Raw genomic sequence first — 57,671 nt, 5'->3', positions numbered from 1 at the left:
TTCCTGGCACCGGGCCATGTCAGCATGGTGATCGGTACCGGGGCCTACGGCTTTATCGCTGACGATTACCATCGCCCGTTAGTCGTCGCTGGTTTCGAACCTCTTGATCTACTGCAAGGCGTCACCATGCTGGTTGAGCAGAAAATAGCAGCCCTGAGCGCGGTGGAAAATCAGTACCGCCGCGTGGTGCCGGATGCCGGAAATGAACGGGCGCAGCAGGCGATAGCTGACGTATTTAGCGTTGAGGGCGACAGCGAGTGGCGCGGGCTGGGGTTGATTGCTGAATCCGGCGTGCGCCTGACCCCAGCCTACCGGTCGTTTGATGCAGAAACGCATTTCCGCCCACAGCCACAACAGGTTTGCGACGATCCCCAGGCCCGCTGTGGCGAGGTCCTTACCGGAAGATGTAAACCCCACCACTGCCCGTTATTTGGCAACACCTGTAACCCGCAAACGGCATTTGGCGCACTGATGGTCTCTTCCGAAGGGGCATGTGCCGCGTGGTATCAGTACCGCAACCAGGAGAGTGAAGCATGAACACGGTTGAAATGGCGCACGGCAGCGGCGGCCTGGCGATGCAGCAGCTGATAAACCGGCTGTTTATGGAGGCCTTTGATAACCCCTGGCTCGCCGAGCAGGAAGACCAGGCCCGCATTGACCTCGCTTCCCTCACCGCCCAGGGCGACAGGCTGGCCTTCTCCACCGACAGCTATGTGATTGACCCGCTATTCTTCCCCGGCGGCGATATCGGCAAGCTGGCCGTCTGCGGTACCGCGAACGATGTCGCCGTCAGCGGTGCCATTCCGCGCTACCTCTCCTGCGGATTTATCCTTGAAGAAGGTTTGCCGATGGAGACGCTCGCGGCGGTGGTCAGCAGCATGGCGCACACCGCGCGCGAGGCAGGGATTGCTATCGTCACCGGCGATACCAAGGTGGTGCAGCGCGGCGCGGCGGATAAGCTCTTTATCAACACCGCCGGGATGGGGGCGATCCCCGCCGATATTCACTGGGGCGCGCAGCAACTGGCCGTGGGCGACGTGCTGCTGGTCAGCGGCACGCTGGGCTGTCACGGGGCGACCATCCTTAACCTGCGCGAAGGCCTGGGGCTGGACGGGGAACTGCGCAGCGACTGCGCGGTGCTCACCCCGCTTATCCAGACGCTGCGGGCGATCCCCGGCGTGAAAGCCCTGCGGGATGCCACCCGTGGCGGCGTCAATGCCGTGGTGCATGAGTTCGCGGCCTGCTGCGGCTGCGGTATTGAACTTACTGAGCGCAGCCTGCCCGTGAAGCCTGCGGTTCGCGGACTGTGCGAGCTGCTGGGTCTGGATCCGCTCAATTTTGCTAACGAAGGCAAGCTGGTGATAGGCGTTGAGCGCACCGCGGCCGAAGCCGTACTTGAACAGTTGCGGGCGCATCCGTCAGGAAAAGAGGCCGCGATAATTGGTGAGGTGGTTGAGCGCAAAGGGGTGCGCCTGGCCGGACTGTATGGCGTGAAGCGCACGCTGGATCTGCCGCACGCGGAACCGTTACCCCGCATTTGCTAGAACCGCGCGAAAAGCGGTCGGCACGGAATTTATTTTTTTGCCCGTTTCTACTGGAAAGCACTATGCCGTATACACCGATGAGCGATCTCGGACAGCAGGGTCTGTTCGACATTACGCGAACACTTTTACAGCAGCCCGACCTGGGTGCGCTGAGCGATGCCCTGACGCGTCTGGTCAGGCAATCTGCACTGGCAGACAGCGCCGCCATTGTGCTCTGGCATAGCGGGAGCCATCGTGCGAGCTACTTCTCCACACGAGAAAACGGAAAAGCGTTTGAATACGAAGACGAAACGTATCTCGCTCACGGGCCGATACGCCGTATTCTTTCCCGGCCGGAAGCGCTGCACTGCAATTTTGAGGAGTTCCGTCAGGCGTGGCCGATGCTGGCCCGGAGCGCCTTATATCAGCCGTTTGGTCATTACAGCCTGCTGCCGCTGGCGGTGGAAGGCCACATTTTTGGTGGCTGCGAGTTTATCCGTAATACCGACCAGCCATGGAGCGAGGCGGAATATGAGCGTCTGCACACCTTCACCCAGATAGTGGCCGTCGTCGCCGAGCAGATCCAAAGCCGCGTCAGCAATAATGTGGATTACGACCTGCTGAGCCGTGAGCGTGACAACTTCCGCATTCTGGTGGCAATCACCAACGCCGTGCTCTCCCGTCTCGACATGGATGAGCTGGTCAGCGAAGTGTCGAAGGAGATCCATCACTACTTCAAAATTGACGCCATCAGCATTGCCTTGCGCGGCCATCGCAAGGGCAAGCTCAACATCTACTCCACGCACTATCTCGACGAAGCGAACCCGGCCCATGAGCAGAGCGAGGTGGATGAAGCGGGAACTCTTTCTGAACGGGTGTTTAAAAGCAAGGAGATCCTGCTGCTCAATCTCAGCGAGCAGGATGTGATGGCGCCTTACGAGCGAATGCTGTTTAACATCTGGGGCAACAAAATCCAGACTCTGTGCCTGCTGCCGTTGATGTCCGGTAACACCATGCTGGGCGTTCTGAAGCTGGCGCAGTGTGAGGAAGGGGTGTTCACCACCGCCAACCTGAAGCTGCTGCGTCAGATTGCCGAGCGTATCTCCATCGCGCTGGATAACGCGCTGGCGTATCAGGAGATCCACCGTCTGAAAGAACGGCTGGTGGATGAAAACCTGGCGCTGACGGAACAGCTTAACAATGTCGACAGCGAGTTTGGCGAAATCATCGGACGCAGCGATGCCATGTACAGCGTGCTCAAACAGGTGGAGATGGTCGCGCAAAGCGACAGCACAGTGCTGATCCTGGGCGAAACCGGTACGGGTAAGGAGTTGATTGCCCGCGCGATCCACAATCTTAGCAACCGCAACAGCCGCCGGATGGTGAAAATGAATTGTGCCGCCATGCCTGCGGGTCTGCTGGAAAGCGATCTCTTTGGCCATGAGCGCGGCGCGTTTACCGGTGCCAGCAGCCAGCGACTGGGCCGTTTCGAGCTGGCGGATAAAAGCTCGCTGTTCCTCGACGAAGTGGGCGATATGCCGCTGGAGCTACAGCCTAAACTGCTGCGTGTGCTGCAGGAACAGGAGTTCGAACGTCTTGGCAGCAATAAGCTGATTCAGACCGACGTGCGGCTGATTGCCGCCACCAACCGCGATCTGAAAAAAATGGTCGCCGACCGCGAGTTTCGCAGCGACCTCTACTATCGCCTGAACGTGTTCCCGATTTGCCTGCCGCCCCTGCGCGAGCGGCCGGAAGATATCCCGCTGCTGGTCAAAGCGTTTACCGCCAAAATTGCCCGCCGGATGGGACGCAACATCGACAGCATTCCCGCCGAGACGTTACGCACCCTTTCCTCGATGGAGTGGCCCGGCAACGTGCGCGAGCTGGAAAACGTCATTGAGCGTGCGGTGCTGCTGACGCGCGGTAATGTGCTGCAACTCTCCCTGCCGGAGGTTTCTCTGCCGGACTCTCCCGCGGCCGCGACCGACGTGGCCCAGGACGGGGAAGATGAATATCAATTGATCGTCCGCGTGCTGAAAGAGACCAACGGCGTAGTGGCCGGGCCGAAAGGGGCAGCCCAGCGTCTGGGGTTAAAACGCACCACCCTGCTGTCGCGCATGAAGCGTCTTGGAATAGATAAAGAGAGCCTGATTTAAGGCGCATTCCGGCGGTGCTTTCTGGCACCGCCTTTTGTCACCCTGCGTTATTGTCCCTCATTGACACACAATATTTTCCTCTGTATAAAATTCCGCCTTAATAATGAGTTTCATTTGCATCAAAAATAACTTTAATGAAGGGTAGCGTTTAATGAAGAAGGTCATCTGCGCGTTAGGCCTGGCGGTTGCGTCGGTCAGTTCTGCTCTGGCAACCACTTATCCTCTGACCATTGAAAACTGCGGTTATAAAGAGACCTTCACCAAAGCGCCGGAACGCGTCGTGGCCCTTGGTCAAAATACCGTTGAGATTTTGCTTCTGCTGGGTCTGGAAGATAAGGTGAAGGCCAGCGCCTTCTGGCCGACCAAAGTGCTGCCGCAGCTGGCGGAACAGAATGCCAAAATCAAAACGCTCACCGTCGAAATTCCTACGCTGGAATCTATCCTTGCACAAAACCCCGATTTTGTTCCTGCACAATTGCCGCTGCTGCTCGGGCCAGAAAGTAAGGTCGCAAAACGTGAGGATCTGGCTACCGTCGGCGTGAACAGCTATTTATCACCGGGCATGTGCGCCACTAAAAAAGCCTCGGGCGATATGTACGGCAGCCGCCAGAAGCTGTGGGACATGACATACCTTTATAAAGAGATTGAAGATTTCGCCAAAATTTTCAACGTTGAAGACCGTGGTCAGGCCGTTATCGCCAGCTTCAAAAAACGTGAGGCAGACCTGCGCAAAGAATTTGGCAAAAGCAAAAAAGACCTCTCCTTTGTGTTCTGGTTCTCAAGCGCCTCTCCTTCTGCTGATGCCTACGTGGGCGGTAAAAACAGCGCCTCAGGCTTTATCGCTGACGTACTGGGTGGCCATAACGCCATCACCGCCGAGGCCGAATGGCCAACCGTGGGCTGGGAAAGCATCATTGCCGCCAACCCGGACGTGATTGTGGTCTCAAGCCTTGACCGTAACCGCTGGGCGCTGGATAACGCGGAAGAGAAAATCAAATTCCTGAAAAGCGATCCGGCCGTCAGCCAGCTTGATGCCGTCAAAAAAGGCCATATCGTGGTGATGGACGGCCAGGCAATGAACCCGACGATCCGTACCATTTATGGCGCTGAACAGGTGGGCGAACAGCTCAGAAAACTGGGGCTGAACTGATGACGGCAGCTGTACTTCAGGCCCGACAGGGCCTGTTCCTGACCACTTCCGCCCTGCTGGCTATCGTCCTGCTGTTTCTGGTGATCGCCCTAGGTGTAAGCGTCGGAGAGTTGTCGATTCCGCTGTCCAATGTCTTTTATGCTATCGGTAATAAGCTGGGGCTGACCGCGGTTCCGCTCAACCGCATCTATGAGAGCGTGATCTGGGACTTTCGCCTGAGCCGCGCACTGGTGGCGGCCTGCTGCGGTGCGGGGCTGGCTATCTGCGGCGCGGTTTTGCAGAGCCTGCTGAAAAACGCGCTGGCTGAACCTTACGTGCTCGGCGTCTCTGCGGGGGCGTCCACCGGCGCGGTTTCCGTCGTGGTGCTGGGGATGGGGACCGGCGCGGTGTCGCTCTCTGCGGGCGCGTTTGCCGGCGCATTCGCCGCCTTTGCGTTTGTCGCCTTTCTGACCAACGGCGCGCGCGGCGGCAACGAGCGCACCATTCTGGCGGGCGTAGCCGCCTCTCAGCTCTTCAACGCCATCACCGCCTATACCATCAGCACCTCTGCCAGCGCGCAGCAGGCGCGTGATGTGATGTTCTGGCTGCTGGGCAGCTTTAGCGGTGTACGCTGGCCTGAATTCCAGCTGGCACTGGTTGTGGTGCTGATTGGGTTAGCCATTTGCCTCTACTATTCCCGGGCGCTGGATGCCTTTACCTTTGGTGACGACGCCGCGGCCTCGCTGGGGATTGCCGTCCCCTGGGTGCGCCTGGCGCTCTTTACCACCACCGCACTGATTACTGCAACCATCGTCAGTATGGCCGGCTCAATCGGCTTTGTCGGGCTGGTGGTTCCGCACGTCATGCGTTTCTTGTTCGGTCCTCTGCATCGAACCCTGCTGATTGCCAGCGCACTGGCGGGGGCGATCCTGATGGTGCTGGCAGATATCGCCTCGCGCATGCTGATTGCCCCGCAAAGTCTGCCCGTCGGGGTGGTAACCGCCCTGGTTGGCGTGCCGTTCTTTGCCGTGATCATCTACCGCTCAAGGAATAAGTAATGAGTATCTGCGCTGAAAATATTACCTGGAAGGTAGGCAAAAAGGTCATCGTCAATAACGTGTCACTCAAGGTGGCGCGCGGTGAAACGGTAGGTCTGCTTGGCCCTAATGGTTGCGGTAAATCATCGCTTTTGCGCATTCTGGCTGGCCTGCGCCGCCCGGATGCGGGCTGTGTGACGCTGGACGGTCAGGACATTTCCCGCATCGCCAAAAAGCAGCTTGCGCGCCGGGTGGCCTTCGTTGAACAGCACGGCATGACCGATGCCAATATGCGCGTTCGCGATGTCGTCAAACTCGGTCGTATCCCGCATCACTCCCCGTTCTCGAACTGGAGCAAGCAGGATGACGAGACCGTTACCGCCGCCCTGCAGCGGGTGGATATGCTGGAAAAAAGCGATCAGGGCTGGCTGAGCCTCTCCGGCGGGGAGCGCCAGCGCGTGCATATCGCCAGGGCGCTGGCGCAGACGCCTACAGAAATTTTGCTGGATGAACCGACCAACCACCTGGACATTCATCATCAGATGCAGCTGATGCACCTGATAAGCGACCTGCCGGTGACCAGCATTGTGGCTATTCACGATCTCAACCATGCATCGATGTTCTGCGATTCGCTGATTGTGATGCAGCAGGGGCAAATCGTGGCCACCGGAACGCCGCAGGAGATCCTCTCTGAGGCGTTGCTCTGGGACGTTTTTCGGGTCAAAACCAAAATCGAGATCTCGCCGTTCCATGGCAAAAAGCACATTCACTTTATCGTTTAAGCGCCCGTAACATGATGCCCCTGCGCCCTGCCACAACGCTCTGGCCGCCCGTCTTACTGGGCAGCCAGTTTGTGTTTAACATCGGTTTTTACGCGGTCGTCCCCTTCCTGGCGATCTTTTTGCGCGACGACATGCTGCTTTCCGGCGGCCTTATCGGGCTGATTCTGGGGCTGCGTACCTTTTCGCAGCAGGGGATGTTCATCGTCGGCGGTGCGCTCTCAGACCGCTTTGGTGCCAAAATCATTATCCTCTGCGGCTGCGTCATCCGCGTTGCGGGTTATCTGCTGCTGGCATTTGGACACGCGCTCTGGCCCATCATCCTTGGCGCCTGTCTGACCGGCATTGGCGGTGCGTTGTTCTCTCCCTCCATCGAAGCGCTGCTGGCCAGGGCGGGTACGCATAGCGAGACTAAAGGTCAACGCAGCCGTGCAGAGTGGTTTGCGCTGTTTGCCGTCTGCGGTGAACTCGGCGCGGTGCTGGGCCCGGTTGTCGGGGCGTTGCTCACGGGGCTGGGGTTTCGCCAGGTGGCGCTGGCGGGGGCGGGGGTCTTCGTCGTCGCGCTGATTGTGCTCTACTTCTGCCTTCCGGCTGCGCAACACAGCAAGCAGGCACTCAATATTGTTCCCTGGTGGACAACCTTCCGTCAGCCGCGCTTTGTCGCCTTTATCATCGCCTACAGCTCGTGGCTGTTGAGCTACAACCAGCTCTATCTGGCGCTGCCCGTGGAGATCCAGCGCGCCGGTGGTAACGAGAAAGATCTCGGCCCCCTGTTTATGCTGGCCTCTGTGCTGATCATCACCTTGCAGCTTCCGCTGGCCCGCTTTGCACGACGCGTGGGCGCGGTGAGAATTTTGCCGGTGGGCTTTTTACTGCTCTCGGCATCTTTTGCGAGCGTGGCGGTGTTCGCCCCGACGGTGCCGCCGGAAGGCTGGCTGCGCTTGCTGCCGTCGGTATGTTTTGTGGCGCTATTGACGCTTGGGCAAATGCTGCTGGTGCCCTCGGCGAAAGATCTGGTTCCACGCTTTGCGGAGGAATCGACGCTTGGCGCGCACTACGGCGCACTCGCCACCGCAGGCGGTGTTGCGGTGCTGCTGGGGAATTTGCTGTTTGGCAGTCTGCTGGATCGTGCGCTTGTCCCTTCGCCGCAGGCGATGTCCCCCTGGCTGCTGCTGGCCCTGTTCCCGCTATGCAGCGCGATCGCCATGAAGATCATTTGTCGCCCTTTCACACGCTGAGACGGTTACTTTTTCGGGCGATACTTTTCCGGTAATTCCGGTACCGGGCGACGATCGTCAAGCAGATGGCGTACCGTCAGGATGGGATGACGCCACAGCATGCGGGGCCCCGCCCAGCGCATAATCTGCTTCATCTCTTCACGCCTGGCGGGCTGGTAGCAGTGTACCGGACACTGTTTACAGGCCGGTTTTTCCTCACCAAAGACGCACTTATCCAGACGCTTATCCGCATAGGCATTCAGCGCCTGATAATGTCCCTCTTCCTGAGAAGCCTCCGGGCACTGTTTTTCATACAGAGCGATCATTCTGGCGATCGTCTTTTTTTCCCGTGAAATACGTTTACCAGACATAGCGGCTCACCGACTAAAAACATGCATTAATAATACTCCTTTATCTGCCACTTTTCAGTCGTTGCATTTCGTTTTCTGAAGCCGCATTCCACTATTAAGCCCACCCCCACCCTTTTTTACTGGTATTTTATACAGGTATTAACAACACGCGCCGCTCATCGTTACGGAGGCTATATGCAAGAGATCGCCACGACCAAACACTATCGCCACTTAAAAGTCGGTTATTTCAGAAAGCGTCACGAAGACCGGAAGACCAAAATCCCGCGACGTTACAGCGTACATGCGGCGTTGAGCTTAAAAGGTGACTGGCTGGAGCAGGCAGGGTTTACTACCCACTCTCAGGTCAGGGTGGGGGTTGAACAGGGGAAAATTGTCATCGAACTACTGAAAGAAGATCTCAGCGAGAGCAGAAGAAAATAGGACGCTTACCGACGGTAAATAGAAACCCTCTGGGCCCTTGTTTCAGAATGGTATAGTTCAATTTATGGTTCGGATAAATAAAGAAATCAGGCAACACGTCGCCGAGCACATTATCCGGCAGGGAGTCTTCATTAACCTCATGGATCTTCACGGAGGTAAACTGGAAAGAGTCTTTGTTTTCGGTCCAGATATAAGACACATCCCGGCGGATAGAGGCTATCGCCTTCTCATTTTTAAAATATGTCCCGCTTAGCGCGATGACCCCGGTCTGCTTTTGCATGGTGTACATAAAATCCAGCGTCAGGTTTGCGCGGGCATCTTCATGGTAAACAACAACAGAAACTGAACAGGCTTCCGTATTTTGTTTTTTTTCTAAGTGATAATGATAAAGCCAGGACGTCAGCGCCCCAACGGCAAACAGGACGAGACACAGGATGGCAGTAGACTTTTTAGTCACTGATTGTACCCCCTAAAATAAAGCGTAACGCATCCTGCATCTTCTTCTTGCTCATACGGTTTTCTGCAAATGAGTACAGAAAGTGCCGGAGCCGTGCTGGATGAAGAGAAGTAGGCCCAGGGGTATTTTTTACAATCGAGCCCTGTTCGCATGATAATTTGCTTATAACGCGTGAAGTTACCCCTGCTTTTAATATCATCGTTTCGTGAGAAAAAATGGCAGCCATTTTCCGTACTGCTTATGGTGTAGTCTTTAAAAAAGTCTTTTCTGGAATAGTCATGGACCGCCAGATGAAGAATAAAATAGCCCAGCCCAAAAGAGAGGGCCATAAAAAGCAGTGGAAGATAGCGACGATAGTGATGACGCGGGGGCTTATCTTTCACCTGAACGGCAGCAGTTTCCGCAATCACCTCTTTCGAGCCGCTGACAGGCTGGGCTTCTGCTATCGCGCTTTCTGATTCTGTTACGTCGTTTTCAATTCGGCTGACCTTAACTTCTTTTTTAATCTGGAACCCTTTTCTGGGTACCGTGGCAACCAGCGTGTCGTCAGTCTCTCCCGTCGTGCGCAACCCACGCCGGATAATGGAGATATTCTGATAAAGGGTATTGGCCGGAACTAACATTCCGTCTTCACCCCAAACTTTAGTGAAGAAATCCCTTTGATTAACCACTTCCGGGGCGGACTCAAGCAGAAGAACCAGACAACGACTGGCTGGCGTGGTCAGAATGACGCTCAACTCCGGTCGGGTCATAGAGACAAGTAAGTTTTTCTCTGGACAAAATTTAATATTATCGTTAATTATCCAGAACATATGAGACTCACTATGCAATAAACAGAATCAGAAAACTGTTGCCAGAGTTAGCAAGTATACTCTGCGAATATTCCTTGTCAAAGCAGTAAGTTATGTTGTTTGTTCAGCAGTAACACCGAAATAAAATAATGTGAGCATAATAGAATATTATCCCCACATCGAAGACAAATACGTTTCTGAAACAGAAAAAAGGATGACGTTATATTCTGACGCCTTTATTCCCGTTTACGTTTAATACGCAAGGAATATCGCGCGGTGTTCCTTTAGCGTTACCGGACCAGCGTGCCTGTCGCAATTGCGGCAAGACAGGCCCACGTCTTCAGCATCGCTGGAATCAGGTACGCATTTTAGTCGAAAGAGCCCGCACGTCTGTTTTCCTGTCCAGCAGAGTCCGTTATCATGGTCCGTGAACGATTCATGATAAGAAACGCAGGCTGTCATGCGTTCCAATGAGAGAGTAAGAAACCTGACAATAAAAAAGACAACTCATTGAAATTGAAAAAAATGGACACGGTAACCTAATGAGTACACTTGAAAATTTTGACGCCCATACCCCAATGATGCAGCAGTACCTGAAGCTGAAAGCGCAGCATCCGGAAATCCTGCTGTTTTACCGCATGGGCGATTTTTACGAGCTGTTTTATGACGATGCTAAACGGGCATCGCAGCTGCTCGACATCTCTCTGACCAAACGTGGCGCATCGGCAGGTGAACCCATCCCGATGGCAGGCATTCCGCATCATGCGGTAGAAAACTACCTGGCCAAGCTGGTGAATCAGGGCGAGTCGGTTGCCATCTGTGAGCAGATCGGCGATCCGGCCACCTCAAAAGGCCCGGTTGAACGCAAGGTCGTGCGTATCGTCACGCCAGGCACCATTAGCGACGAAGCCCTGCTCCAGGAGCGTCAGGATAACCTGCTGGCGGCCCTGTGGCAGGACGGCAAAGGGTTTGGTTATGCCACGCTGGATATCAGCTCCGGGCGTTTTCGTCTGAGCGAGCCGGCTGACCGGGAAACCATGGCAGCCGAGCTGCAGCGCACCAACCCGGCGGAACTGCTGTATGCCGAAGATTTTGCCGAAATGGCGCTGATCGAAGGTCGTCGCGGCCTGCGCCGCCGTCCGCTGTGGGAATTTGAAATTGATACCGCTCGCCAGCAGCTCAACCTGCAGTTTGGCACCCGCGATCTGATTGGCTTTGGGGTGGAAAACGCCCCGCGTGGACTGTGCGCCGCGGGCTGCCTTTTGCAGTATGTGAAAGATACCCAGCGCACCGCCCTGCCGCATATCCGCTCTATCACCATGGAGCGCCAGCAGGACAGCATCATTATGGATGCGGCCACGCGCCGGAATCTGGAGATCACCCAGAACCTGGCGGGTGGCGTTGAGAACACGCTGACATCCGTCCTCGATAACACCGTGACGCCGATGGGCAGCCGCATGCTGAAGCGCTGGCTGCATATGCCCGTCCGCGATACGGATACGCTCGTTTGTCGTCAGCAGACCATTGCCGCGCTGCAGGATCGCTACACCGAACTGCAGCCTGTGCTGCGTCAGGTGGGCGATCTGGAGCGTATTCTGGCTCGCCTGGCACTGCGCACGGCGCGGCCTCGCGACCTTGCACGAATGCGTCATGCCTTCCAGCAGTTGCCGGAACTGCGTGCTCAACTGAGCGACGTTGACAGCGCACCGGTTCAGAAACTGCGCGAAACCATGGGCGAGTTTGCTGAACTCCGCGATCTGCTGGAGCGCGCTATCATTGATGCGCCGCCGGTTCTGGTGCGCGACGGTGGCGTAATTGCCCCTGGCTACAACGAAGAGCTGGATGAATGGCGCGCGCTGGCTGACGGCGCAACGGATTACCTCGACAAGCTGGAGATCCGCGAGCGCGAACGTCTCGGGCTCGATACCCTGAAAGTCGGCTATAACGCAGTCCACGGTTACTATATTCAGATCAGCCGCGGGCAGAGCCATCTGGCGCCGATTCACTATGTGCGTCGCCAGACGTTGAAAAACGCTGAGCGTTACATCATTCCTGAGCTGAAAGAGTATGAGGACAAAGTTCTCACCTCGAAAGGCAAAGCGCTGGCCCTGGAAAAGCAGCTTTACGACGAGCTGTTCGACATGCTGATGCCACACCTCGCGGACCTGCAGTTAAGCGCTGGCGCGCTGGCGGAGCTGGATGTGCTGGTAAATCTGGCTGAGCGTGCTGAAACGCTGAACTATACCTGCCCGACCTTTACCGACAAGCCCGGCATTCGCATTACCGAAGGCCGCCACCCGGTGGTGGAGCAGGTACTGAACGAGCCGTTCATCGCTAACCCGCTGAGCCTGTCGCCGCAGCGAAGAATGCTGATCATTACCGGTCCGAACATGGGCGGTAAAAGTACCTATATGCGCCAGACGGCGCTTATCGCCCTGCTCGCCTACATCGGCAGCTACGTTCCGGCGCAGAAAGTGGAGATTGGCCCCATCGATCGTATCTTCACCCGCGTGGGTGCGGCGGACGATCTGGCCAGCGGCCGTTCCACCTTTATGGTCGAAATGACGGAAACCGCCAATATCCTGCACAACGCGACAGAACACAGCCTGGTGCTGATGGACGAAGTTGGACGCGGCACCTCAACCTACGACGGTCTGTCGCTGGCATGGGCGTGTGCGGAAAACCTGGCGAATAAAATCAAGGCCATGACGCTGTTCGCAACGCACTACTTTGAACTGACGCAGTTGCCGGAGAAAATGGAGGGCGTGGCAAACGTCCACCTGGATGCGCTTGAGCATGGCGATACCATCGCCTTTATGCACACGGTGCAGGAAGGTGCCGCGAGCAAGAGCTATGGCCTGGCTGTCGCGGCACTGGCGGGTGTGCCTAAAGAAGTAATTAAACGCGCGCGTCAGAAACTGCGCGAGCTGGAAAGCCTGTCACCGAATGCGGCGGCCACCCAGATTGACGGTACACAGATGTCGCTGCTGGCCCCTGCGGAAGAGACGTCACCCGCCGTTGAAGCGCTGGAGAATCTCGACCCGGATTCACTGACGCCACGTCAGGCGCTGGAGTGGATTTATCGGCTGAAGAGTCTGGTTTAGTTTTCTGCGGTCTGTTTTGTCGGGTGGCGGCTTCGCCTTACCCGACCTACAAAACCCGTAGGCCCGGTAAGCGTAGCGCCACCGGGCAAAGGACCGCACGATTTTACTGCCCGATAAGCGCAGCGCCACCGGGCTTTTTTTTACAGCAATGGCGGAATGGTCGGCACCTGCGGCGCCTCATCAATATCCTTCTGCGTCATACGGAACGCTTCAGGGTAATGTTCGCGACTGGTACGACGCAGCGGCTCGGTATCGCGCCAGGTATACAGGCAATGCTGGCACTGATAAACCGTCCAGATCCCTTTCACCGGTGATGTGGCCATCACATCAATTTGCTCATCGGCACAACGTGGACAAATCATCTTTTCCTCCTTATTGGCGTGCTGCCAGCATCGCAGTCAGCTTTTCAGCCCAGGCTTTGGTTTCAGGTAAATCCTGCACCGGCTGGCTGTAGTGACCGCGGTTATCCGGCGCAACAGGCGTGGTGGCATCAATAATCAGCTTGTCGGTGATGCCTGCCGGGCTGGACCCAGGATCAAGCTCAAGAACCGACATGTTCGGCAGCTGCACCAGATCCCCTGCCGGGTTCACTTTCGATGACAGCGCCCACATCACCTGCGGCAGGTTGAACGGATCGACATCTTCATCCACCATAATCACCATCTTCACATAGCCCAGGCCGTGCGGCGTGGTCATGGCGCGTAAACCGACCGCGCGGGCAAAACCACCGTAGCGTTTTTTGGTGGAGATGATCGCCAGCAGACCGTGGGTATACATCGCGTTCACCGCCTGCACTTCAGGGAACTCCGCTTTCAGTTGCTGGTAAAGCGGCACACAGGTGGCTGGCCCCATCAGGTAGTCGATCTCGGTCCAGGGCATCCCGAGATAGAGGGATTCGAAAATCGGTTTAGTGCGGTACGAGACTTTATCAATACGGACCACTGTCATATTGCGTCCGCCCGAATAGTGCCCGGTAAACTCACCGAACGGCCCTTCAATTTCACGTTTACGGCCTTCAATCACCCCTTCCAGGATCACTTCAGACCCCCACGGCACATCGAAGCCGGTCAACGGCGCGGTCGCAATCGGGTACGGGCTTTCACGCAGCGCCCCGGCCATTTCATACTCGGACTGATCGTATTTCAGCGGCGTTGCGCCCATCAGGGTGATGATCGGATCGTTGCCCAACGTAATCGCAATCGGCAGGTCTTCACCACGCTCTTCGGCTTTATGCAGATGCAGGGCGATATCATGCATCGGCACCGGCTGCAGGCCGAGCTTACGTTTGCCCTTCACTTCCATGCGATAAATACCGACGTTCTGCTTGCCGAAATGGTCCGGGTCGAGCGGATCGCGCGAGACAACGCACGCTTTGTCGAGATAAAAACCGCCGTCCCCGTCGTTCAGGCGAAACAGCGGCAGGATGTCGAACAGGTTAATCTCTTCACCGTCCACCGTATTCTGCGCCCATGCGGGGTTGGCCCGGCGCTCCGGTGCGACCGGGAATTTATCCCAGCGGCGAATAAACTCATCGATCTGCTTTTTGACCGGGGTATTCGCCGGCAGCCCCATCGAAATGGCGTGGTTCTGCCAGGAGCCGATGGTGTTCATCACCACCCTGGCATCGGTAAACCCGCGAATGTTATCGAACCACAGCGCAGGCGCACCATCACCGATACGTCCCGTCGCGTTAGCGGCCGCCGCCAGATCCGGCTCCGCATTGACCTCTTCTTCAATTTTCAGCAGTTGCCCTTGCTCATCGAGCGCCTGCAGGAAGCTTCTCAAATCATCAAATGCCATCGTTATTCTCCTGTGAAAAATGTTTCGCCGCCTGCAGGCCATTCCAGCGACGCGCCTTTTTGTGCTCCAGACCAAACTGGTCGAGCACGCGGGTCACGATATGCTGGGTGATATCATCGGCGGTTTGCGGGTGGTTGTAATACGCAGGCATGGGCGGCACCATCGCCACACCCATGCGGGAAAGCGCGAGCATGTTCTCCAGATGAATGGTGCTGAGCGGCGTTTCACGCGGGACCAGCACCAGCTTGCGCCCCTCTTTCAGCACCACGTCTGCCGCACGGCCCACCAGCCCTTCGGCATAGCCCGCGCGGATACCCGCCAGCGTTTTCATGCTGCAGGGAATGACGATCATGCCGTCGGTACGAAACGAGCCGGAGGAGATGGTGGCAGCCTGATCGGCAGGACTGTGAACGACATCTGCCAGGGCGGCGACATCCTGCGCGGTATAGGGCGTTTCCAGCTCAATGGTGGTTTTCGCCCATTTCGACATCACCAGATGGGTTTCAACCTCTGGCATGTCCCGTAACGCCTGCAGTAAAGCCACCCCCAGCGGAGCACCTGTTGCTCCCGTCATTCCCACGATCAATCTCATTCAGCACCTCAATTAATTCGTTCGCATACGAACATAATAACTACGTTACTCCCCGTGAGCTGACCTGACAATATTGTTCGTACACGATCACACGTAATGCTAAAAACTGCTGCGTTAAAATCGCAGGCAATAGCGGCTATCATAGGGGGAGATTTTTTTCGTCGGAGTGTTCATGGAACTGAGACAAGAAGCGTTCCACCTGCTACGGCAGCTTTTTCAACAGCATACTGCCCACTGGCAACATGCTTTACCGGCGCTGACCAAGCCGCAATATGCGGTGATGCGATCTGTTTCTGAAAATCCGGGGATCGAGCAGGTCGCCCTGACGGAAGTCGCCGTGAGCACAAAAGCGACGCTGGCCGAAATGCTGAGCCGCATGGAATCGCGTGGGCTGGTGAAGCGCGAACACGATCCTGCGGATAAGCGCCGCCGGTTTGTCTTCCTCACGCCTGAAGGGGAAGCCCTGCTTGCAAGCTGTAAACCGGTCGGTAATGAGGTGGATGAGGCGTTTTTAGGGCGTCTCAGCCAGGACGAGCGGGAACAATTTACGGCACTGATCAAAAAGATGATGCATGACTAGTTCACCCGGGCACGCATAAAATCAATAAATGTCCGAACCTTAGCGGGCACATGCTGGGCATCTGGATAAACGGCATAGATGCCCTGCTGAGCAAACGTGTATCCCGGTAAAAGCGATACCAGAACCCCCGTATTCAGTGCGTTTCGCACCAGCCACTCCGGCAGCAGCGCCACACCACATCCCGCATGCGCGAAAGCCATCAGCGCCTGGGCGCTATCTGCGTACAGGCGCGGGGCCTTTTTAATCTCAAAGGCAACCAGATTGCCATCTCCATCTTTCACCTGCCAGTGCAGCGGCGAAGGTAAACGCTCGTGAACGATCCACTCGGCCTGCGCCAGGTGTTCGAGAGATCCAACGGGATGGTTAGCCAGCCACCCGGGGGCGGCAACCGGCAGGATAGTAAAGTTTGAAATCAAGGCGGCGTGGTAGCGCGAATCAGCGAGTGTTCCCAGCCGGATGGCGACATCAAAGCGCTCCGAGATGAGATCGGCGTGCTGAGACGACGAAACATGACGAACGCGAAGCTCCGGATGCTGCTGGCTAAATTCGGCCAGCAAAGGCACAACCACCTGCGAACCGTATTCGGGCGTGGTGGTGATCCGCAATTCGCCGGTCAGGTCGGCATGGTTAGCGCGAACGTCGTCCTGCAGGCGTTCAGCCTCCTGTAAAAGCCTGACGCTTCGCTGATGAAAAAGCACGCCCGCCTCGGTTAACGTCAGGCGACGGGTGGATCGCAACAGCAGCGTGACTCCCAGCTCATCTTCCAGCTGGCGAATATTGAAGCTGACCACGGCCTTTGTCAGCCCCATCGACTCTGCGGCGGCAGTAAAACTGCCCGCATCCGCTACCGCCACAAACATCGCCGTTCGCTGGAGATTCAGCATCCTTAACCTTCATAATTGTCAAAATAGTTTTGACAGTATATCGCGAATTGTTGCGTTTATCGGCACCGGACAAGCCGATACGATACGCCCCCTCACCGGAGGATCCACCATGACGTATCGCAGCAAAGTCGCCGTAGTCTATCTGCTGGGCTTTTTTCTTGATTTGATCAACATGTTTATTGCCAGCGTCGCCTTTCCGGCAATGGCGCAGACCTATCACGCCACGCCCTCTGCACTTGCCTGGGTCAGTAACGGGTATATTGCCGGCCTGACGCTGGTGATCCCGTTCAGCAGTGCCCTGACGCGCCGCATCGGGGCAAAGCACGTCATCCTTCTCTCGTTGGTTCTCTTTAGCGTAGTCTCCACCGCGGCAGGCTTGTCTGCCACACTTGAAAGTCTGATTGCCTGGCGGGTGCTGCAGGGCGTGGGCGGTGGCTTATTGATCCCCGTAGGGCAAGCGCTGACCTGGCAACAGTTTAAAGCGCATGAACGCGCCAGGCTCTCTTCCGCCGTCATGCTGGTTGCACTGCTTGCCCCCGCATGCTCACCTGCGTTAGGGGGCGTACTGGTTCAGGCGTTAAGCTGGCGGTGGGTATTTTTTGCTACCCTCCCGGTTGCTCTCCTGACCTTTGCGTTGGCCTGTCTGTGGCTTAAGCATGAAATGCCCGCGATGAAAGCAAACCGACTGCTGAACCTGAGTTTGATCGCCGATCCGCTTCTGCGCGTTTCAATGATGGTTTATGTATGTGTCCCCGGCATGTTTATCGGAATAAACGTCACCGGCATGTTTTATCTGCAGAGCGTGGCCAACATGACGCCAGCCGCGACGGGCATGCTGATGCTGCCGTGGTCTCTGGCATCATTTATGGCCATCACCGCAACGGGCCGTTACTTTAACCGTGTCGGCCCCCGACCTCTGTTGATCGCGGGTTGCCTGCTTCAGGCGTCCGGTATTCTGCTTTTGCTCAGCGTCAGTGCGACCACGGGCACGCTGCCAGCGATCGTTGCGTTTGCATTAATGGGCACAGGAGGCAGTCTTTGCAGCAGTACGGCGCAGAGCAGTGCATTTCTGACAACGCGTCGGGAAGAGATGGCTGATGCCAGCGCGCTGTGGAATCTTAATCGTCAGCTGAGTTTTTTTGCGGGTGCCTTTCTGCTGGCACAGGTGCTGGATCTGGCCCAGAGGTATTTGCCCCCCGTCGCCGCGTGGCACGGGATGTTTCTGGTTGCTTCGGCCATCACCCTGGTGCCCGTCATCTCTGTATTTCGTCTTAACAACCCGCAGGTGCTTGCACAACTGCAACAGGAGAAACCATGACGCCTTTCGAACACGACATCATTGATATTCATATCGCACTGGAAAACTGGCTGGGTGCCGGTGAAGGTAATATTGATGCCCTGCTCGCCCGTTTCCAGCCAAACTTTCTGATGGTTCCCCCGAGTGGGGCGCATTTAAACCATGACGCCCTTGTCCGTTTTCTGCACGCCCAGCGTGGAAGCCGACCCGGCCTTAAAATCATCATTGATGAGCTAGCCACGATTCAGTCATGGGATAACGGTGCGGTGCTTCATTACCGGGAGACGCAGACCCGCCCGGACCAGCCCGTCAACGTACGCTGGTCAACCGCGGTGCTCAATCGGGATGGCGAGAAAATCAGCTGGCGTCTGCTGCACGAAACGGCGCAACCGTAAGAGATAAAAAAGGCCCGTCTCACGACGGGCCTTTTTTTGACGAAAGGTTGCTTATTCGCGGAACAGCGCTTCGATATTCAGACCTTGCCCCTGCAGAATTTCACGCAGGCGGCGCAGACCTTCAACCTGAATCTGACGAACACGTTCACGGGTCAGGCCAATTTCACGGCCGACGTCTTCCAGTGTCGCAGCTTCATACCCCAGTAAACCGAAACGACGTGCCAGCACTTCACGCTGTTTGGCGTTCAGTTCGAACAGCCATTTGACGATGCTCTGTTTCATGTCATCGTCCTGCGTGGTGTCTTCCGGGCCGTTGTCTTTTTCATCGGCCAGGATATCCAGCAGCGCTTTTTCGGAGTCGCCACCCAGCGGGGTGTCAACCGAGGTAATGCGCTCGTTGAGACGCAGCATGCGGCTTACGTCATCAACCGGTTTGTCGAGTTGCTCAGCAATCTCTTCTGCGCTTGGCTCGTGGTCCAGTTTATGGGACAACTCGCGCGCGGTACGCAGATAGACGTTCAACTCTTTGACGATGTGAATCGGCAGGCGAATCGTACGGGTTTGGTTCATAATGGCCCGTTCGATGGTCTGACGAATCCACCAGGTCGCGTAGGTGGAGAAGCGGAACCCACGTTCTGGGTCAAACTTCTCTACTGCGCGGATGAGACCTAAGTTGCCCTCTTCAATCAGATCCAGCAGAGCCAGACCACGATTACCGTAACGACGGGCAATTTTCACGACCAGACGCAAGTTACTTTCAATCATGCGACGGCGCGAGGCAACATCACCACGCAAAGCACGACGTGCGAAATAGACTTCTTCTTCGGCCGTTAACAGTGGGGAGTAACCAATCTCCCCAAGGTAAAGCTGAGTCGCGTCCAGTACACGCTGTGTGGCACCCTGCGATAACAGCTCTTCTTCAGCCAAATCGTTATCACTGGGTTCCTCTTCTACTAAGGCTTTTTCGTCAAAAGCCTCTGCTCCGTTCTCATCAAATTCCGCATCTTCATTTAAATCATGAACTTTCAGCGTATTCTGACTCATAAGGTGGCTCCTACCCGTGATCCCTGAACGAGACACCCTGGCTGGCATGCCCCGTCAATTTATCGCTGCGGCAAATACTGCAGCGGGTTTACGGATTTCCCCTTGTAACGAATTTCAAAATGCAAGCGTGTAGAACTGGTTCCGGTGCTACCCATGGTAGCGATTTTTTGCCCCGCCTTAACTTCTTGTTGTTCCCGGACCAGCATTGTGTCGTTATGGGCGTAGGCACTCAGGTAATCATCGTTGTGTTTGATGATAATAAGATTACCGTAACCGCGCAGAGCGTTACCGGCATACACAACGCGTCCGTCTGCGGTCGCGATGATAGCCTGTCCCTTACTTCCTGCGATATCGATCCCTTTGTTCCCTCCTTCGGAGGAAGAGAAGTTCTCGATAACCTTACCGTCAGTTGGCCAGCGCCAGGTTGAGATTGGCGAACTGGAACTCATACTGCTGGCAGTCGGTTCAGTAGAGCTAACCACAGGTGCCGTAGCCGGTGCTGTGACAGCAGTCGCAGTCCCTTTATTATTCGGCAACATTTTGTTAGCAGTCTGATCACCTGAATCTTCAGAATACGTAATTACAGGTTGTGAAGCAACCACCGTGGTGGATTTTTGTGCAGGCTTAACGCTGTTATTTTGCGCGGTCACGTCGGCTGCAGAAACGGTATTGCCAGGCGTAAGCGGCGTACCCGTCGCGTTGCCCACCTGGAGCGTCTGCCCGACTTCCAGCGCATACGGTGCCTGGACGTTGTTGCGCTGCGCGAGGTCACGGAAATCGTTCCCGGTGATCCACGCGATATAGAACAGCGTATCGCCACGTTTCACGGTATAGGTGCTGCCGCCGGTATAGCTGCCTTTCGGAATGTTCCCATACTGACGGTTATACACTATGCGGCCATTTTGGGTCTGAACAGGTTGTTCGACTGGCTGAATCTGTGTTGGCTGTGTAACAGGATGTTGCACAGGCTGAATTTGTGGTGTTTGCTGCGACGCAGCAGTGCCAATTTTAGGTGGCGGCGTGATCAACATTCCGCTGGACGTGTTACCGGAGCCGCTGTTTCCGCCAACAGAACTGACAGGCGCAGGTGCATTGTTAGAACTCGAACAGCCTGCCAGCCAGAGCGAAACCAGTGATAATGCCGCAACACGGCTGATGGTGAATTTAGGGCTTCCCGCGCTCATTTATCCCCCAGGAATGTGTTAACTACCAGTGACTTAAAATTAACCGTGATGGCACGACTCTTTCGCGCCACACCATACGCTGAATTTGCCTTAATAACCCTGGATAATTCCGAGTCTTAGGCCAGTTCCCCCTTTACCAGAGGCACAAAGCGCACGGCTTCTACGGTATCGATAATAAACTCGTCGCCACGTCGACGAACGCGCTTTAACAGCTGCTGCTCATCGCCAACAGGCAATACAAGAATGCCCCCCTCATCCAGCTGCGACAACAGGGCCGCAGGGATCTCCGGTGGAGCCGCCGTCACGATGATTGCGTCAAACGGGGCGCGAGCCTGCCAACCCTGCCATCCATCACCGTGTCGTGTCGAAACATTGTGTAAATCAAGTTGTTTCAGGCGACGACGCGCCTGCCACTGTAAACCTTTGATCCGCTCAACCGAGCACACATGATGCACCAGATGCGCCAGAATCGCAGTCTGATACCCGGACCCGGTGCCAATCTCCAGCACGCGGGAGTCGGGGGTGAGCTCCAGCAGCTCCGTCATGCGCGCCACCATGTAGGGCTGCGAAATCGTCTGGCCCTGCCCGATGGGCAACGCCACGTTTTCCCACGCTTTGTGTTCAAACGCCTCATCTACAAATTTCTCACGCGGAACCTGGGCGAGCGCGTCAAGCACATGCTCGTCGCGGATCCCCTGTGCGCGAAGTTGTTCCAGAAGAGTTTGTACACGTTTGCTTACCATTGCGCGTTCACTCCTGCGCGATCAAGCCAGCCCGACACCACATCATGCGCGCTATACGCGGTTAAATCTACGTGCAGCGGCGTTACCGAGACATAGCCTTCATCCACAGCGGCAAAGTCGGTATCCGGCCCCGCATCGCACTTATCGCCGGGAGGGCCAATCCAGTAGAGCGTGTTGCCGCGCGGATCCTGCTGCGGGATGACCTGATCGGCCGGATGACGGCTTCCGCAACGCGTGACGCGAATGCCCTTGATTTCATTCAGCGGGAGATCCGGCACGTTGATGTTGAGGATGCGTCCGGTACGCAGCGGTTCACGGCTAAGTGCCCGCAGGATAGAACAGGTTACCGCTGCCGCCGTGTCGTAATGAGTGTGACCATTTAACGATACCGCCAGTGCCGGAAAGCCAAGATGACGGCCTTCCATTGCGGCCGCCACGGTACCAGAGTAGATAACGTCATCACCCAGATTCGGCCCGGCGTTAATCCCGGAAACGACGATATCCGGGCGCGGGCGCATCAGCGCATTCACCCCCAAAAAAACGCAGTCCGTTGGCGTGCCCATCTGCACAGCAATATCGCCATTTTCAAAAGCAAAGGTGCGAAGCGACGACTCCAGCGTCAATGAGTTAGACGCTCCACTGCGGTTACGATCGGGAGCCACGACCTGCACATCCGCAAATTCGCGAAGGTGTTTCGCCAGCGTCTGAATGCCTGGGGCATGGATCCCGTCATCGTTACTCAGCAATATTCGCATAATCACCCGACGTGTTGATAAGTTCCCTGACAACACTGGTGGCAAAGCTACCTGCCGGCAGCCAGAAGCGTAACTCAACGGTTACGTCATCCCACCAGTTCCAGCTTAACTGCTGCGGGTAGAGCAACATCGCCCGGCGTGCTGCTTCGACTTTTTCCCGCACCAGCAATGATTGTAATTCTTGCGCTTCGGCCACGGCTGCCTGCTCCGCGGCCAGCGCGTCACCCTGCGTACCCCACTCGCCCGTGCCGGGCAAGGCTGCGGTGATCATCAGCGTTTTAGCGTCCACGCGCGACTGTACATCGGCCATTTCTTCGGCCGTTGCCACAAACCAGCTACCGCGTCCCGCTAATTGTAGCGCATCGCCGACAACAACTTGATTCGCGTCCGGTTTTTTCAGCCGTTCGCTTACGATCTGATTAAACAACGCACTGCGGGCCGCCGACAACCAAAAACTGCGTTTATTCCTGTCGCGCACCGGCGCATCGCTCTGCGCCCAGCGCAGTGCGCCCTGCAGGTTACTGCCGCCGATGCCAAAACGTTGTGCGCCAAAATAGTTAGGCACACCGCGTTCATTGATGCCCTGCAAGCGTTTTTCCACGTCGTCACGGTCGGTCACTTCACGCAGTACAAGGGTAAAGTTGTTACCTTTCAACGCCCCCAGACGCAGTTTGCGCTTGTGACGGGCGTACTCCAGCACCTTACAGCCCTCAAGCTCAAATTTGCTTAAATCAGGCATCGCATTGCCGGGAACGCGCGCGCAAAGCCACTGTTCGGTGACCGCGTGTTTGTCTTTCTGCCCGGCGAAGCTCACTTCGCGGGCATGGATTTTCAGAAATTTAGCCAGCGCATCGGCCACAAAGCGGGTATTGCAGCCATTTTTGAGGATGCGCACCAGGATATGCTCGCCTTCGCCGTCCGGCTCAAAGCCCAAATCTTCCACGACCACGAAATCTTCGGGGCTGGCTTTCAGCAGACCACTCCCCAGCGGTTTACCGTGCAGGTAGGTCAGATTGTCAAAATCGGTCATTTGCTCGCCTTCACCAGCAGCGCCACGGCTTCGCAGGCGATGCCTTCGCCGCGACCGGTAAAGCCCAGTTTCTCCGTGGTGGTCGCTTTGACGTTGACGTCATCCATATGGCAGCCCAGATCTTCAGCGATAAATACGCGCATCTGAGGAATATGCGGCAGCATTTTGGGGGCCTGAGCGATGATCGTCACATCGACGTTACCCAGGGTGTAACCCTTCGCCTGAATACGGCGCCAGGCTTCACGCAACAGCGCACGGCTGTCTGCGCCTTTAAACGCCGGATCGGTGTCCGGGAACAGCTTGCCGATATCGCCCAGCGCCGCCGCGCCCAGCAAGGCGTCGGTTAAGGCGTGTAGTGCCACGTCGCCATCAGAATGCGCCAGCAGCCCTTTTTCATAAGGAATGCGCACGCCGCCAATGATAATTGGGCCAACGCCTCCAAAGGCGTGTACATCAAAACCGTGTCCAATTCGCATTATGCCTTCTCCTGATGGGTCGAACGGGTAAGATAAAATTCCGCGAGCTGTAAATCTTCCGGACGCGTCACTTTTATATTATCAGCGCGCCCTTCAACAAGCGTTGGGTGGAAACCGCAATACTCCAGCGCAGAGGCTTCGTCGGTGATGGTCGCACCTTCTTTAAGCGCGCGCGTTAAGCAGTCGTGGAGTAATTCGCGGGGGAAAAATTGTGGCGTCAGCGCGTGCCAGAGATCGACGCGCTCAACGGTATGCGCGATAGCCTGTTTGCCAGGCTCGGCACGCTTCATGGTATCGCGTACCGGCGCGGCCAGAATGCCACCGACTTTACTGGTTTCACTTAGCGCCAGCAGACGCGCAAGATCGTCCTGATGCAGACACGGGCGCGCAGCGTCGTGGACCAGTACCCACTGGGCATCGCCAGCGGCCTGGATGCCCGCCAGCACGGAATCGGCGCGCTCGGCACCGCCATCAACAACGGTGATCTGCGGATGAGCGGCCAGCGGTAACTGTGCGAACCGGGCATCGCCCGGACTGATGGCGATGATGACACGCGTCACTCGGGGGTGCGCCAGCAGCGCCGCCACGGCATGTTCGAGGATCGTTTTATCGCCAATAGAGAGGTATTGCTTGGGACATTCTGTCTGCATGCGCCGGCCAAAACCCGCGGCCGGCACCACGGCGCATACGTCCGAAAAAGTCACTGCCATGTCGTAATCCTGGGCCTGATTATCGATTGTTTTGTGCTGAGCCCTGATTGCGTTTAGACGCATCCGGAACCAGACGATAAAAGGTTTCGCCCGGTTTAGTCATACTGAGTTCATTGCGTGCGCGTTCCTCAATCGCCTCCTGCCCGCCATTGAGGTCATCAATTTCAGCAAAGAGTTGATCGTTTCGCGCCTTAAGTTTGGCGTTAGTTGCCTGCTGAGCCGCGACGTCATCGCTTACCCGGCTATAGTCGTGCAGTCCGTTTTTACCGAACCACAGCGAATATTGCAGCCAGACCAGCAGAGCCAGCAACAGCAGCGTTAGTTTACCCATCCTGCCCCCTGAAAAACGGCATCTTCATCCCACAACGCCCCCGGCGCTCTATGCCGGAGTAACAGAGATGCCGCAACATCGCGGGCAAATGTACCACATTTTTTCCGCAGAATCGCCCTGCTCAATATCGTCACACAGTTGGTTACGGTTTGAATTATGGCTGAAGTTAGCCCATGAGCCACAAAAATAACAGACCAAACATCAGGACCACCGTCACAATCGTGACAACGGTGCTGTACAGCAGTTTGCCGTTAAGCAGTGAATGCAGGGCGATGCCGACGACAACCGCCACGGGCATCAGCGCCAGGAAGAAGGGCCAGGTGTAGAGAAAGAAGAACAGCGTGTTACCGCCGTAGATGAGAAACGGGATGCCCAGCGCCAGCAACCACGAGACGAAGCCGACGAAGGCCCCGGGAAAGGACCAGGTCGTCTCGTCGTCGGTCGCTATCGGATCCGACCCGGTGGTAATCATGTAGTTTTCACTGTTGCGCATAGCTAATCCTGTGACCGTGACTCATCGTTCGGGAAGACAGCTCCCGAACGATACCGTCTCAGGATCTGATAATATCGTCCCGTCTGAGCAGGTCTAATAATTGGCTTACTAAATTTGTTACCAATTGTTGACCTTCCAGGTGGATCTCAGGGGATTCAGGCGCTTCGTAGACCGAGTCGATGCCGGTGAAGTTTCGCAGCTCACCCGCGCGGGCTTTTTTATACAGCCCTTTCGGATCGCGCGCTTCGCAGATTTCCAGCGGCGTATCGACAAACACCTCGATAAATCGATCCTGACCGACGCGCTCGCGTACCATCTGCCGCTCGGCGCGGTGAGGCGAGATAAACGCGGTCAGCACCACCAGCCCGGCATCCGCCATCAGGCTGGCCACTTCCCCAACCCGACGGATATTCTCCTTGCGGTCTTCATCGCTAAACCCTAAATCACTGCACAGGCCGTGACGCACGTTGTCGCCATCCAGCAGGTAGGTGCTCACCCCCTGCTGATGCAGCGCCTCTTCCAGCGCGCCCGCGACCGTCGATTTACCGGAGCCGGACAGCCCGGTAAACCACAGCACAACCCCACGGTGGCCGTGGAGTTGCTCCCGCTGAGCGACGGTAACCGGATGAGGATGCCAGACGACGTTCTCATCATGGGCGGCCATTACTTGCCTCCCAGCAGATCGCGTGCACCCCAGTGCGGGAAGTGCTTACGCACCAGCGCATTCAGTTCAAGCTCAAAGGCGCTGAATTCAGACACCGCTGCCGCCTGTTGATTAGGCTCGCGCACCATGCCTGCACCAACGGTAACGTTGGTCAGGCGATCGATAAAGATAAGTCCACCCGTTACCGGATTTTGCTGATATTTATCCAGCACCAGCGGCTCGTCAAAGGTGAGATCCACCAGGCCAATACCGTTCAGCGGCAGTTCGCTCACTTCACGCTGGGTCAGATTGTTGATGTCCACCTGGAACTGGATACCGTCCACGCGGGCGCGGGTTTTCTTACCGGCAATTTTGATGTCGTAGCTTTGGCCTGCGGTCAGCGGCTGTTCAGCCATCCACACCACATCCACGGCAGCACCCTGCACCGCCGCCAGCGTTTCCTGCGCATCCACCAGTAGATCGCCGCGGCTGATATCAATCTCATCTTTCAGCACCAGCGTCACCGCTTCACCGGCACCCGCTTCCTGCAGATCGCCATCAAATGTGACGATACGGGCAATGGACGACTCCACACCCGACGGCAGCACTTTGACGCGCTGCCCCACCGTGACGGTGCCCGAGGCGAGGGTGCCGGAGAAGCCGCGAAAATCGAGGTTCGGGCGGTTCACATACTGCACCGGGAAGCGCATTGGCTGGGTATCCACCACGCGCTGAATTTCAACCGTCTCCAGCACTTCCAGCAACGTCGGGCCGCTGTACCACGGCATGTTGGCGCTCTGGGAGGCAACGTTATCCCCTTCCAGCGCCGAGAGCGGCACAAAGCGAATATCAAGGTTACCCGGCAACTGTTCAGCAAAGGTCAGGTAGCTCTGGCGGATCTCCTCGAAGGTCTCTTCGCTGAAGTTCACCAGATCCATTTTATTCACCGCCACCACCAGGTGTTTGATCCCCAGCAGCGTGGAGATGAAGCTGTGACGACGGGTTTGATCCAGCACGCCTTTACGGGCGTCGATCAGCAGGATCGCCAGCTCACAGGTTGATGCACCGGTGGCCATGTTGCGGGTGTACTGCTCATGCCCCGGCGTGTCGGCAATAATAAATTTGCGTTTCTCGGTGGAGAAATAGCGGTACGCAACATCAATGGTGATGCCCTGCTCGCGCTCCGCCTGCAGGCCGTCCACCAAAAGCGCCAGGTCGAGCTTTTCGCCCTGAGTACCATGACGTTTGCTGTCGTTATGCAGGGAAGAGAGCTGGTCTTCATAGATCTGACGCGTGTCGTGCAGCAGGCGACCAATCAGCGTGCTTTTACCGTCATCAACGCTACCGCAGGTCAGAAAGCGCAGCAGGCTCTTGTGTTGTTGTGCGTGCAGGTATGCTTCTACGCCGCCTTCGTTGGCAATTTGTTGGGCAATCGTGGTGTTCATGGCGGCTCCTTAGAAATAACCCTGACGTTTCTTCAGCTCCATCGAGCCTGCCTGGTCGCGGTCAATGACGCGCCCCTGTCGCTCGCTGGTGGTCGATACCAGCATCTCTTCGATGATCTCTGGCAGCGTTTGCGCGTTGGACTCCACCGCGCCGGTCAGCGGCCAGCAACCAAGAGTACGGAAACGCACCATCTGTTTTTTGATCACTTCGCCCGGCTGTAAATCAATGCGATCGTCGTCGATCATCATCAGCATGCCGTCACGCTCCAGCACCGGGCGCTCAGCCGCCAGGTAAAGCGGAACGATCTCGATATTTTCCAGATAGATGTACTGCCAGATATCCAGCTCGGTCCAGTTGGAGAGCGGGAAGACGCGAATGCTTTCGCCTTTGTTGATCTGGCCGTTGTAGTTGTGCCACAGCTCAGGACGCTGGTTTTTCGGATCCCAGCGGTGGAAGCGGTCGCGGAAGGAGTAAATACGCTCTTTGGCGCGGGATTTCTCCTCGTCACGGCGCGCACCGCCGAAAGCGGCGTCAAAACCGTACTTGTTCAGCGCCTGCTTCAGCCCTTCGGTTTTCATGATGTCGGTGTGTTTGGCGCTGCCGTGAACAAACGGGTTAATGCCCATCGCCACCCCTTCCGGGTTTTTATGCACCAGCAGCTCACAGCCATAGGCTTTGGCGGTACGGTCGCGGAACTCATACATCTCACGGAATTTCCAGCCGGTATCCACGTGCAGCAGCGGGAACGGCAGCGTACCCGGATAAAACGCTTTACGCGCCAGATGCAGCATCACGCTGGAATCTTTACCGATGGAGTACATCATCACCGGGTTAGAGAACTCGGCGGCCACTTCGCGGATAATATGGATACTTTCCGCTTCAAGCTGTCGCAGGTGAGTAAGTCGTTTTTGGTCCATAACCGTTCCTTAAGCCAGATTCACCACAGAGGAGCCAAACCCCTCTGAGTCTGTTGTATGTTGAAACCAGGCGAGCGTGCTGTGCAGCTGTACCACTTCGCCCACCACAATAAGCGCGGGCATCGGGGCGTCTTTCGCCAGGACTGCAAGGTCTTGTAGCGTACCGGTCACCACACGCTGATCGACGCGGGTACCGCGAGAAATCACGGCCACCGGCGTTGTCGCCTCGCGACCGTGCTGAATAAGTTGTTCACTGATGTCCGCCGCCTTCATGGTGCCCATATAGATGGCCAGCGTCTGTCGGCTCTGGGCGAGATGCGACCAGTCAAACGGCGTACTGTCGGCCTTATAATGACCAGTTACAAAGGTCACGCTCTGGGCGTAATCGCGGTGCGTAAGCGGAATACCTGCGTAGGCCGTTACCGCGGAGGCCGCCGTAATCCCCGGCACCACCTGGAACGGCACGCCTGCTTCGGCTGCCGCCTGCAGTTCTTCGCCACCGCGACCAAAGATGAACGGATCGCCCCCTTTCAGGCGCACCACGGTTTTGCCTGCTTTCGCTGCGGCAACCAGCATCTGATTGGTGTCGTGCTGCGGTACCGAGTGCTCGCCTGCGCGTTTACCCACGCAGATTTGCTCGGCATCGCGACGAATTAGCTCGCGCACACCGTCGGTGACCAGATGGTCATAGAACACCACGTCCGCGTCCTGTAGCACCTGCAGTCCGCGTAAGGTCAGTAACCCGGCATCCCCCGGACCTGCCCCCACCAGAATGATCTCCCCGCCCGTGCTGCCGGGGTTATCCAGCTCGTCTTCGAGGATTTTTTGCGCTGCCGTCTCATTACCGGCGTGCATCAGGCTGGCAAAGCGGCCACGGAATACCCGCTCCCAGAAGCGACGGCGTTCCGTTACGCTGGTCAGGCGGGTTTTCAGATGGTTGCGCCAGTAGCTCGCTTTCTCTGCCATACGTCCGAGACTGGTTGGTAACAGCGCTTCAATCTTTTCCCGCAGCACGCGCGCCAGCACCGGTGCGGTACCGCCGGAGGAGATCGCCACCAGCAGCGGCGAGCGGTCGACAATCGACGGGAAGATAAACGAGCACAAAGGCTGGTCGTCGACCACGTTCACCAGGCGGTAACGCGCCTGAGCGGCCTCGGAAACGCGTCGGTTGAGTTCGCGATCCTCCGTCGCTGCAATCACCAGCACCACGCTGTCGATTTGTGACTCGTCGAACTCCGCTTCTGCGACAACCCGCACCTGCGCGCCCGCGCGCTGCAGAAACGCGATTTTGCGATCGGCAATTTCACCCGTACCCACAACCAGTACCGGTTTTTCTTTAATCGCAGCAAAAAGGGGCAGATAGTCCACAAGCAACAACTCACTAACAACGAGGAATAGAGGGACTATAGGGGGCGGCTTAGACCGAATGAAATTACGAATTGGAATGAGTAGTTACTCAATGGAATAACGCGATGAAAAAGCAAATATCAAAAAGTGCTTAACACGCGAAATTTCGGGCATTTAAGAGCAATTCAAATTGTGTATGGCCGATCACAGTTTCATACTAAGCGGGTTATAATTTTGCTCTGTTTTTAAGGACTCACTATGTTTTCCGCAATGCGCCACCGATACGTTGCCCTGGCGCTCGGCGTTTGCTTTATCCTTCCGGCTCAGGCAAAAAATCAACCGTATGGTGAAATCGCCAATATGCAGGCGCGGCATATTGCCACCGTTTTTCCCGGACGCATGACCGGCTCCCCTGCGGAAATGCTTTCCGCTGACTATCTTCGCCAGCAGTTTGCCGATATGGGCTACCAGAGCGATATCCGCTCGTTTCACAGCCGCTATATCTACACCTCACGAAATAAAACAAAAAACTGGCATAACGTGACAGGCAGTACCGTTATTGCGGCACATGAAGGTAGCGCGGCTGAGCAGATCATTATTATGGCGCACCTGGACACTTACGCGCCCATGAGCGACACCGATACCGATAACAATCTGGGCGGGCTGACGCTGCAAGGGCTGGACGATAACGCGGCGGGTCTGGGCGTAATGCTTGAACTGGCCGAGCGAATGAAAAACATTCCGACAAAATACGGTATTCGCTTTGTGGCAACCAGCGGCGAAGAGGAAGGCAAACTCGGCGCGGAGAATTTCCTTAAGCGCATGAGCGCTGAGGAGAAGAAAAATACGCTGCTGGTGATTAACCTCGATAATTTAATCGTTGGCGATAAGCTCTATTTTAATAGCGGACAGAGTACGCCGGGTACCGTGCGTAAACTGACCCGTGACCGGGCGCTGGCAATTGCACGCAGCCATGGCGTGTATGCCACGACCAATCCTGGCGGCAATCCGGCTTATCCGCGCGGAACGGGCTGCTGTAACGATGGTGAAGTGTTCGATAAAGCGGGCATCCCGGTGCTGTACGTCGAAGCCACCAACTGGGCGTTAGGCAAGAAAGATGGCTATCAGCAGCGGGCTAAAACGAAAGCCTTTCCGGACGGGACGAGCTGGCATAACGTGATGCTGGATAATCAGCAGCATATTGATAGCGCGCTGCCGCAGCGCATTGAGCACCGCAGCCGCGATGTGGTGAAAGTAATGCTGCCGCTGGTGAAGGAGCTGGCGAAAGCGGGGAAAACCTGAGGTTGTGCGGCCTGATGCCCTCACCCCAACCCTCTCCCACCGGGAGAGGGAGGAAAAATCATTACCCTTCGTGTAACCCGCACTCGCGCTTCAGCCCAAAGAATCGCGTCTCTTCTTCCGCCATTCCCGGTTCCCATTTGCGCGTGGTGTGGGTATCCCCCACGGACAGGTAGCCCTGATCCCACAGCGGATGGTATTTCAGCCCGTGTTTTTGCAGGTACTGGTACACCGTGCGGTTATCCCAGTCGATGATCGGCAGCACTTTAAACACGCCGCGCTGCACCGCCAGCACCGGCAGCGTGGCCCGGCTGCCGGACTGCTCGCGGCGAAGACCGGCAAACCAGGTTTGAGCGTTCAGCTCTTTCAGCGCACGGTTCATCGGCTCGACCTTGTTGATCTCATTGTATTTCTCAATGCCCTCAACGCCCTGCTCCCAGAGTTTGCCGTAGCGCGCCTCCTGCCAGGCCGCGCTCTGCTCCGCGCGGTACACTTTCAGGTTCAGCTTCAGCTTGTCCGTCAGCTCATCGATAAACTGGTAGGTTTCCGGGAACAGATAGCCGGTATCGGTGAGGATCACCGGAATATCCGGGCGGATCTGATTCACCAGATGCAAACTGACCGCCGCCTGAATGCCAAAGCTCGACGACAGCACGTAGTCACCCGGCAGGTTTTCCAGCGCCCACGCCACGCGCCCTTCGGCGTCCAGCTTTTCCAGTTGGGCGTTGGTTTCTGCAAGTGCCAGAATGCGTTCGACTTTTGGCAATGCGTTAAGCGCCTTTAGATCGAGTACGGACATAATTACCTCTCGTGGTTACTCCCAGAAATCCCTTGCGGGATCGAGCACCGGGCGAATAATGCCCGCACGCACCGTAAAGTCGCCGAAGCCTTCACCCGCTTCGCGCTCTTTCGCCCAGCGCCCGACAAGCTCGTCGATAGAATCGAGAATTTCTGGCTCAGTGATATTCTCGCGGAACATACGCGGAATACGCGTGCCGATACGGTTACCGCCCAGGTGCAGGTTATAGCGACCCGGCGCTTTCCCCACCAGCCCAAGCTCGGCCAGCATCGCGCGGCCACAACCGTTCGGACAGCCGGTAACGCGCATAACAATATGCTCGTCCGGAATACCGTGTTTTTCCAGAATCGCTTCCACTTTGTCCGTAAATGACGGCAGGAAACGTTCCGCTTCCGCCATCGCCAGCGGACAGGTCGGGAACGACACGCAGGCCATCGAGTTTTCGCGCTGCGGTTTGACCGCATTCATCAACCCATGGTCACGCGCCAGCGCCTCAATTTTCGCCTTTTCACTTTCCGGCACACCAGCAATAATCAGGTTCTGGTTGGCGGTAATGCGGAACTCACCTTTGTGGATCTTCGCGATTTCCAGCAGGCCGGTTTTCAGCGGACGGCCCGGGTAATCCAGAATACGGCCGTTTTCGATAAACAGCGTCAGGTGCCATTTATTGTCGATGCCTTTTACCCAGCCGATGCGATCGCCGCGACCGGTGAATTCGTAAGGGCGGATCGGCTCAAATTTGATCCCCGCGCGACGCTCCACTTCCTCTTTGAACGTCTCAACGCCCACGCGCTCCAGGGTGTATTTGGTTTTCGCGTTTTTACGGTCGGTACGGTTACCCCAGTCGCGCTGGGTGGTGACCACCGCTTCCGCCACGGCCAGCGTGTGCTCCAGCGGCAGGAAGCCGAACTCGCTCGCGGTGCGGGCATAGGTTTTCTTGTTACCGTGTTCAATGGACAGACCGCCGCCCACCAGCAGGTTAAAGCCCACCAGCTTGCCGTTTTCGGCAATTGCCACAAAGTTCATGTCGTTGGCGTGCAGATCGATGTCGTTCTGCGGCGGGATCACCACCGTGGTTTTGAACTTACGCGGCAGATAGGTCTGACCGAGGATCGGTTCTTCATCGGTGGTCGCGACTTTTTCCTGATCGAGCCAGATCTCCGCATAAGCGCGGGTACGCGGCAGCAGGTGCTCGGAGATCTTCTTCGCCCACTCATAGGCTTCAGCGTGCAGCTCGGACTCATACGGGTTCGAGGTGCAGAGCACGTTACGGTTCATGTCGTTGGCCGTCGCCAGCGCGTCCAGTCCGACGGAGTGCAGCATCTGGTGTACCGGCTTCACGTTCTTCTTCAGAATGCCGTGGAACTGGAAGGTCTGACGGTTGGTCAGACGAATGCTGCCGTAAATGGTGTTTTCACCGGCAAATTTATCTATCGCCTGCCACTGTGTCGTGGTGATTACTCCGCCCGGCAGACGGCAGCGCAACAGCATCGCGTGACGCGGCTCCAGCTTCTGTTCAGCACGCTCGGCGCGAATGTCGCGGTCGTCCTGTTGATACATGCCGTGGAAACGGATCAGCAGGAAGTTGTCGCCTTTGAAACCGCCGGTGAGACCGTCATTCAGATCTTCAGCAATGGTGCCGCGCAGATAGTTGCTTTCCAGCTTCATGCGCTCGGCGTCTGACAGTTTACCTTCGACCACCAGGGGTCCTGGATGTTTTTCGCTCATTAGTAGACATCTCGCTGATAACGGCGCTCAACGCGCAGCTCACTTAAAAATTCATCCGCCGCTTCGGCATCCATACCACCGAATTCGGCAATCACTTCCAGCAGTGCCTGCTCAACGTCTTTCGCCATGCGATTGGCGTCACCGCAGACATAAATGTGGGCACCGTCATTGATCCAGCGCCACAGCTCTGCGCCCTGTTCGCGCAGTTTATCTTGTACGTATACTTTTTCTTTCTGATCGCGCGACCAGGCCAGATCGATACGGGTCAGCACCCCTTCTTTCACGTAGCGCTGCCACTCAACCTGATAGAGGAAATCTTCGGTAAAGTGCGGGTTGCCGAAGAACAGCCAGTTTTTACCCGGTGCCTCGTCCGCCGCACGCTGCTGCATAAAGGCACGGAACGGCGCAATGCCGGTACCCGGGCCAATCATGATTACCGGCGTTTCCGGGTTCGCCGGCAGACGGAAGTTGTCGTTGTGCTCGATAAAGACGCGCACTTCGCCCTCTTCCTCCACGCGATCGGCCAGGAAGCTGGAGGCACCGCCCGCGCGGGCACGGCCTTCGATGTCGTACCGCACCACGCCCACGGTGATGTGCACTTCGCTCTCGACTTCAGCCTGCGATGAGGCAATGGAGTACAGACGCGGCGTAAGCGGACGCAGCAGGCCGATCAGCGCGTCGGCATCCAGCTGTGCCGGAGAGAAACGCACCATATCGACAATCGGTGTGGTCGCCGCGTAATGCTGCAGCTTCGCCTTATCGCCGACTAACGGCAGCAGCGATTCGCTGCGCGTTAAGGTGGCATAGTTTTCAACGATATTGGCGGTATTTACCGTCAGCTCGAAGTGCCACTGCAGCGCTTCAGAGAGCGGCTGCGTTTTGCCTTCGACGGTGACAGGCTCGTCGCCTTTCAGCCACAGCAGTTCGACCAGCTCCTTGACCAGCGCTGGATCGTTTTGATACCAGACCCCCAACGCATCGCCAGGCTGATAACGCAGACCCGAGTCGCCCAGATCGATCTCGATATGGCGCACATCTTTTTCAGAGTCGCGGCCGGTAATTTTTTGATTAACCGACAGGCTTGCCGACAGCGGCGCCTCTTTGGTGTACGGGCTGGTGTGAATGTCGTTGACCACGCCGGTCGCGGTGATCGCAGCCTGGGCTGGTGTCTCTTTCGGTACGCGTGCTTTCAGCACGTCAACAATGCGCGCACGCCACTCTGCAGCGGCAGCCTGGTATTCCACATCTGCATCAACGCGGTCCAGCAGGCGCTCTGCGCCCAGCTCCGCCAGCTTGCTGTCAAAATCTTTGCCGGACTGGCAGAAGAATTCATAAGAGGTATCGCCCAGGCCGAACACGGCAAACGCAGTGCCATCGAGTCTGGGCGCTTTTTTCGAGAACAGGAATTTATGCAGCGCGACCGCCTCTTCAGCGGGTTCACCCTCTCCCTGCGTTGAGGCCACAACCACCAGCAGTTTTTCTGACGCGATCTGTTTGAATTTATAATCCCCTGCGTTTACCAGGTTCACGTTCAGTTTGGCGGCCAGCAGGTCGTCACGCAGCGCTTCTGCCACGCGGCGGGCATTGCCCGTCTGCGAAGCGGAGATAAGCGTAATGGCAGGAATTTCTACCGCCGTTGCCGGAGCCGCAGCCACAGCGCCAGGCTGCTGGTTGAGCATTCCCCAGAAATAGCCAGAGACCCAGGCAAGCTGGGTGGGAGAAAAATCAGAGGTGGCAGCCTGAAGGCGCGCCAGTTGCTCCGGGTTCAGGGGAAGCAAATTTGAAGGTGGGGCCTGTGTTGTCATGCGTCGTTATGTTCCAGTAGCCAAGCGGACTTTAAGCGAATAAATCCAAACTGAAGATAAGGTTAACGGCGAGGATAATAACAATTAAAGAAGGGATGGAAATAATAAATAACCAAATGGACTAACCTGTTTTAGTTATCGTTCTTAACGGTAAAAGCGATAAACTAACCGACTGTAAAATAAGGATATAAATCACAAAGCGACGGCTTTTTTGCTGCAATAAAGGTAAAGGCCGTTTTAGTTAATGCTAAAAATTGTGCTTTCCGGTACTATGCGGCGGTTTTTTCCGCATTACTGAGAGCGATCATGTCCACCACACTGTTTAAAGATTTCACCTTCGAAGCCGCCCACCACCTTCCGCATGTTCCTGAAGGACATAAATGCGGCCGTCTGCACGGGCATTCGTTTATGGTGCGTCTTGAGATCACCGGTGAAGTTGATCCGCATACCGGTTGGATCATGGACTTTGCTGAGCTGAAGGCGGCATTTAAGCCGACTTACGATCGTCTGGATCACTATTACCTGAACGATATCCCGGGCCTTGAAAACCCGACCAGCGAAGTGCTGGCAAAATGGATTTGGGATCAGATGAAACCGCTGGTACCGCTGCTGAGCGCAGTGATGATCAAAGAGACCTGTACGGCAGGCTGCGTGTATCGCGGCGAGTGATGCTTGCCGGGGGTCGGCTTCGCCTTACCCGGCCAACAAAAGCCTGGAACCGTAGGCCCGGTAAGCGCTAGCGCCACCGGGCTTTTTTTTAGGCAATATTCAGGTATTTGTGCGTCTGCATCGAAAGGCGCCAGTTACGCGCGATACAGGTTTCAATGCACAGGCGCGTGGCGTCTTCTTTCTGACTGATAGGCTGCAGCGCAATCACGCGCTGTTTTTCGTCCGTCAGCGTCGCCAGCAGTTCATCCAGCGCTTCGATATCACGTACTCGCCCTACCGGGTGTTTAATCTCATCAGCACGTTCCAGCGCCTGAGACAGTACGTCGTAGCCGCCGCGCATGTTTACTTTAGGCGATACCGTTACCCAGGTGGTGTGGGAGCAGCGCACTTCATGCGTACCGCTGGTTTCAATCTGGCAGCTATAGCCGTTCTTTTCGAGCAGTTCGGTCAGCGGCGTCAGATCGTGGATGCAGGGTTCGCCCCCGGTAATGACCACATGGCGCGCCGTCCAGCCCTGGCGGCCTATAATGGCCAGCAGATCTTCCGCGCTGCCAGCACCCCACTTATCGCTCTCTTTGGTTTTCGCCAGAACGCTAAACAGCGACACTTCCCGATCTGCGAGTTTATCCCACGTATGTTTGGTATCACACCAGGCACAGCCAACCGGGCATCCCTGTAAACGAATAAAAATTGCGGGAACGCCGGTAAAGTAACCCTCGCCTTGCAGGGTCTGGAACATCTCGTTAATCGGGTACTGCATAGTCATCTCAGTTAAGGGGATAAACGATAAGTATCGCAGATCCCCGTGAGATGGTCATGCTCGATCGGTGCTTTGCGCGTCAATTGCCGCCATAAAGCGTTCCGTAATCTGCTGCGGGCGGGTGATTGCCCCGCCCACCACCACCATATGCGCCCCCAGCGCCAGACATCTGGCGGCGCGTTCCGGGGTGTCCACGTTACCTTCGGCCACCACCGGTACCGTGACGGCTGCCAGTACCGTTTTCAGAAACTGACAGTCATCATCGGGTAAGGCGTGTCCGGCGGTCTGCGCGGTATAGCCGTAAAGCGTGGTCCCGACACAATCAAACCCCAGCGCCTGCGCCATCACGGCCTCATCAACAGTGGCTATATCAGCCATAAGCAGCACCGAGGGATAACGGGTACGAATGCGCGTAACCAGCGTTGCCAGAGATTCCCCGCCAGGCCGCGCCCTGTCGGTCGCATCAAGCGCAATGATCGCCGGGGAGACGGTCATCAGTTCATCCACCTCTTTCATCGTCGCGGTGATAAACACCTCGCTGTCGGGGTACTCCCGCTTGATGATACCAATAACCGGCAGCGTAACCTGCTCTTTGATCGCCTCAATATCCGCCACGCTGTTGGCACGGATGGCCGCAGCCCCTCCCTGACGCGCCGCCAGCGCCATCCGCGACATAATAAACGGGCTATGCAACGGTTCGTTCTCAAGCGCCTGACAGGAGACGATCAGTTTTCCCTTCAGGGTATCCAGTACAGTTTTCATTACGATAAGATCTCTTCCACTTCGTTTTTGATAATCGTGACATGCGGACCATAAATGACCTGAACGCCATTCCCGCGCACAATCACGCCGCGCGCACCGGTGGCTTTCAGCGCCGCGTCATTCACTTTGCTGCCGTCTTTAACCGTGACGCGAAGACGCGTGGCGCAGCAGTCCACCTCTTCCAGATTGTCTTTTCCGCCCAGTCCGGCGATCACCGCACTTGCGCGTTCGTTCTGGGCGAACGTCACGTCATTGGCCACCGCCTCCTTTTCCCGACCCGGCGTGGCAAAATCAAAGCGATTAATCAGATAGTGGAACGTGAAGTAATAGAGGAAGAACCACGGTACGCCCACCAGCGGCACTAACATCCAGTGGGTTTTGGCCTCCCCCTGCAAAATGCCGAACAGCACAAAGTCGATAAAACCGCCGGAGAAGGTCTGCCCAATGGTGATGTGTAAAATATGCGCGAGCATAAACGCCAGCCCGTCAAAAAATGCGTGAATGACGTACAGCACCGGCGCGATAAACAGGAAGGAGAACTCGATGGGCTCGGTGATCCCCGTAAGGAAGGAGGTTAATGCCGCTGAAAGCAACAACCCCGCGACGCGTTTTTTGTTCTCCGGTTTAGCCGTGTGGTACATCGCAAGGCAGGCCCCGAGCAAACCAAACATCATCGTGATAAAGCGCCCGGACATGAAGCGCGACGTTCCTTCATAAAACTGGCGCGTCGTGGGATCGGCCAGCTGAGCGAAGAAGATCCGCTGCGTACCTTCAACCAGTTGCCCGTTGACAATCTCGCTGCCGCCAAGCGCGGTGGTCCAGAACGGAAGGTAGAAGATGTGGTGTAAACCGAACGGGCCCAGCATGCGCAAAATGAAGCCGTACAGCAGTGTTCCCAGATAACCGGTCGCATCCACCAGCCCGCCCAGACCAAAGATCAGCTTCTGGAAATGTGGCCAGACTACGGTCATTAAGGCTCCGACCAGGATCGCAGCCAGTGAACTGATAATCGGCACAAAGCGTGACCCGCCAAAGAATCCCAGAAATTGTGGCAGCGCGATCTTATTAAACCGATGATGCAGCGCGCAGGTCACAAGACCAATGACCACCCCACCAAATACGCCGGTCTCCAGCGTCTGGATCCCCAGCGTCATGCCTTGCCCGACCGCCCCGGGATTCTCGTGCGCCAGTTTTCCGGTGAGGATCAGCAGTGCGTTAATGGTGGCATTCATGACCAGAAACGCAAGTAACGCCGCCAGCCCTGCCGCACCTTTATCATTTTTTGCCAGCCCGACGGCAACCCCAACGGCAAACAGCACCGACAGATTCGCGAACACAATCGAACCGGCGCTGCTCATGATGGTGAAAATAGCCTGTAACCAGTCCACATCTAAAAACGGATATGCCGTAAGCGTATTGGGATTCGATAACGCGCCGCCTATCCCCAGCAGCAGACCCGCCGCAGGCAGTACGGCAATGGGCAACATAAAGGATTTGCCAAAGCGCTGCGCTTTTTCAAACCATCCACCGGACGAAGCACCACTGAACATTTGCATCATTTTTTCATCCCCTCAACTAACGATGAAAATTTTTACCATAATTATATTTAATAATGGAAATTACCATCAAAAACCAGGAGGACGATCATACTTTTTAGAAATGACTGGCATCCCTGCCCCGCTTTCCGCCACACTAGGACGCAGAGAAACGCATTAAGGATCTAGCATGTCAGACCATGAAAACCTGCTGCTGAAGCTGCGCCAGGAGGCTTCCGGGTACAGCCCCACGCAAAAAAAACTGGGAGAGTTTGTTCTCAACGATCCGGCCCGGGTGCTCTACCTGACGATCACCGAACTGGCACGGGAGAGCCACACCAGTGAAGCCAGCGTGACGCGTCTTTGCCGGACGCTCGGCTGCAAAGGCTATAACGAATTCAAGATGGCACTGGCGCTGGATATTCAGCAGGGTCAGCCCGCACGCGTAGCCGGGGACGAAATTGATAACGTCGTCGATGAGTCTGTTCAGGCGCTGCAGGATACCGCCAGACTGCTCGACAGAGCACTGCTGGAAAAGGCCGCTCAGGCACTGCATCAGGCGCAAGCCGTACAAATATATGGGGTGGCTGCCAGCGCGATCCTCGGTGAGTATTTACATTACAAACTGTTGCGACTCGGCAAACCTGCACAGCTTTTTAGCGATATGCATCGTGCGGCCATGAATGCAGCAACGCTTCCAGAAGGGACGCTGGTGGTGGCCATTTCCAGTTCCGGCTCAACGCGGGATTTGCTCCACGTCGTAAAACTTGCACGTAAACGCGGCGTTAAGGTGTTATCCCTTAGCAATACACCCCGCAGCCCGCTGGCTTCGCTTAGCGATATGCAGCTGGTCGCCGCAAAACCGGAAGGACCACTCAGCGCAGGCGCGCTCAATGCTAAAGTGGGCGTAATGTTACTGGTTGAATTGCTTACAACTTCCCTGATTGCGATTGATAGCCATTACGGTGAAGTTAGCCAGCAAACCGCGAGCGCAACGCTGCCTTTATTACTTTAAAACCCTTTGCAGGCTAAATAAAATAGCCTGCACGGCGTGATGTCGATTCCATTTAAGTGCTGATACGGTTATTTCGTGCGCGGCATAATGGTGTAACAAATTATTTTATTTATTACATATTCAATGAGTGTTAAAAGCAATAAAATCGCATAAATAATAGAACAAAATCAGCATGTTAAAATTATTTGATTTATAAATTGAATTTTTCTTACTCCGCTAGTGTCCAATATTTCCACCTGAATTCCTTACCTTAAAATAAGCTTAAGACGCCGTCAGCTTTGCCATTTTTCTATTTAAATGCCGTTTACTTTTGCCTGCCTACAATCTGCCTCATCAATCATTATGAGACGGTATAGATTAATATGTTATTTATTACAGGCGTGACTGGTTTTCTGGGCGGTGCAGTACTTGAAAAAATACTGACCAGCAATAGTTCAGTAAAATTACTGCTGCTTGCGCGCGCCAGTGACCCGCAACAAGGGCTGGAACGCGTGCGGGACAACATGCGTAAATTCAAGGTTTCAGAGGAGACGCTGGCCGCGTTGAGTGAGGAGAATATCCTTATCGGCGATCTCAGCCAGCCGGAGGGATTCCTGAACGACCCGCGTCTGGAACAGGTGACGCATGTTCTTAACTGCGCGGCCGTCGCGTCATTTGGTAACAATCCGCTGATCTGGAAAGTGAATGTGGAAGGGACGCTGGCGCTCGCCAGACGCATGAATCAGGTTGTCGGTTTACAGCGCTTTCTGCATGTGGGAACAGCCATGTCGTGCACGCCGGAGCAGGATTCGCTGGTCGCCGAAAGCGCGGAGTTCAGAGAAAACGCCGAGCATCTGGTGGAATATACGTATTCGAAATCCACCATTGAACAACTGATGCGCCAGCACTGTCCCAACCTGCCGCTGCTCATCGCCCGTCCGTCCATCGTGGTCGGCCATACCCGTCATGGCTGTACGCCGTCGAGCAGTATTTTCTGGGTCTTCAGCATGGGGCTAATGCTGCAAAAATTCATGTGCTCAATGGAAGACAAAATAGATGTCGTCCCGGTGGATTACTGCGCCGAAGCGCTGCTGATGCTGCTTAACAGCACTGCGCAGCCGGGAGAAGTGGTACATATTTCTGCCGGAGAAGAGAACAGCGTGCGCTTTGCGGATATTGATAATGCGATGGCACAGGCGCTGGAGAAAGCCCCGGTCGGTGATAAATATGCCCAGGTAAGTTACGAAACGCTGGTCAGAATGCGCCGTGAGCTGAAGGATATTTTTGGCCCCTGCAACGAACGGCTGATGCTGAGAGCAATGCGCTTGTACGGGGCCTTTGCCACACTGAATGTACGTTTCAGCAACGACAAGCTGCTCAGTATGGGCATGCCTAAACCGCCGCGTTTTACGGACTATATTGCCCGCTGCGTACAAACTACCCGGGGATTGAGCATCCCGGAGCAAATGGCGGTTGATTTCAAATAACCAAAAAAAATGCCAGTCTTTCGACTGGCATTTTCATTTTAAGGCTTAAGCAATTATGCCTGGCCTTTGATCTCTTTACGACCGTTGTAAGGTGCTTTTTCGCCCAGCGCTTCTTCGATACGAATCAGCTGGTTGTATTTAGCAACACGGTCAGAACGGCTCATAGAACCGGTTTTGATCTGGCCTGCAGCGGTACCAACAGCCAGGTCAGCGATGGTAGCGTCTTCAGTTTCGCCAGAACGGTGAGAGATAACAGCGGTGTAGCCAGCGTCTTTCGCCATTTTGATCGCTGCCAGAGTTTCGGTCAGAGAACCGATCTGGTTGAATTTGATCAGGATGGAGTTAACGATGCCTTTCTCGATGCCTTCTTTCAGGATCTTGGTGTTGGTTACGAACAGATCGTCACCAACCAGCTGGATTTTGTCGCCCAGTACTTTAGTCTGGTATGCGAAACCATCCCAGTCAGACTCGTCCAGACCGTCTTCGATAGAAACGATTGGGTACTGTTTGGTCAGGTCTTCCAGGAAGTGAGTGAACTCTTCAGAGGTGAACGCTTTGTTGCCTTCGCCAGCCAGAACGTATTTACCGTCTTTGTAGAATTCAGATGCTGCGCAGTCCATCGCCAGAGTGATGTCTTTGCCCAGCTCATAACCAGCGGCTTTTACTGCTTCAGCGATAACAGCCAGTGCTTCTGCATTAGAACCCAGGTTTGGCGCGTAGCCACCTTCGTCACCCACAGCCGTGTTCATACCTTTAGCTTTCAGAACTTTAGCCAGGTTGTGGAACACTTCAGAACCCATACGTACTGCTTCTTTCAGGGTTTTCGCGCCAACTGGCTGAATCATGAATTCCTGAATATCAACGTTGTTGTCTGCGTGCTCACCACCGTTGATGATGTTCATCATTGGTACAGGCATGGAGTATTTGCCTGGGGTGCCGTTCAGTTCAGCGATGTGCTCGAACAGTGGCATACCTTTCGCTGCTGCAGCGGCTTTGGCGTTCGCCAGGGAAACCGCCAGGATTGCGTTCGCACCGAAGTTAGATTTGTTTTCAGTACCGTCCAGATCGATCATGATCTTGTCGATGCCAGCCTGGTCTTTAGCGTCTTTGCCAATGATTGCCTGAGCAATAGGACCGTTTACAGCGCCAACAGCTTTCAGTACGCCTTTGCCCATGAAACGGGATTTGTCGCCATCGCGCAGTTCCAGCGCTTCGCGGGAACCAGTAGAAGCACCTGATGGAGCAGCTGCCATACCGACGAAACCACCTTCCAGATGAACTTCGGCTTCAACGGTCGGGTTACCACGGGAGTCGATGATTTCACGACCGATGACTTTAACGATTTTGGACATTAGATTTTCCTCAGTACAAGTTAAACTAAAACTCCAGACAAACAACGCGTACCGGAGGTACGCGTTGCCGTTCTAACTTTTTTACTTCGCCTGACGCTTCTGATACTCGCTGGCGGCTTTCACGAAACCTGCAAACAGCGGATGCCCGTCACGTGGCGTTGAAGTAAATTCCGGGTGGAATTGGCAGGCGACAAACCACGGGTGGTTTGGCACTTCGATGATCTCGACTAACTGATCATCCCCGGAGCGGCCCGCAACACGCAGACCCGCAGCTTCAATTTGTTTCAACAACATGTTGTTGACTTCATAGCGGTGACGATGACGCTCGGTGATGACCGGTTCGCCATACAGCTTACGAACCACGCTATCGTCAGACAACTGGCAGGCCTGTGCGCCAAGACGCATAGTGCCACCCAGATCGCTCTTCTCGGTACGGACTTCGACGTTACCGTCTTCGTCGCGCCATTCAGTGATAAGCGCCACTACAGGGTACTTACAGTCTGGCACAAATTCCGTAGAGTTCGCGTTTTCCATTCCCGCTACGTTGCGCGCAAATTCGATCAGCGCAACCTGCATACCCAGGCAGATGCCGAGGTATGGAATATTGTTTTCACGCGCATAGCGTGCAGTGGCGATCTTGCCTTCTACACCACGGTAGCCGAAGCCGCCAGGGATGAGAATCGCATCCAGATCTTTCAGAATTTCGACGCCACGTGTTTCAACATCCTGCGAATCAATCAGCTTGATGTTCACGGAGACGCGGTTCTTCAGACCACCGTGTTTCAGCGCTTCGATAACAGACTTATAGGCATCCGGCAGTTCGATGTACTTGCCGACCATACCGATAGTCACTTCACCAGCCGGATTGGCTTCTTCATAAATAACCTGTTCCCATTCAGACAGGTTAGCTTCCGGACAGTTCAAGCTGAATCGTTTACAAATATAATCGTCCAGGCCCTGTGATTTCAACAGGCCCGGGATTTTATAAATGGAATCGACATCTTTCATTGAAATAACGGCTTTTTCAGGCACGTTACAGAACAATGCAATTTTCGCACGTTCGTTCGCCGGAACCGCGCGATCGGAGCGGCAAACCAGAATGTCAGGCTGAATACCGATGGAAAGCAGCTCTTTCACGGAGTGCTGAGTCGGTTTGGTTTTCACTTCACCTGCGGCTGCCATGTAAGGCACCAGCGTCAGGTGCATGAACAGCGCGTGTTCACGACCGATATCAACCGCCAGCTGGCGAATCGCTTCCAGGAACGGCAGGGATTCGATATCACCCACGGTACCGCCGATTTCAACCAGCACCACGTCGTGGCCTTCGCCACCCGCAATGATGCGTTCTTTGATAGCGTTAGTGATGTGCGGGATAACCTGTACGGTTGCACCCAGATAATCACCACGGCGTTCTTTACGCAGAACGTCGGAGTAGATACGGCCAGTCGTGAAGTTATTACGACGGGTCATTTTGGTGCGAATGAAACGCTCGTAGTGGCCAAGATCCAGATCGGTTTCAGCGCCGTCTTCAGTAACGAACACTTCCCCGTGTTGGATTGGGCTCATGGTGCCAGGATCGACGTTGATGTACGGATCCAGTTTCATCATGGTCACATTGAGGCCACGGGCTTCAAGAATGGCTGCGAGGGAGGCTGCGGCAATGCCTTTACCCAGAGAGGATACGACCCCGCCGGTCACAAAAATATAGTTCGTTGTCATGCTGAACCTGAGAAGTTAGGGTGAAACGATGGAATAACCAGGACGGGAAAGTAGTATACCCGAACACGGCGAGCGCCACAAACTTTCATTCTCCGTCTCCATTCCAGGCCATGACAAACATAAGGAGTGAGAAAATAGCCCCTTTTGGGTAAATGTTTTTGACGCAAATCAAGCGCTTGTCATTTAAAAAATCACACAAATTGCACTTGATCGCAAAATTCCGTTAGAGATCAGATTCCTGGCGTTTTACTTCCTGCCAGACTTCTTCCATCACATCGAGGTCAATTCCGGTCATTTCCAGGCCGCGCGAGGCCACAATGCGCTCGACTTCGCGAAAGCGTCGTTCGAACTTAAGGTTGGCTTTTTGCAGGGCCGTTTCCGCTTTTACACCCAGGTGGCGCGAAAGGTTGACGGCGGCGAACAGCAAATCGCCCATCTCTTCTTCAAGCTTTGCTTCATCCACCACGGCCTGCTGCGCTTCGTGCATCACTTCGTCGATTTCTTCATGGACTTTGTCCAGTACCGGGCCAAGCGAGTGCCAGTCAAACCCTACTGCCGAGCAGCGTTTCTGGATCTTATGGGCACGCATCAGGGCGGGCAGACTCAGCGGAATGTCATCCAGCGCGGAGTGTTGGGATTTTTCAGCCCTCTCGGCGCTTTTAATCTGCTCCCAGCGCGCCAGCACTTCCGCGCTGTTGCCCGCCGTGGCATCGCCAAAGATATGCGGATGGCGGCGCTCAAGCTTGTCGCTAATGGCGGCGCAGATATCGTCAAAATTAAAGCGCCCCTCTTCCTGCGCCATCTGCGCATAGAACACCACCTGGAACAGCAGGTCACCGAGTTCGCCGCGCAGGTCGTCAAAGTCCTCACGTGAAATGGCGTCCAGTACTTCATAGGTCTCTTCGAGGGTGTACGGGGCGATAGTCGCGAAAGTCTGCTCTTTATCCCACGGGCAGCCGTTTTCCGGGTCGCGCAGGCGTTTCATGATGCCGAGCAGGCGGTCGATTTGAGTCATAGTACTGTCCTGATGAAAAAATGCCGGGTGGCGGCGTTGCCTTACCCGGCTTACAGAAGAGGATGTTTAACCGCCGTGGAGACGACGCGCGTCAATCACATCCGGGACCTGGTTCAGTTTGCCAAGCACGCGGCCCAGCACCTGCAGGTTGTAGATTTCGATGGTCATATCGATGGTGGCAAGCTGCTCGCGGGTATCGCTGCGGCTGGCAACGCCCAGCACGTTGACCTTCTCATTGGCAAGAATGGTCGTAATGTCGCGCAGCAGTCCACTGCGATCGTTGGCGGTGACGCGCACCACCAGCGAGTAGCCGGCAGAGTAGCTTTCACCCCAGACGGCTTCAACGATGCGTTCCGGCGCATGCGACTGCAGCTCAGCAAGCTGGTCACAGTCTGAGCGGTGAATCGAAATCCCGCGCCCCTGGGTGATAAAGCCGACGATGTCGTCCCCCGGGATAGGCTGGCAGCAGCGGGCGATATGGTGCATCAGATTGCCGACGCCTTCCACCACCACGCGACCATTGTCTTTGCTGCGCTGCTGCGGGGCGTAGGTTTTCTGCTGCAGCTGTTTCAGCGCCGCCGCATCTTGCTCTGCCGCACTTGGCTTGTTGAACTGCGCCTGCAGGAAATTCACCATCTGGTTGAGACGAATATCGCCGCCGCCAATGGCCGCTAACAGCTCATCGAGCTCATTAAAGTTGTAACGCGGCAGCAGGAACTTCTCCGCCTCTTTCAGGCTGATGCCTATATGCTCCAGCTCGTCATCCAGGATCTGGCGACCGGCAAGGATGTTCTTGTCACGATCCTGTTTACGGAACCAGGCGTGAATTTTGGAGCGTCCGCGGCTGGTGGTGACATACCCCAGGTTCGGGTTCAGCCAGTCACGGCTCGGGTTTGGCTGCTTCTGGGTGATGATTTCAATCTGATCGCCCATCTGCAGCTGGTAGGTAAACGGCACAATGCGCCCGCCGATTTTCGCACCAATGCAGCGGTGCCCGACATCGCTGTGGATGTGATAGGCAAAGTCGAGCGGCGTTGACCCGGCAGGCAGGTCGACAACGTCCCCTTTCGGCGTAAAGACGTACACCCGGTCGTCGAAGACCTGGCTGCGCACTTCGTCGAGCATCTCGCCGGAGTCGGCCATCTCTTCCTGCCACGCAATCAACTTACGCAGCCAGGCAATGCGGTCTTCGTGACCGGTGCGCGCTCCGCCCGAGGTGCCCTCTTTGTATTTCCAGTGCGCGGCGACACCCAGCTCGGCGTCTTCGTGCATCTGTTTGGTACGGATCTGAATTTCAACCGTTTTACCGCCGGGGCCCAGCACCACGGTATGAATAGACTGGTAGCCGTTAGGTTTCGGGTTGGCGACATAGTCATCGAACTCATCCGGCAGATGGCGGAAGTGCGTGTGCACGATCCCCAGTGCGGCGTAGCAGTCCTGCAGACGCTCCGCCACAATACGCACGGCACGCACGTCGAACAGCTCGTCAAAGGCGAGGTGTTTCTTCTGCATTTTGCGCCAGATGCTGTAGATATGCTTTGGCCGACCGTACACTTCGGCACGGACGTTCTCTTCCTTCATCGACTGGCGCAACCCGCTGACAAATTCTTCAATATAGTGTTCGCGGTCGATACGGCGCTCATGCAGCAGTTTCGCTATGCGCTTATATTCCGCCGGGTGCAGATAACGGAAGCAGTAGTCTTCCAGCTCCCATTTGAGCTGACCAATGCCTAAGCGGTTCGCCAGCGGCGCATAAATGTTTGTACACTCTTTGGCGGCGAGTACGCGCTCATCTTCCGGCGCGTCCTTCACTTCACGCAGGTGGGCGATACGCTCGGCAAGCTTGATCACCACGCAGCGGAAATCATCCACCATGGCCAGCAGCATCCGGCGAACGTTATCGACCTGTTCAGAGGAGACGGAATCAGTATGCGCGGCTTTGAGCTGACGAATGGCCGCCATATCGCGGACACCGTGGATCAGCGCCACGACCGATTTTCCGACGCTTTCACGCAGCACGTCTTCCGTGACGACATCCGCATCGGCAAGCGGGAACAGAAGCGCGGCCTGCAGCGTTTCGATATCCATATTGAGCATGGATAAGATTTCGACCATCTCCACGCCGCGCCACAGCAGCAGCTCGGCGTCCGGATGCCCCAGCGTGGTGCGCTGACAATAGGCCCAGGTTTCGGTTAAGCGTTCACACGACTGCTGGCTGGAAATTCCCAGACTTGCGATCCATTTTTGAGGGTCAAACTCACCAGCTTTATTAAGATGTGCACTTCTTACCGCAACCATCGTCCTCTCCTTTAGGGACCAGGGCCTGTCGAAGTCGACAAGCCAAACTAATTAGATGTGCTCGAACAACACCATTGATTCCAGATGCCCAGTGTGCGGGAACATGTCCAGCATTGCCAGACGCTGAATCTGGTAACCCGCGCTGAGCAATGCCTCGCTATCCCGGGCAAGCGTTGCCGGGTTACAGGAAACGTAGACCACGCGTTTCGGGGCGAGTTTAATTATATGCTGCATCACGCCCGGTGCGCCTGCCCGTGCCGGGTCGAGCAGGATTTTGTCAAAGCCCTGTTTTGCCCAGGGCTGCTGCGTGACATCTTCCTCCAGATTTTGATGAAAGAATGTCACATTTTGCAAGCCGTTCTGTTGCGCATTCTCCTGGCCTTTCGCCACCAGCGCGTCGACGCCTTCTACCCCCACAACACTCGCCGCTTTACGGGCCAGCGGCAGCGTGAAATTGCCCATGCCGCAGAAGAGATCAAGCACGCGGTCGGTCGGCTGGACATCCAGCCACGTCAGCGCGGTTTCGATCATCTGCTGATTAACGCCGTCATTAACCTGGATGAAATCCCGCGGACTGAACGTTAAGCGTAGTCCGTTTGACGCATACCAGGGCGCGTCACCTGTAACCTGCTCCAGTATCTCGCTTTGTGGGGCGAGAAAAAGCGCCAGCTCGTGGGAATGCGAAAAGCGTTCCAGTTTTTCGCGGTCTTTTTTGGACAGCGGCGCGGTATGGCGCAGCACCATCAGCGGACCATTGTTTGCCAGGACCAGTTCCACATGCCCGAGGTGGCGAACACTGTCCAGCCCGGACAGGCACGCGTGCACGTCCGGGAGCAATGCCTCAAGACGGGGCACCAAAATGGGGCACTGCCTGATATCGACGATATCGCTGGAGCCCGCTTTGCGAAACCCCATCTCCAGCCGCTCGTTTTTGGGCTGATAGCTTAGGCTCAGCCGCGCGCGACGACGATAGCCCCAGGGTTGGTCGGCAATGATTTCGTCAACGTCATGCCTGAGCAGGCGTGCCAGGGCATTACTCTTACTTTTTTGCTGTAAAACTACGCTGGCATGTTGTTGCTGGCAGCCTCCGCAGACGCCAAAATGCGGGCAGCGTGGCTCTGTGCGCTCCGGGCTGGTGGTCAGACGGCGCTTCACCTTCCCGCGTGCGTACTGGCGTTTATCTTCCGTCAGCGTAATTTCTGCTCGTTCTGTGGGCAGCAAACCTGTTATAAACAGTGTCTTACCATTGTGATGCGCGACGCCCTGACCAAAAGGGTCAAGGTCCGTGGCTTCGACAGTGATGATCTGACGCGTCGTCACGCGTCGCTTTGCAGAGTAGAATTGCGCCATCGCCGGGAATTTTCTCAAATATACATAATTATCTTAATTGTCCCATAACGGAACGCCATGACCAACTACAGCCTGCGCGCGCGCATGATGATTTTGATCCTCGCCCCCACCGTTCTCATCGGTTTGCTGCTGAGCATCTTCTTCGTTGTGCACCGCTATAACGACCTGCAGCGACAGCTGGAAGATGCCGGAGCCAGCATCATCGAACCGCTGGCCGTGTCCAGCGAATACGGGATGAACCTGCAAAACCGCGAATCGATTGGTCAGTTAATCAGTGTGTTGCATCGTCGCCACTCGGATATTGTGCGTGCGATCTCCGTCTATGACGAGCATAACCGGCTGTTCGTCACCTCTAATTTTCATCTTGATCCGGCAGCGTTAAAAATTCCTGACGGTTCGCCCTTCCCGCGCCATCTCACGGTGATGCGACGGGGCGATATTATGATCCTGCGCACGCCGATAATTTCGGAAAGTTATTCGCCGGATGAGTCCGCGCAATCCGACGCCAAGTCCAGCAGCAATATGCTCGGATATGTGGCGCTGGAGCTGGACCTCAAGTCGGTGCGACTGCAGCAGTACAAAGAGATTTTTATCTCCGGCGTGATGATGCTGTTCTGTATCGGTATTGCGCTTATCTTCGGCTGGCGACTGATGCGCGATGTGACCGGGCCCATCCGCAATATGGTCAACACCGTTGACCGCATTCGCCGTGGCCAGCTCGATAGCCGCGTGGAAGGGTTTATGCTGGGCGAACTGGACATGCTGAAAAACGGCATCAACTCGATGGCGATGTCGCTGGCGGCGTATCACGAAGAGATGCAGCATAACGTGGATCAGGCCACTTCGGATCTGCGCGAAACGCTGGAGCAGATGGAGATTCAGAACGTCGAGCTGGATCTGGCGAAAAAGCGTGCCCAGGAGGCAGCCCGAATTAAATCGGAGTTCCTTGCCAATATGTCACACGAGCTGCGTACGCCGCTCAATGGCGTGATTGGCTTTACCCGCCTGACCCTGAAGAGCGAGCTTAACCCCACCCAGCGCGATCACCTGCACACCATTGAACGTTCGGCTAACAATCTGCTGGCGATCATCAATGACGTGCTGGACTTCTCCAAGCTGGAAGCGGGCAAGCTGATTCTGGAGAGCATTCCGTTCCCGCTGCGCAGTACGCTTGATGAGGTGGTTACGCTGCTGGCGCATTCGTCGCACGACAAAGGGCTTGAGCTGACGCTGAACATTAAAAACGACGTGCCGGATAACGTCATCGGCGATCCGCTGCGCCTGCAGCAGGTCATTACCAATCTTGTCGGTAATGCCATCAAATTTACCGAAAGCGGCAACATCGACATTCTGGTGGAAAAACGTGCCATCAGTAATAACAAAGTACAGATTGAAGTTCAGATCCGCGATACCGGCATTGGCATTCCCGAACGGGATCAATCCCGTCTGTTCCAGGCGTTTCGTCAGGCGGATGCGAGTATTTCACGGCGTCACGGTGGTACGGGCCTGGGGCTGGTTATCACGCAAAAACTGGTTAAAGAGATGGGCGGTGATATCTCTTTCCACAGCCAGCCAAACCGGGGGTCGACGTTCTGGTTCCATATCAACCTGGATCTCAACCCGAACGTGCTGACGGACGGCCCGGTGACGGATTGCCTGAAAGGCAAGCGCCTCGCTTACGTGGAGCCGAACGCCGCCGCTGCCCAGTGCACGCTGGATATCTTAAGCACCACGCCGCTGGAGGTGGTCTACAGCCCGACCTTCTCTGCGCTTACCGTTGAGCATTACGATATCCTGCTGATGGGGATCCCGGTCACCTTCACCGGGGAGCTCACCATGCAGCAGGAACGGCTGGCGAAAGCCGCGTCGATGACCGACTACCTGCTGCTGGCGCTGCCGTGCCATGCGCAAATCAATGCCGAAGAGTTGAAAAACGACGGGGCGGCCGCCTGTCTGCTTAAACCGCTCACCGCCACACGCTTGTTGCCTGCTCTGACGGCCTACTGCCGCCTGAATGAGCATGCCGTGGCACTGGTTAATGACGAGCAGAGGCTGCCGATGAGCGTGATGGCGGTGGATGATAACCCGGCAAACCTGAAGCTGATTGGCGTGCTGCTTGAGGATCAGGTTCAGCATGTCGAGCTCTGCACCAGCGGTGCTGAGGCGGTTGAACTGGCCAAACAGATGCAGTTCGATTTGATTCTGATGGATATTCAAATGCCGGGTATGGATGGCATTCGCGCCTGCGAGCTTATTCGCCAGCTACCTCATCAGCAGCAAACGCCGGTCATTGCCGTGACCGCGCATGCAATGGCCGGACAGAAAGAGAAGCTGCTCGGCGCCGGAATGAACGATTATCTGGCGAAGCCTATCGACGAAGAGAAACTGCATAACCTGCTGCTGCGCTATAAGCCGGGGCATATCGGCGGTACGTATACCTTATCAGCAGAACCAGTTGAGATTAGCGTGAATCAGAACGCCACCTTTGACTGGCAGCTTGCGTTACGCCAGGCGGCGGGGAAACCCGATTTAGCCCGCGAGATGCTACAGATGCTGGTCGCGTTTCTGCCGGAAATTCGCAATAAGGTAGAAGAACAGCTGGTGGGCGAAAACCCGGAGGAGCTGCTGCAGGCTATCCACAAGCTGCACGGTAGCTGTGGTTACAGCGGCGTGCCCCGCCTGAAAAACCTCTGCCAGCTGCTGGAGCAGCAGCTACGCGCAGGGACACCAGAATCTGAACTGGAACCGGAGTTCCTTGAGCTGCTGGATGAGATGGATAACGTGACGCGGGAAGCGATGAAGGTGTTAGGAAACTGAGGTAAATGCCCGGTGGCGCGACGCTTACCGGGCCTACACCCTCACCCCTCTCCCACTGGGTAAGGGAGAACTACATCCCCTGCCCGAGTTTCAGTACCGCCGCGATATTTCTTGCGGCCATCCTGACGTTTTCGCTGGCATTTTCCAGCGCATCTTCCAGCGAGCAGATGGTGTAAATCACGCTAAACACCGCATCGATGCCGTGATCGTGCACGACGCCAACGTCCGCCGTCAGACTGCCTGCAATCCCGATAACCGGCTTGTTGAAGCGTTTAGCTACCTTCGCCACCCCAACCGGCACTTTGCCGTGGATCGTCTGGCTGTCGATGCGACCTTCACCCGTTATCACCAAATCCGCATCGGCAATCTGGTCAGCCAGATGTAGCGCATCGGTGACGATCTCAATGCCCTGGCGCAGCTGCGCACCGCAGAAGGCGTACAGCGCTGCCCCCATTCCACCTGCCGCACCGCCGCCCGCCAGGTTGAGCACATCCATATCAAGATCCCGGGCAATGATCCGCGCATAGTGCGCAAGCGCATTGTCCAGAGTGATGATCATCTCGGGTGTGGCCCCCTTTTGCGGGCCAAAAACCGCTGATGCGCCCAGCTTACCGGTAAGCGGATTCGTCACATCGCAGGCCACTTCTATGCGGCACTCGGCCAGACGTTTGTCCAGCCCGCTCAGATCGATACGGGCAAGTTTGCCCAGCTCGCCTCCGCCCTGCCCCAGCGGCTGTTCACGGTCGTCCAGCAGCCTGGCCCCCAGAGCCTGCACCATTCCTGCACCGCCATCATTGGTGGCGCTGCCCCCGATGCCGATGATGATATGCTTAACGCCCGCATCCAGCGCGTGACGGATAAGTTCACCCGTGCCCCAGGAGGTCGTTTTCAGAGGATCGCGCTGCGAAGGTGCAACCAGCTCAAGACCACTGGCCGCCGCCATTTCGATAAAGGCGCTCTTCTCGTCGCCGGATATCCCGTAAAACCCTTCCACGCGATGGCCCAGAGGGCCGGTCACCGGAACATGCACAATGCGTCCCTGCGTTGCCGCGATCATCGCTTCGACGGTGCCTTCACCGCCGTCCGCGACCGGCAGTTTGACGTAAACCGCCTCAGGAAAGATCTCGCGAAAACCCTGCTCTATCGCTGTCGCAACCTCAAGCGCACTCAAACTTTCCTTATACGAGTCCGGTGCGATAACAATTTTCATAAGCCATCCTTACGCATAGTCGTTACGTTAAGCATACACCACGTAAAGAACCGCTCATGGGAGCGGTCCCAATGCGTTTATCGTACCATGCACGGACGTTTATTGTCGAATGTCCACTCTGGGATCAGATACTGCATCGCCATCGCGTCATCGCGCGCACCCAGCCCATGTTTCTGGTACAGCTCGTGGGCTTTCATCACTTGATCCATATCCAGCTCCACGCCCAGACCCGGTGTGGACGGGACCTGCACCATCCCCCCTTTGATTTCAAACGGCGCTTTCGTCAGGCGCTGATTGCCTTCCTGCCAGATCCAGTGGGTGTCGATCGCGGTGATCGTGCCCGGCGCGGCAGCGGCCACGTGGGTGAACATCGCCAGCGAGATATCAAAGTGGTTATTGGAGTGCGAGCCCCAGGTCAGACCGAACTCATGGCACATCTGCGCCACGCGTACCGAGCCCTGCATCGTCCAGAAATGCGGGTCCGCCAGCGGAATATCGACAGACTGCAGGGACAAAGTGTGCCCCATCTGACGCCAGTCGGTAGCGATCATGTTGGTCGCGGTAGGTAAACCGGTGGCGCGGCGGAACTCCGCCATCACTTCACGGCCAGAGAAACCTTGTTCTGCCCCGCACGGATCCTCCGCGTAGGCCAGCACGCCTTTCAACTGCTTGCCGATGGCGATCGCCTCATCAAGCGACCAGGCCCCGTTCGGATCCAGCGTGACGCGCGCCTGCGGGAATCGTTTAGCCAGGGCTGAGATAGCTTCGGCCTCTTCTTCTCCGGCCAGCACGCCGCCCTTCAGTTTGAAATCATTAAAACCATATTTTTCGTACGCGGCCTCCGCCAGGCGCACCACCGCATCCGGCGTCATCGCTTCATCGTGGCGGAGTCGGTACCAGTCACATTGCTCGTCCGGCTGGCTCTGGTATGGCAACGGCGTCAGGTTGCGGTCGCCAACAAAGAACAGATAGCCCAGCATCTCCACTTCGCTGCGTTGCTGCCCCTCACCCAGCAGGGAAGCAACGTTAACCCCCAGGTGTTGACCTAACAGATCCAGCATGGCGGCTTCGATGCCGGTCACCACGTGGATGGTGGTGCGCAGATCAAACGTTTGCAGCCCACGGCCACCCGCATCGCGATCGGCAAAGGTATTCCGCACGGTATTTAAGACGTTTTTATATTCGCCCAGCGTTTTTCCCACCACCAGCGGGATGGCGTCTTCAAGCGTTTTGCGGATCTTCTCACCGCCCGGGATTTCCCCCACGCCGGTATGCCCGGCGTTATCTTTAATAATGACAATATTGCGGGTGAAAAACGGCGCATGTGCGCCGCTCAGGTTCATCAGCATGCTGTCATGGCCGGCAACCGGAATGATCTGCATGGAAGTAACAACAGGGGTGGTAAAAGTGCTCATGGTGCAATCCTTTTATCAGTGACGTCCAAAAACAGGGCGCTTACGGTCAAATGTCCAGCCAGGGATCAGGTACTGCATCGGCCCGGCGTCATTACGCGCGCCGCCCGGCAGTTTTTTATACGCTTCATGCGCCTTGTGGACCTGATCCCAGTCAAGCTCCACGCCCAATCCCGGCGCATCCGGTACCGCGATGGTGCCGTTTTTAATTTCCAGCGGATTTTTCGTCAGGCGGGCCTCACCCTCCTGCCAAATCCAGTGTGTGTCGATAGCGGTTGGGTGACCCGGTGCCGCCGCGCCAACGTGGGTAAACATCGCCAGCGAAATATCGAAATGGTTATTGGAGTGACAACCCCAGGTGAGCCCCCAGTCATCACACAACTGCGCCACACGCACGGCGCCTGAAAGCGTCCAGAAGTGCGGGTCCGCCAGCGGAATATCGACCGCATTCAGCATGACCGCATGGCCCATTTCACGCCAGTTGGTGGCGATCATGTTCGTAGCGACCGGTAGCCCGGTGGCACGTCGGAATTCCGCCATCACCTCGCGACCCGAGAAGCCTTGTTCAGCTCCAACCGGATCTTCCGCGTAGGTCAGGACATCCCCCAGCCCTTTGCACAGGGCGATAGCCTCATCCAGCAGCCAGGCTCCGTTAGGGTCAACGGTAATGCGGGCATCCGGAAAACGTTTCTTGAGCGCACGCGCGGTTTCAATCTCCTGCTCGCCGGGTAATACCCCGCCTTTGAGTTTGAAGTCTTTAAAACCGTAGCGGTCCTGTGCCGCCTCGGCCAGCCGAACCACCGCGTCACTGGAGAGCGCCTCCTGGTGACGCAGGTGATACCACTCATGGTGGCCCGGCGAGTGCGCCAGATAAGGCAGATCGGTTTTTTGCCGATCGCCAACATAAAACAGATAGCCGAGTACCGTCACCGCGTCACGCTGTTTGCCCGGCCCCAGCAGTTCACAGACCGGAACGTTCAGCGCCTTACCGAGCAAATCGAGCAGGGCGGCCTCCAGCGCGGCGACAGCATTGACGCGCAGCTCAAACGTCCAGGCGCCTTTGCCGAAGGTGTCAAAGTCCGCCGACTGGTTGCCTTTGTGAACACGCTGGACCACTTTATTCAGACGGGCGACCTCCTGGCCGACCACCTGCGGAATGGCGTCTGACAGCGTCTGGAAAATTACCTCACCGCCCGGCGCTTCCCCAACGCCGGTGTTCCCTGCGCTGTCGGTCAGCACCACGATATTGCGGGTAAACCAGGCGTTATGCGCGCCGCCAATATTAAGCAGCATGCTGTCCTGGCCGGCCACCGGGATGACCTTCATGTCGGTAATAACCGGGCTCGATTGTGTTGTCATCAGCCACGCTCCGCTACAGGTTTGAGTTCAATGCGTTTGATATCACCCACCAGCACCAGATAGCTCAGGACCGCCACCAGGGCGTGCACACCCACATAAATCAGCGCACCGTTGAATGAGCCCGTGGTCCCGACGATGTAGCCAATGGCAATCGGGGTGACAATCCCGGAGATGTTGCCGAACATGTTAAACAGACCGCCGCTCAGGCCGCTGATCTCTTTTGGCGCGGTATCCGCCATCACTGCCCAGCCCAGCGCACCAATCCCTTTCCCGAAGAAAGCCATCGCCATAAAGCCGATGATCATCCACTCCGCGCTGACGTAGTTACAGAACACCATGGTCATTGAAAGCAACATGCCGAGCACAATTGGCGTTTTACGGGCGATGTTCAGCGAACCGGTACGACGCATCAGCCAGTCGGAAATCACCCCACCCAGTACGCCCCCCACAAAGCCGCAGATAGCCGGTACGGAGGCGACAAAGCCTGCTTTCAGAATCGACATACCGCGTGCCTGCACCAGATAGACCGGGAACCAGGTGATAAAGAAGTAGGTTAAGGCGTTAATGCAATACTGCCCCAGGTAGATGCCAATCATCATGCGCGAACCGACAAGCTGCTTGATCTGCGCCCATTTCTGGCTCAACGGGACTTTTGCTTTTTGGCTTTTCTGATCCATGTTGATCAGCGCCCCGCCTTCCGCAATGTACTCCAGCTCTTTCTTGTTCACGCCCGGATGTTGGTTCGGCTCGTGGATCACTTTCAGCCAGATAAAACTGATGACGATCCCCAATCCGCCCATGAAGAAGAAGACGTGTGACCAGCCCACTTCATGCGTCAGCCAGCCCATGATTGGCGCAAAGATCACCGTCGCGAAATACTGGGCAGAGTTAAAAATCGCCACCGCCGTTCCCCTCTCCTGCGCCGGGAACCAGGCGGCCACGATGCGGCTATTCCCCGGGAAGGATGGCGCTTCTGCTAACCCCACCAGGAAGCGGAGAGTAAAGAGCGCGACGATAATACCGAAGCCGCTGAAGATATCGACGAAGCCCTGCAACAGGGTAAACATCGACCAGATAAAGATGGACCAGAAGTAGACTCGCTTGGATCCAAAACGATCGAGCAGCCAGCCACCCGGGATCTGACCAATAACATAGGCCCATGAAAATGCGGAGAAAACATACCCCATGCCAACCGGATCAAGCCCAATGTCTTTTGCCATTTCAGAGCCGGCAATCGACAGCGTGGCGCGGTCACCATAGTTAAAGGACGTGACGATAAACAGCATCACCACTATCCAGTAGCGAGCGTTAGTGCGCTTCTCCGCACTGCTCGCCGCGTGGCTTAATGTACTCATTGTTGCACTCCTGAAACATAGCTTTCGCCTGGTTCACTCTGTACAGCACCGGTAGGGTAATCAGAATGAGATTTGTGTTTGTCGTTTTGGTACGGCCTGAAGCCGTTTTATTGTGACCGGGAAAGTATATGAAGGAGTGACACGTTCTCTCACCGTGCAAAAACACAACATTAAGGGGCATGAGAAAGGTTGTTTGTGGCAAAAGCCTAAAAGAATGGAAGATGGTTCACGGAATTGGCGTTTGGTGCGGAAGTTATCGCCGGGTGGCGGCAACGCCTGACCCGGCCTGAATAAC

General features: G+C 56.0%; 52 protein-coding genes (1 of these 52 cut by a window edge). 17 read left to right on the top strand and 35 right to left on the bottom strand.

Annotation, left to right across the window (positions count from 1 at the left end; translation table 11 throughout):
- The 7 genes from hypD to EQV24_RS14675 form a co-directional block, all read left to right on the top strand.
- Positions 1-537 carry the 3' end of a hydrogenase formation protein HypD gene (gene hypD / locus EQV24_RS14705; protein WP_020689281.1) on the top strand. The gene continues 585 nt to the left of window position 1, outside the view, so only the last 537 of its 1,122 coding nucleotides appear in the window; its start codon lies off the left edge, out of view; it ends in the stop codon at positions 535-537.
- Positions 534-1,544 (top strand): hydrogenase expression/formation protein HypE, encoded by a 1,011-nt coding sequence (gene hypE, locus EQV24_RS14700; RefSeq protein WP_038420488.1) that lies wholly within the window; start codon positions 534-536, stop codon positions 1,542-1,544. Before hypD ends, hypE begins: the two co-directional genes overlap by 4 nt.
- Before the next feature lie 62 nt (positions 1,545-1,606).
- Positions 1,607-3,679 (top strand): formate hydrogenlyase transcriptional activator FlhA, encoded by a 2,073-nt coding sequence (gene flhA / locus EQV24_RS14695; protein ID WP_029883188.1) that lies wholly within the window; start codon positions 1,607-1,609, stop codon positions 3,677-3,679.
- Between the two features lie 151 nt (positions 3,680-3,830).
- A complete protein-coding gene (locus tag EQV24_RS14690) occupies positions 3,831-4,829 on the top strand; it encodes an ABC transporter substrate-binding protein (RefSeq protein WP_013098477.1) in 999 nt (332 codons plus the stop codon).
- Positions 4,829-5,866 carry an iron ABC transporter permease gene (locus tag EQV24_RS14685; RefSeq protein ID WP_013098478.1) on the top strand — a complete coding sequence of 346 codons (1,038 nt, stop codon included), beginning with the start codon at positions 4,829-4,831 and terminating at the stop codon, positions 5,864-5,866. Before EQV24_RS14690 ends, EQV24_RS14685 begins: the two co-directional genes overlap by 1 nt.
- Positions 5,866-6,627: an ABC transporter ATP-binding protein gene (locus EQV24_RS14680; RefSeq protein WP_013098479.1), complete on the top strand. Its 762-nt coding sequence runs from the start codon at positions 5,866-5,868 to the stop codon at positions 6,625-6,627. Before EQV24_RS14685 ends, EQV24_RS14680 begins: the two co-directional genes overlap by 1 nt.
- A 14-nt stretch (positions 6,628-6,641) precedes the next feature.
- Positions 6,642-7,862 carry an MFS transporter gene (locus EQV24_RS14675; RefSeq protein WP_029883185.1) on the top strand — a complete coding sequence of 407 codons (1,221 nt, stop codon included), beginning with the start codon at positions 6,642-6,644 and terminating at the stop codon, positions 7,860-7,862.
- 5 nt (positions 7,863-7,867) lie between these two features.
- Here the strand turns inward: EQV24_RS14675 and EQV24_RS14670 are convergent, their stop codons facing one another.
- Positions 7,868-8,212, bottom strand: a complete 345-nt coding sequence (locus EQV24_RS14670; RefSeq protein WP_028028023.1) for a nitrous oxide-stimulated promoter family protein — start codon at positions 8,210-8,212, stop codon at positions 7,868-7,870.
- A 174-nt stretch (positions 8,213-8,386) separates the two neighbouring features.
- On the opposite strand from EQV24_RS14670, the gene EQV24_RS14665 reads away from it, so the two are divergent.
- Positions 8,387-8,632, top strand: coding sequence for a SymE family type I addiction module toxin (locus EQV24_RS14665; protein WP_013098482.1), 246 nt, complete (start codon positions 8,387-8,389; stop codon positions 8,630-8,632).
- Here EQV24_RS14665 and EQV24_RS14660 read toward each other — a convergent pair.
- Positions 8,610-9,089, bottom strand: coding sequence for a membrane protein (locus EQV24_RS14660; protein WP_023621089.1), 480 nt, complete (start codon positions 9,087-9,089; stop codon positions 8,610-8,612). The two genes, EQV24_RS14665 and EQV24_RS14660, sit on opposite strands and share 23 nt — an antisense overlap.
- Positions 9,086-9,901 carry a transcriptional regulator gene (locus tag EQV24_RS14655; protein WP_130626725.1) on the bottom strand — a complete coding sequence of 272 codons (816 nt, stop codon included), beginning with the start codon at positions 9,899-9,901 and terminating at the stop codon, positions 9,086-9,088. The genes EQV24_RS14660 and EQV24_RS14655 overlap by 4 nt, the downstream gene beginning before the upstream one ends.
- Before the next feature lie 521 nt (positions 9,902-10,422).
- Between EQV24_RS14655 and mutS the strand changes: the two genes are divergently transcribed.
- Complete coding sequence (gene mutS / locus EQV24_RS14650; RefSeq protein ID WP_130626724.1) at positions 10,423-12,984, top strand: DNA mismatch repair protein MutS; 2,562 nt, start codon at positions 10,423-10,425, stop codon at positions 12,982-12,984.
- Positions 12,985-13,124: 140 nt separating this feature from the next.
- Here mutS and EQV24_RS14640 read toward each other — a convergent pair whose 3' ends face one another.
- The 3 genes from EQV24_RS14640 to EQV24_RS14630 are packed head-to-tail and all read right to left on the bottom strand — an operon-like array spanning position 13,125 to position 15,376.
- A complete protein-coding gene (locus tag EQV24_RS14640; RefSeq protein ID WP_102752673.1) occupies positions 13,125-13,346 on the bottom strand; it encodes a non-oxidative hydroxyarylic acid decarboxylases subunit D in 222 nt (73 codons plus the stop codon).
- Between the two features lie 10 nt (positions 13,347-13,356).
- Positions 13,357-14,784: a non-oxidative hydroxyarylic acid decarboxylases subunit C gene (locus EQV24_RS14635; protein WP_013098487.1), complete on the bottom strand. Its 1,428-nt coding sequence runs from the start codon at positions 14,782-14,784 to the stop codon at positions 13,357-13,359.
- Entirely contained in the window at positions 14,774-15,376 is a 603-nt protein-coding gene (locus EQV24_RS14630; RefSeq protein WP_013098488.1) for a non-oxidative hydroxyarylic acid decarboxylases subunit B, read from the bottom strand. Before EQV24_RS14630 ends, EQV24_RS14635 begins: the two co-directional genes overlap by 11 nt.
- Positions 15,377-15,548: 172 nt before the next feature.
- Here EQV24_RS14630 and EQV24_RS14625 point away from each other — a divergent pair, with 172 nt between their 5' ends.
- On the top strand, positions 15,549-15,956 hold the full coding sequence (locus EQV24_RS14625) for a MarR family transcriptional regulator (protein ID WP_020689291.1): 408 nt from the start codon (positions 15,549-15,551) through the stop codon (positions 15,954-15,956).
- On the opposite strand, the gene EQV24_RS14620 is transcribed toward EQV24_RS14625, so the two are convergent.
- Complete coding sequence (locus EQV24_RS14620; protein ID WP_130626723.1) at positions 15,953-16,840, bottom strand: LysR family transcriptional regulator; 888 nt, start codon at positions 16,838-16,840, stop codon at positions 15,953-15,955. The genes EQV24_RS14625 and EQV24_RS14620 overlap by 4 nt on opposite strands.
- Before the next feature lie 109 nt (positions 16,841-16,949).
- On the opposite strand from EQV24_RS14620, the gene EQV24_RS14615 reads away from it, so the two are divergent.
- Positions 16,950-18,158 carry an MFS transporter gene (locus EQV24_RS14615; protein WP_130626722.1) on the top strand — a complete coding sequence of 403 codons (1,209 nt, stop codon included), beginning with the start codon at positions 16,950-16,952 and terminating at the stop codon, positions 18,156-18,158.
- Positions 18,155-18,532, top strand: a complete 378-nt coding sequence (locus EQV24_RS14610; RefSeq protein ID WP_029883177.1) for a DUF4440 domain-containing protein — start codon at positions 18,155-18,157, stop codon at positions 18,530-18,532. The genes EQV24_RS14615 and EQV24_RS14610 overlap by 4 nt, the downstream gene beginning before the upstream one ends.
- 51 nt (positions 18,533-18,583) lie before the next feature.
- Here the strand turns inward: EQV24_RS14610 and rpoS are convergent, their stop codons facing one another.
- The 13 genes from rpoS to cysG all read right to left on the bottom strand — a co-directional run bounded on the left by rpoS (position 18,584) and on the right by cysG (position 29,663).
- Entirely contained in the window at positions 18,584-19,576 is a 993-nt protein-coding gene (gene rpoS, locus EQV24_RS14605; protein WP_013098493.1) for an RNA polymerase sigma factor RpoS, read from the bottom strand.
- 59 nt (positions 19,577-19,635) lie between these two features.
- Positions 19,636-20,760 (bottom strand): murein hydrolase activator NlpD, encoded by a 1,125-nt coding sequence (nlpD, locus tag EQV24_RS14600; RefSeq protein ID WP_130626721.1) that lies wholly within the window; start codon positions 20,758-20,760, stop codon positions 19,636-19,638.
- Positions 20,761-20,876: 116 nt separating this feature from the next.
- Positions 20,877-21,503, bottom strand: coding sequence for a protein-L-isoaspartate(D-aspartate) O-methyltransferase (locus EQV24_RS14595; RefSeq protein WP_013098496.1), 627 nt, complete (start codon positions 21,501-21,503; stop codon positions 20,877-20,879).
- Positions 21,497-22,258: a 5'/3'-nucleotidase SurE gene (gene surE / locus EQV24_RS14590; protein ID WP_029883175.1), complete on the bottom strand. Its 762-nt coding sequence runs from the start codon at positions 22,256-22,258 to the stop codon at positions 21,497-21,499. Before surE ends, EQV24_RS14595 begins: the two co-directional genes overlap by 7 nt.
- Positions 22,239-23,288 (bottom strand): tRNA pseudouridine(13) synthase TruD, encoded by a 1,050-nt coding sequence (gene truD, locus EQV24_RS14585; protein WP_130626720.1) that lies wholly within the window; start codon positions 23,286-23,288, stop codon positions 22,239-22,241. The genes surE and truD overlap by 20 nt, the downstream gene beginning before the upstream one ends.
- Positions 23,285-23,764 carry a 2-C-methyl-D-erythritol 2,4-cyclodiphosphate synthase gene (ispF, locus tag EQV24_RS14580; RefSeq protein ID WP_013098499.1) on the bottom strand — a complete coding sequence of 160 codons (480 nt, stop codon included), beginning with the start codon at positions 23,762-23,764 and terminating at the stop codon, positions 23,285-23,287. Before ispF ends, truD begins: the two co-directional genes overlap by 4 nt.
- A complete protein-coding gene (gene ispD, locus EQV24_RS14575; protein WP_013098500.1) occupies positions 23,764-24,474 on the bottom strand; it encodes a 2-C-methyl-D-erythritol 4-phosphate cytidylyltransferase in 711 nt (236 codons plus the stop codon). Before ispD ends, ispF begins: the two co-directional genes overlap by 1 nt.
- A gap of 19 nt (positions 24,475-24,493) precedes the next feature.
- Complete coding sequence (gene ftsB / locus EQV24_RS14570) at positions 24,494-24,805, bottom strand: cell division protein FtsB (protein WP_003862095.1); 312 nt, start codon at positions 24,803-24,805, stop codon at positions 24,494-24,496.
- A 166-nt stretch (positions 24,806-24,971) separates the two neighbouring features.
- The gene (locus EQV24_RS14565; protein ID WP_013098502.1) at positions 24,972-25,298 is read right to left on the bottom strand and encodes a DUF3561 family protein; all 327 of its coding nucleotides are present in this window, start codon (positions 25,296-25,298) and stop codon (positions 24,972-24,974) included.
- A gap of 58 nt (positions 25,299-25,356) precedes the next feature.
- On the bottom strand, positions 25,357-25,962 hold the full coding sequence (gene cysC, locus EQV24_RS14560) for an adenylyl-sulfate kinase (RefSeq protein ID WP_013098503.1): 606 nt from the start codon (positions 25,960-25,962) through the stop codon (positions 25,357-25,359).
- On the bottom strand, positions 25,962-27,386 hold the full coding sequence (gene cysN / locus EQV24_RS14555) for a sulfate adenylyltransferase subunit CysN (RefSeq protein WP_020689300.1): 1,425 nt from the start codon (positions 27,384-27,386) through the stop codon (positions 25,962-25,964). The genes cysC and cysN overlap by 1 nt, the downstream gene beginning before the upstream one ends.
- Before the next feature lie 9 nt (positions 27,387-27,395).
- Positions 27,396-28,304: a sulfate adenylyltransferase subunit CysD gene (cysD, locus tag EQV24_RS14550; protein ID WP_008499613.1), complete on the bottom strand. Its 909-nt coding sequence runs from the start codon at positions 28,302-28,304 to the stop codon at positions 27,396-27,398.
- Between the two features lie 9 nt (positions 28,305-28,313).
- Positions 28,314-29,663, bottom strand: coding sequence for a siroheme synthase CysG (gene cysG, locus EQV24_RS14545; RefSeq protein ID WP_161496891.1), 1,350 nt, complete (start codon positions 29,661-29,663; stop codon positions 28,314-28,316).
- A gap of 246 nt (positions 29,664-29,909) precedes the next feature.
- Here cysG and EQV24_RS14540 point away from each other — a divergent pair, with 246 nt between their 5' ends.
- Positions 29,910-30,953, top strand: coding sequence for an aminopeptidase (locus EQV24_RS14540; RefSeq protein WP_130626719.1), 1,044 nt, complete (start codon positions 29,910-29,912; stop codon positions 30,951-30,953).
- A gap of 61 nt (positions 30,954-31,014) precedes the next feature.
- Here EQV24_RS14540 and cysH read toward each other — a convergent pair whose 3' ends face one another.
- Genes cysH through cysJ form a run of 3 tightly spaced genes read right to left on the bottom strand, consistent with a single transcriptional unit; the run spans position 31,015 to position 35,282 of the window.
- Entirely contained in the window at positions 31,015-31,749 is a 735-nt protein-coding gene (gene cysH, locus EQV24_RS14535; protein ID WP_048971744.1) for a phosphoadenosine phosphosulfate reductase, read from the bottom strand.
- Positions 31,750-31,764: 15 nt separating this feature from the next.
- Positions 31,765-33,477, bottom strand: coding sequence for an assimilatory sulfite reductase (NADPH) hemoprotein subunit (gene cysI / locus EQV24_RS14530; protein WP_020689304.1), 1,713 nt, complete (start codon positions 33,475-33,477; stop codon positions 31,765-31,767).
- On the bottom strand, positions 33,477-35,282 hold the full coding sequence (gene cysJ / locus EQV24_RS14525) for an NADPH-dependent assimilatory sulfite reductase flavoprotein subunit (protein ID WP_013098509.1): 1,806 nt from the start codon (positions 35,280-35,282) through the stop codon (positions 33,477-33,479). The genes cysI and cysJ overlap by 1 nt, the downstream gene beginning before the upstream one ends.
- Before the next feature lie 306 nt (positions 35,283-35,588).
- On the opposite strand from cysJ, the gene queD reads away from it, so the two are divergent.
- A complete protein-coding gene (gene queD / locus EQV24_RS14520; protein ID WP_010434567.1) occupies positions 35,589-35,951 on the top strand; it encodes a 6-carboxytetrahydropterin synthase QueD in 363 nt (120 codons plus the stop codon).
- A gap of 88 nt (positions 35,952-36,039) precedes the next feature.
- Here queD and queE read toward each other — a convergent pair whose 3' ends face one another.
- From queE to EQV24_RS14505, 3 genes are read right to left on the bottom strand one after another with little or no spacing between them, the layout of a single operon-like run.
- The gene (queE, locus tag EQV24_RS14515) at positions 36,040-36,711 is read right to left on the bottom strand and encodes a 7-carboxy-7-deazaguanine synthase QueE (protein ID WP_013098510.1); all 672 of its coding nucleotides are present in this window, start codon (positions 36,709-36,711) and stop codon (positions 36,040-36,042) included.
- Positions 36,712-36,765: 54 nt separating this feature from the next.
- Positions 36,766-37,473: an N-acetylmannosamine-6-phosphate 2-epimerase gene (locus EQV24_RS14510; RefSeq protein WP_058650449.1), complete on the bottom strand. Its 708-nt coding sequence runs from the start codon at positions 37,471-37,473 to the stop codon at positions 36,766-36,768.
- Positions 37,473-39,032, bottom strand: coding sequence for a maltose/glucose-specific PTS transporter subunit IIC (locus EQV24_RS14505; protein ID WP_130626718.1), 1,560 nt, complete (start codon positions 39,030-39,032; stop codon positions 37,473-37,475). The genes EQV24_RS14510 and EQV24_RS14505 overlap by 1 nt, the downstream gene beginning before the upstream one ends.
- 166 nt (positions 39,033-39,198) lie before the next feature.
- On the opposite strand from EQV24_RS14505, the gene EQV24_RS14500 reads away from it, so the two are divergent.
- On the top strand, positions 39,199-40,023 hold the full coding sequence (locus EQV24_RS14500) for a MurR/RpiR family transcriptional regulator (RefSeq protein WP_047024544.1): 825 nt from the start codon (positions 39,199-39,201) through the stop codon (positions 40,021-40,023).
- A gap of 356 nt (positions 40,024-40,379) precedes the next feature.
- Complete coding sequence (locus tag EQV24_RS14495) at positions 40,380-41,489, top strand: SDR family oxidoreductase (RefSeq protein WP_047024543.1); 1,110 nt, start codon at positions 40,380-40,382, stop codon at positions 41,487-41,489.
- 53 nt (positions 41,490-41,542) lie between these two features.
- On the opposite strand, the gene eno is transcribed toward EQV24_RS14495, so the two are convergent.
- The 5 genes from eno to rlmD all read right to left on the bottom strand — a co-directional run bounded on the left by eno (position 41,543) and on the right by rlmD (position 49,223).
- Positions 41,543-42,841 (bottom strand): phosphopyruvate hydratase, encoded by a 1,299-nt coding sequence (gene eno, locus EQV24_RS14490; protein ID WP_013098515.1) that lies wholly within the window; start codon positions 42,839-42,841, stop codon positions 41,543-41,545.
- 81 nt (positions 42,842-42,922) lie between these two features.
- The gene (gene pyrG, locus EQV24_RS14485) at positions 42,923-44,560 is read right to left on the bottom strand and encodes a CTP synthase (glutamine hydrolyzing) (RefSeq protein WP_013098516.1); all 1,638 of its coding nucleotides are present in this window, start codon (positions 44,558-44,560) and stop codon (positions 42,923-42,925) included.
- A 223-nt stretch (positions 44,561-44,783) separates the two neighbouring features.
- Positions 44,784-45,575 carry a nucleoside triphosphate pyrophosphohydrolase gene (gene mazG, locus EQV24_RS14480; RefSeq protein WP_130626717.1) on the bottom strand — a complete coding sequence of 264 codons (792 nt, stop codon included), beginning with the start codon at positions 45,573-45,575 and terminating at the stop codon, positions 44,784-44,786.
- A gap of 66 nt (positions 45,576-45,641) precedes the next feature.
- Positions 45,642-47,873, bottom strand: a complete 2,232-nt coding sequence (relA, locus tag EQV24_RS14475) for a GTP diphosphokinase (protein WP_013098518.1) — start codon at positions 47,871-47,873, stop codon at positions 45,642-45,644.
- Between the two features lie 51 nt (positions 47,874-47,924).
- Positions 47,925-49,223, bottom strand: a complete 1,299-nt coding sequence (gene rlmD / locus EQV24_RS14470; RefSeq protein WP_040021627.1) for a 23S rRNA (uracil(1939)-C(5))-methyltransferase RlmD — start codon at positions 49,221-49,223, stop codon at positions 47,925-47,927.
- 57 nt (positions 49,224-49,280) lie between these two features.
- Here rlmD and barA point away from each other — a divergent pair, with 57 nt between their 5' ends.
- Complete coding sequence (barA, locus tag EQV24_RS14465) at positions 49,281-52,040, top strand: two-component sensor histidine kinase BarA (protein WP_023620554.1); 2,760 nt, start codon at positions 49,281-49,283, stop codon at positions 52,038-52,040.
- Between the two features lie 70 nt (positions 52,041-52,110).
- Here the strand turns inward: barA and EQV24_RS14460 are convergent, their stop codons facing one another.
- From EQV24_RS14460 to gudP, 4 genes are all read right to left on the bottom strand, one after another.
- The gene (locus EQV24_RS14460; protein ID WP_040021628.1) at positions 52,111-53,250 is read right to left on the bottom strand and encodes a glycerate kinase; all 1,140 of its coding nucleotides are present in this window, start codon (positions 53,248-53,250) and stop codon (positions 52,111-52,113) included.
- Between the two features lie 77 nt (positions 53,251-53,327).
- Entirely contained in the window at positions 53,328-54,665 is a 1,338-nt protein-coding gene (gudD, locus tag EQV24_RS14455) for a glucarate dehydratase (protein ID WP_029882847.1), read from the bottom strand.
- Between the two features lie 15 nt (positions 54,666-54,680).
- Positions 54,681-56,021 (bottom strand): enolase C-terminal domain-like protein, encoded by a 1,341-nt coding sequence (locus EQV24_RS14450; RefSeq protein ID WP_020689314.1) that lies wholly within the window; start codon positions 56,019-56,021, stop codon positions 54,681-54,683.
- Positions 56,021-57,376 (bottom strand): galactarate/glucarate/glycerate transporter GudP, encoded by a 1,356-nt coding sequence (gudP, locus tag EQV24_RS14445; protein ID WP_013098524.1) that lies wholly within the window; start codon positions 57,374-57,376, stop codon positions 56,021-56,023. The genes EQV24_RS14450 and gudP overlap by 1 nt, the downstream gene beginning before the upstream one ends.
- Positions 57,377-57,671: the final 295 nt, after the last annotated feature.

The organism is Enterobacter sp. A8 (genome assembly GCF_004296595.1).
In the GTDB taxonomy this organism is placed as follows: Bacteria; Pseudomonadota; Gammaproteobacteria; order Enterobacterales; family Enterobacteriaceae; genus Enterobacter; species Enterobacter cloacae.
This window is presented reverse-complemented; position numbering and strand designations above follow the sequence as displayed.

Coding starts and splice junctions, on each gene's coding strand:
- EQV24_RS14675 (WP_029883185.1), top strand. CDS start 6,642: ATGCCCCTGCGCCCTGCCACAACGCTCTGGCCGCCCGTCTTACTGGGC.
- EQV24_RS14505 (WP_130626718.1), bottom strand. CDS start 39,032: ATGATGCAAATGTTCAGTGGTGCTTCGTCCGGTGGATGGTTTGAAAAA.
- barA (WP_023620554.1), top strand. CDS start 49,281: ATGACCAACTACAGCCTGCGCGCGCGCATGATGATTTTGATCCTCGCC.
- EQV24_RS14625 (WP_020689291.1), top strand. CDS start 15,549: ATGGAACTGAGACAAGAAGCGTTCCACCTGCTACGGCAGCTTTTTCAA.
- ispD (WP_013098500.1), bottom strand. CDS start 24,474: ATGGCAGTGACTTTTTCGGACGTATGCGCCGTGGTGCCGGCCGCGGGT.
- EQV24_RS14565 (WP_013098502.1), bottom strand. CDS start 25,298: ATGCGCAACAGTGAAAACTACATGATTACCACCGGGTCGGATCCGATA.
- EQV24_RS14640 (WP_102752673.1), bottom strand. CDS start 13,346: ATGATTTGTCCACGTTGTGCCGATGAGCAAATTGATGTGATGGCCACA.
- EQV24_RS14610 (WP_029883177.1), top strand. CDS start 18,155: ATGACGCCTTTCGAACACGACATCATTGATATTCATATCGCACTGGAA.
- pyrG (WP_013098516.1), bottom strand. CDS start 44,560: ATGACAACGAACTATATTTTTGTGACCGGCGGGGTCGTATCCTCTCTG.
- surE (WP_029883175.1), bottom strand. CDS start 22,258: ATGCGAATATTGCTGAGTAACGATGACGGGATCCATGCCCCAGGCATT.
- cysD (WP_008499613.1), bottom strand. CDS start 28,304: ATGGACCAAAAACGACTTACTCACCTGCGACAGCTTGAAGCGGAAAGT.
- EQV24_RS14690 (WP_013098477.1), top strand. CDS start 3,831: ATGAAGAAGGTCATCTGCGCGTTAGGCCTGGCGGTTGCGTCGGTCAGT.
- EQV24_RS14540 (WP_130626719.1), top strand. CDS start 29,910: ATGTTTTCCGCAATGCGCCACCGATACGTTGCCCTGGCGCTCGGCGTT.
- EQV24_RS14680 (WP_013098479.1), top strand. CDS start 5,866: ATGAGTATCTGCGCTGAAAATATTACCTGGAAGGTAGGCAAAAAGGTC.
- EQV24_RS14670 (WP_028028023.1), bottom strand. CDS start 8,212: ATGTCTGGTAAACGTATTTCACGGGAAAAAAAGACGATCGCCAGAATG.
- EQV24_RS14665 (WP_013098482.1), top strand. CDS start 8,387: ATGCAAGAGATCGCCACGACCAAACACTATCGCCACTTAAAAGTCGGT.
- gudP (WP_013098524.1), bottom strand. CDS start 57,376: ATGAGTACATTAAGCCACGCGGCGAGCAGTGCGGAGAAGCGCACTAAC.
- nlpD (WP_130626721.1), bottom strand. CDS start 20,760: ATGAGCGCGGGAAGCCCTAAATTCACCATCAGCCGTGTTGCGGCATTA.
- hypE (WP_038420488.1), top strand. CDS start 534: ATGAACACGGTTGAAATGGCGCACGGCAGCGGCGGCCTGGCGATGCAG.
- queD (WP_010434567.1), top strand. CDS start 35,589: ATGTCCACCACACTGTTTAAAGATTTCACCTTCGAAGCCGCCCACCAC.
- queE (WP_013098510.1), bottom strand. CDS start 36,711: ATGCAGTACCCGATTAACGAGATGTTCCAGACCCTGCAAGGCGAGGGT.
- ispF (WP_013098499.1), bottom strand. CDS start 23,764: ATGCGAATTGGACACGGTTTTGATGTACACGCCTTTGGAGGCGTTGGC.
- gudD (WP_029882847.1), bottom strand. CDS start 54,665: ATGAGCACTTTTACCACCCCTGTTGTTACTTCCATGCAGATCATTCCG.
- rlmD (WP_040021627.1), bottom strand. CDS start 49,223: ATGGCGCAATTCTACTCTGCAAAGCGACGCGTGACGACGCGTCAGATC.
- EQV24_RS14635 (WP_013098487.1), bottom strand. CDS start 14,784: ATGGCATTTGATGATTTGAGAAGCTTCCTGCAGGCGCTCGATGAGCAA.
- mazG (WP_130626717.1), bottom strand. CDS start 45,575: ATGACTCAAATCGACCGCCTGCTCGGCATCATGAAACGCCTGCGCGAC.
- cysI (WP_020689304.1), bottom strand. CDS start 33,477: ATGAGCGAAAAACATCCAGGACCCCTGGTGGTCGAAGGTAAACTGTCA.
- ftsB (WP_003862095.1), bottom strand. CDS start 24,805: ATGGGTAAACTAACGCTGCTGTTGCTGGCTCTGCTGGTCTGGCTGCAA.
- eno (WP_013098515.1), bottom strand. CDS start 42,841: ATGTCCAAAATCGTTAAAGTCATCGGTCGTGAAATCATCGACTCCCGT.
- EQV24_RS14620 (WP_130626723.1), bottom strand. CDS start 16,840: ATGCTGAATCTCCAGCGAACGGCGATGTTTGTGGCGGTAGCGGATGCG.
- EQV24_RS14685 (WP_013098478.1), top strand. CDS start 4,829: ATGACGGCAGCTGTACTTCAGGCCCGACAGGGCCTGTTCCTGACCACT.
- cysN (WP_020689300.1), bottom strand. CDS start 27,386: ATGAACACCACGATTGCCCAACAAATTGCCAACGAAGGCGGCGTAGAA.
- EQV24_RS14655 (WP_130626725.1), bottom strand. CDS start 9,901: ATGTTCTGGATAATTAACGATAATATTAAATTTTGTCCAGAGAAAAAC.
- EQV24_RS14450 (WP_020689314.1), bottom strand. CDS start 56,021: ATGACAACACAATCGAGCCCGGTTATTACCGACATGAAGGTCATCCCG.
- EQV24_RS14500 (WP_047024544.1), top strand. CDS start 39,199: ATGTCAGACCATGAAAACCTGCTGCTGAAGCTGCGCCAGGAGGCTTCC.
- EQV24_RS14615 (WP_130626722.1), top strand. CDS start 16,950: ATGACGTATCGCAGCAAAGTCGCCGTAGTCTATCTGCTGGGCTTTTTT.
- EQV24_RS14460 (WP_040021628.1), bottom strand. CDS start 53,250: ATGAAAATTGTTATCGCACCGGACTCGTATAAGGAAAGTTTGAGTGCG.
- rpoS (WP_013098493.1), bottom strand. CDS start 19,576: ATGAGTCAGAATACGCTGAAAGTTCATGATTTAAATGAAGATGCGGAA.
- EQV24_RS14510 (WP_058650449.1), bottom strand. CDS start 37,473: ATGAAAACTGTACTGGATACCCTGAAGGGAAAACTGATCGTCTCCTGT.
- EQV24_RS14630 (WP_013098488.1), bottom strand. CDS start 15,376: ATGAGATTGATCGTGGGAATGACGGGAGCAACAGGTGCTCCGCTGGGG.
- flhA (WP_029883188.1), top strand. CDS start 1,607: ATGCCGTATACACCGATGAGCGATCTCGGACAGCAGGGTCTGTTCGAC.
- relA (WP_013098518.1), bottom strand. CDS start 47,873: ATGGTTGCGGTAAGAAGTGCACATCTTAATAAAGCTGGTGAGTTTGAC.
- cysC (WP_013098503.1), bottom strand. CDS start 25,962: ATGGCCGCCCATGATGAGAACGTCGTCTGGCATCCTCATCCGGTTACC.
- cysJ (WP_013098509.1), bottom strand. CDS start 35,282: ATGACAACACAGGCCCCACCTTCAAATTTGCTTCCCCTGAACCCGGAG.
- mutS (WP_130626724.1), top strand. CDS start 10,423: ATGAGTACACTTGAAAATTTTGACGCCCATACCCCAATGATGCAGCAG.
- cysH (WP_048971744.1), bottom strand. CDS start 31,749: ATGTCCGTACTCGATCTAAAGGCGCTTAACGCATTGCCAAAAGTCGAA.
- EQV24_RS14595 (WP_013098496.1), bottom strand. CDS start 21,503: ATGGTAAGCAAACGTGTACAAACTCTTCTGGAACAACTTCGCGCACAG.
- truD (WP_130626720.1), bottom strand. CDS start 23,288: ATGACCGATTTTGACAATCTGACCTACCTGCACGGTAAACCGCTGGGG.